The 57,390-nt window shown below is 69.2% G+C and carries 55 protein-coding genes (1 of these 55 only partly in view); 27 read left to right on the plus strand and 28 right to left on the minus strand.

What is annotated here, in order from left to right:
* Positions 1-98: 98 nt before the first annotated feature.
* The 3 genes from lpdA to LDQ05_RS06365 all read right to left on the minus strand — a co-directional run bounded on the left by lpdA (position 99) and on the right by LDQ05_RS06365 (position 3,272).
* Positions 99-1,502 carry a dihydrolipoyl dehydrogenase gene (gene lpdA, locus LDQ05_RS06355; RefSeq protein ID WP_226436053.1) on the minus strand — a complete coding sequence of 468 codons (1,404 nt, stop codon included), beginning with the start codon at positions 1,500-1,502 and terminating at the stop codon, positions 99-101.
* Between the two features lie 79 nt (positions 1,503-1,581).
* Positions 1,582-2,400 (minus strand): ABC transporter permease, encoded by an 819-nt coding sequence (locus LDQ05_RS06360; RefSeq protein WP_226436054.1) that lies wholly within the window; start codon positions 2,398-2,400, stop codon positions 1,582-1,584.
* Positions 2,397-3,272, minus strand: a complete 876-nt coding sequence (locus tag LDQ05_RS06365; RefSeq protein WP_372461043.1) for an ATP-binding cassette domain-containing protein — start codon at positions 3,270-3,272, stop codon at positions 2,397-2,399. Before LDQ05_RS06365 ends, LDQ05_RS06360 begins: the two co-directional genes overlap by 4 nt.
* 97 nt (positions 3,273-3,369) lie before the next feature.
* Here LDQ05_RS06365 and LDQ05_RS06370 point away from each other — a divergent pair, with 97 nt between their 5' ends.
* Positions 3,370-3,549 carry a hypothetical protein gene (locus LDQ05_RS06370; protein WP_226436055.1) on the plus strand — a complete coding sequence of 60 codons (180 nt, stop codon included), beginning with the start codon at positions 3,370-3,372 and terminating at the stop codon, positions 3,547-3,549.
* Between the two features lie 15 nt (positions 3,550-3,564).
* Here LDQ05_RS06370 and LDQ05_RS06375 read toward each other — a convergent pair whose 3' ends face one another.
* Positions 3,565-4,416, minus strand: coding sequence for an SDR family oxidoreductase (locus LDQ05_RS06375; protein WP_226436110.1), 852 nt, complete (start codon positions 4,414-4,416; stop codon positions 3,565-3,567).
* A 119-nt stretch (positions 4,417-4,535) separates the two neighbouring features.
* Positions 4,536-5,555: a LacI family DNA-binding transcriptional regulator gene (locus LDQ05_RS06380; RefSeq protein WP_226436056.1), complete on the minus strand. Its 1,020-nt coding sequence runs from the start codon at positions 5,553-5,555 to the stop codon at positions 4,536-4,538.
* A gap of 244 nt (positions 5,556-5,799) precedes the next feature.
* On the opposite strand from LDQ05_RS06380, the gene LDQ05_RS06385 reads away from it, so the two are divergent.
* Genes LDQ05_RS06385 through LDQ05_RS06400 form a run of 4 tightly spaced genes read left to right on the plus strand, consistent with a single transcriptional unit; the run spans position 5,800 to position 10,905 of the window.
* Entirely contained in the window at positions 5,800-7,359 is a 1,560-nt protein-coding gene (locus LDQ05_RS06385) for an HAD-IA family hydrolase (RefSeq protein ID WP_226436057.1), read from the plus strand.
* Positions 7,360-7,409: 50 nt separating this feature from the next.
* Complete coding sequence (locus LDQ05_RS06390) at positions 7,410-8,324, plus strand: DUF8171 family membrane protein (protein WP_226436058.1); 915 nt, start codon at positions 7,410-7,412, stop codon at positions 8,322-8,324.
* Positions 8,321-10,066 carry an ABC transporter ATP-binding protein gene (locus LDQ05_RS06395; protein WP_226436059.1) on the plus strand — a complete coding sequence of 582 codons (1,746 nt, stop codon included), beginning with the start codon at positions 8,321-8,323 and terminating at the stop codon, positions 10,064-10,066. Before LDQ05_RS06390 ends, LDQ05_RS06395 begins: the two co-directional genes overlap by 4 nt.
* Complete coding sequence (locus LDQ05_RS06400) at positions 10,066-10,905, plus strand: energy-coupling factor transporter transmembrane component T family protein (protein WP_226436060.1); 840 nt, start codon at positions 10,066-10,068, stop codon at positions 10,903-10,905. Before LDQ05_RS06395 ends, LDQ05_RS06400 begins: the two co-directional genes overlap by 1 nt.
* A 10-nt stretch (positions 10,906-10,915) precedes the next feature.
* Here the strand turns inward: LDQ05_RS06400 and LDQ05_RS06405 are convergent, their stop codons facing one another.
* Positions 10,916-12,259, minus strand: a complete 1,344-nt coding sequence (locus tag LDQ05_RS06405; protein WP_226436061.1) for a wax ester/triacylglycerol synthase domain-containing protein — start codon at positions 12,257-12,259, stop codon at positions 10,916-10,918.
* Positions 12,260-12,430: 171 nt separating this feature from the next.
* Between LDQ05_RS06405 and LDQ05_RS06410 the strand changes: the two genes are divergently transcribed.
* Positions 12,431-14,440: a prolyl oligopeptidase family serine peptidase gene (locus LDQ05_RS06410; RefSeq protein WP_226436062.1), complete on the plus strand. Its 2,010-nt coding sequence runs from the start codon at positions 12,431-12,433 to the stop codon at positions 14,438-14,440.
* A 52-nt stretch (positions 14,441-14,492) separates the two neighbouring features.
* On the opposite strand, the gene LDQ05_RS06415 is transcribed toward LDQ05_RS06410, so the two are convergent.
* Both LDQ05_RS06415 and LDQ05_RS06420 read right to left on the minus strand, forming a co-directional pair.
* Entirely contained in the window at positions 14,493-15,350 is an 858-nt protein-coding gene (locus tag LDQ05_RS06415; RefSeq protein WP_226436063.1) for an alpha/beta hydrolase family protein, read from the minus strand.
* A 4-nt stretch (positions 15,351-15,354) separates the two neighbouring features.
* On the minus strand, positions 15,355-16,392 hold the full coding sequence (locus LDQ05_RS06420; protein ID WP_226436064.1) for a patatin-like phospholipase family protein: 1,038 nt from the start codon (positions 16,390-16,392) through the stop codon (positions 15,355-15,357).
* 76 nt (positions 16,393-16,468) lie between these two features.
* Here LDQ05_RS06420 and LDQ05_RS06425 point away from each other — a divergent pair, with 76 nt between their 5' ends.
* From LDQ05_RS06425 to LDQ05_RS06435, 3 genes are all read left to right on the plus strand, one after another.
* On the plus strand, positions 16,469-16,852 hold the full coding sequence (locus LDQ05_RS06425) for a phage holin family protein (protein WP_226436065.1): 384 nt from the start codon (positions 16,469-16,471) through the stop codon (positions 16,850-16,852).
* Positions 16,853-17,048: 196 nt separating this feature from the next.
* A complete protein-coding gene (locus LDQ05_RS06430) occupies positions 17,049-17,369 on the plus strand; it encodes a hypothetical protein (protein ID WP_226436066.1) in 321 nt (106 codons plus the stop codon).
* 87 nt (positions 17,370-17,456) lie between these two features.
* Positions 17,457-17,657, plus strand: coding sequence for a PspC domain-containing protein (locus LDQ05_RS06435; RefSeq protein WP_226436067.1), 201 nt, complete (start codon positions 17,457-17,459; stop codon positions 17,655-17,657).
* Between the two features lie 67 nt (positions 17,658-17,724).
* Here LDQ05_RS06435 and LDQ05_RS06440 read toward each other — a convergent pair whose 3' ends face one another.
* The 5 genes from LDQ05_RS06440 to htpG form a co-directional block, all read right to left on the minus strand.
* The gene (locus LDQ05_RS06440) at positions 17,725-18,687 is read right to left on the minus strand and encodes an alpha/beta hydrolase (protein WP_226436111.1); all 963 of its coding nucleotides are present in this window, start codon (positions 18,685-18,687) and stop codon (positions 17,725-17,727) included.
* Between the two features lie 285 nt (positions 18,688-18,972).
* A complete protein-coding gene (gene groL, locus LDQ05_RS06445) occupies positions 18,973-20,598 on the minus strand; it encodes a chaperonin GroEL (protein ID WP_226436068.1) in 1,626 nt (541 codons plus the stop codon).
* 287 nt (positions 20,599-20,885) lie between these two features.
* Positions 20,886-21,413 carry a DUF6764 family protein gene (locus LDQ05_RS06450; RefSeq protein WP_226436069.1) on the minus strand — a complete coding sequence of 176 codons (528 nt, stop codon included), beginning with the start codon at positions 21,411-21,413 and terminating at the stop codon, positions 20,886-20,888.
* Positions 21,414-21,514: 101 nt separating this feature from the next.
* The gene (locus LDQ05_RS06455; protein WP_226436070.1) at positions 21,515-22,291 is read right to left on the minus strand and encodes an HAD-IIA family hydrolase; all 777 of its coding nucleotides are present in this window, start codon (positions 22,289-22,291) and stop codon (positions 21,515-21,517) included.
* A 71-nt stretch (positions 22,292-22,362) separates the two neighbouring features.
* Positions 22,363-24,288: a molecular chaperone HtpG gene (gene htpG / locus LDQ05_RS06460; protein ID WP_226436071.1), complete on the minus strand. Its 1,926-nt coding sequence runs from the start codon at positions 24,286-24,288 to the stop codon at positions 22,363-22,365.
* A gap of 182 nt (positions 24,289-24,470) precedes the next feature.
* Between htpG and LDQ05_RS06465 the strand changes: the two genes are divergently transcribed.
* Positions 24,471-25,727 carry an NAD(P)/FAD-dependent oxidoreductase gene (locus tag LDQ05_RS06465; RefSeq protein ID WP_226436072.1) on the plus strand — a complete coding sequence of 419 codons (1,257 nt, stop codon included), beginning with the start codon at positions 24,471-24,473 and terminating at the stop codon, positions 25,725-25,727.
* A 20-nt stretch (positions 25,728-25,747) separates the two neighbouring features.
* Here LDQ05_RS06465 and LDQ05_RS06470 read toward each other — a convergent pair whose 3' ends face one another.
* Positions 25,748-26,272, minus strand: coding sequence for a PadR family transcriptional regulator (locus LDQ05_RS06470; protein WP_226436073.1), 525 nt, complete (start codon positions 26,270-26,272; stop codon positions 25,748-25,750).
* Positions 26,273-26,413: 141 nt separating this feature from the next.
* On the opposite strand from LDQ05_RS06470, the gene LDQ05_RS06475 reads away from it, so the two are divergent.
* The 13 genes from LDQ05_RS06475 (at position 26,414) to mnhG (ending at position 42,737) form a co-directional block, all read left to right on the plus strand.
* Entirely contained in the window at positions 26,414-26,944 is a 531-nt protein-coding gene (locus tag LDQ05_RS06475; protein ID WP_226436074.1) for a DUF1707 SHOCT-like domain-containing protein, read from the plus strand.
* 117 nt (positions 26,945-27,061) lie between these two features.
* Entirely contained in the window at positions 27,062-30,532 is a 3,471-nt protein-coding gene (locus LDQ05_RS06480) for a TM0106 family RecB-like putative nuclease (protein WP_226436075.1), read from the plus strand.
* A 93-nt stretch (positions 30,533-30,625) separates the two neighbouring features.
* Positions 30,626-31,090, plus strand: coding sequence for an SRPBCC family protein (locus tag LDQ05_RS06485; protein WP_226436076.1), 465 nt, complete (start codon positions 30,626-30,628; stop codon positions 31,088-31,090).
* Positions 31,091-31,175: 85 nt separating this feature from the next.
* Positions 31,176-31,901: a phosphatidylserine decarboxylase gene (locus LDQ05_RS06490; RefSeq protein WP_226436077.1), complete on the plus strand. Its 726-nt coding sequence runs from the start codon at positions 31,176-31,178 to the stop codon at positions 31,899-31,901.
* Positions 31,901-32,812: a CDP-alcohol phosphatidyltransferase family protein gene (locus tag LDQ05_RS06495; RefSeq protein WP_372461045.1), complete on the plus strand. Its 912-nt coding sequence runs from the start codon at positions 31,901-31,903 to the stop codon at positions 32,810-32,812. The genes LDQ05_RS06490 and LDQ05_RS06495 overlap by 1 nt, the downstream gene beginning before the upstream one ends.
* Before the next feature lie 93 nt (positions 32,813-32,905).
* Positions 32,906-35,086, plus strand: coding sequence for an AAA family ATPase (locus tag LDQ05_RS06500; RefSeq protein WP_226436079.1), 2,181 nt, complete (start codon positions 32,906-32,908; stop codon positions 35,084-35,086).
* A gap of 1 nt (position 35,087) precedes the next feature.
* Positions 35,088-36,263, plus strand: coding sequence for a hypothetical protein (locus LDQ05_RS06505; protein WP_226436080.1), 1,176 nt, complete (start codon positions 35,088-35,090; stop codon positions 36,261-36,263).
* Between the two features lie 260 nt (positions 36,264-36,523).
* Complete coding sequence (locus LDQ05_RS06510; protein ID WP_226436081.1) at positions 36,524-39,364, plus strand: Na+/H+ antiporter subunit A; 2,841 nt, start codon at positions 36,524-36,526, stop codon at positions 39,362-39,364.
* Complete coding sequence (locus LDQ05_RS06515) at positions 39,361-40,014, plus strand: Na(+)/H(+) antiporter subunit C (protein ID WP_226436082.1); 654 nt, start codon at positions 39,361-39,363, stop codon at positions 40,012-40,014. Before LDQ05_RS06510 ends, LDQ05_RS06515 begins: the two co-directional genes overlap by 4 nt.
* Positions 40,011-41,597, plus strand: a complete 1,587-nt coding sequence (locus LDQ05_RS06520) for a Na+/H+ antiporter subunit D (RefSeq protein ID WP_226436083.1) — start codon at positions 40,011-40,013, stop codon at positions 41,595-41,597. Before LDQ05_RS06515 ends, LDQ05_RS06520 begins: the two co-directional genes overlap by 4 nt.
* The gene (locus LDQ05_RS06525) at positions 41,597-42,145 is read left to right on the plus strand and encodes a Na+/H+ antiporter subunit E (protein WP_226436112.1); all 549 of its coding nucleotides are present in this window, start codon (positions 41,597-41,599) and stop codon (positions 42,143-42,145) included. The genes LDQ05_RS06520 and LDQ05_RS06525 overlap by 1 nt, the downstream gene beginning before the upstream one ends.
* Positions 42,142-42,402 (plus strand): monovalent cation/H+ antiporter complex subunit F, encoded by a 261-nt coding sequence (locus LDQ05_RS06530; RefSeq protein WP_226436084.1) that lies wholly within the window; start codon positions 42,142-42,144, stop codon positions 42,400-42,402. Before LDQ05_RS06525 ends, LDQ05_RS06530 begins: the two co-directional genes overlap by 4 nt.
* Positions 42,399-42,737: a monovalent cation/H(+) antiporter subunit G gene (gene mnhG / locus LDQ05_RS06535; protein WP_226436085.1), complete on the plus strand. Its 339-nt coding sequence runs from the start codon at positions 42,399-42,401 to the stop codon at positions 42,735-42,737. Before LDQ05_RS06530 ends, mnhG begins: the two co-directional genes overlap by 4 nt.
* Before the next feature lie 53 nt (positions 42,738-42,790).
* Here the strand turns inward: mnhG and LDQ05_RS06540 are convergent, their stop codons facing one another.
* The 4 genes from LDQ05_RS06540 to napA form a co-directional block, all read right to left on the minus strand.
* Positions 42,791-43,912, minus strand: a complete 1,122-nt coding sequence (locus tag LDQ05_RS06540; protein WP_226436086.1) for a glutamate--cysteine ligase — start codon at positions 43,910-43,912, stop codon at positions 42,791-42,793.
* Positions 43,913-43,996: 84 nt separating this feature from the next.
* The gene (locus LDQ05_RS06545; RefSeq protein ID WP_226436087.1) at positions 43,997-44,656 is read right to left on the minus strand and encodes a superoxide dismutase family protein; all 660 of its coding nucleotides are present in this window, start codon (positions 44,654-44,656) and stop codon (positions 43,997-43,999) included.
* Between the two features lie 89 nt (positions 44,657-44,745).
* Positions 44,746-45,354: a LytR C-terminal domain-containing protein gene (locus LDQ05_RS06550; protein ID WP_226436088.1), complete on the minus strand. Its 609-nt coding sequence runs from the start codon at positions 45,352-45,354 to the stop codon at positions 44,746-44,748.
* 33 nt (positions 45,355-45,387) lie between these two features.
* Entirely contained in the window at positions 45,388-45,717 is a 330-nt protein-coding gene (gene napA, locus LDQ05_RS06555; protein ID WP_226436089.1) for a nucleoid-associated protein NapA, read from the minus strand.
* A gap of 194 nt (positions 45,718-45,911) precedes the next feature.
* Between napA and LDQ05_RS06560 the strand changes: the two genes are divergently transcribed.
* Genes LDQ05_RS06560 through LDQ05_RS06570 form a run of 3 tightly spaced genes read left to right on the plus strand, consistent with a single transcriptional unit; the run spans position 45,912 to position 48,291 of the window.
* The gene (locus LDQ05_RS06560; protein WP_226436090.1) at positions 45,912-46,508 is read left to right on the plus strand and encodes a peptide deformylase; all 597 of its coding nucleotides are present in this window, start codon (positions 45,912-45,914) and stop codon (positions 46,506-46,508) included.
* Positions 46,498-47,469, plus strand: a complete 972-nt coding sequence (locus tag LDQ05_RS06565) for an N-acetylglutamate synthase, CG3035 family (protein ID WP_226436091.1) — start codon at positions 46,498-46,500, stop codon at positions 47,467-47,469. Before LDQ05_RS06560 ends, LDQ05_RS06565 begins: the two co-directional genes overlap by 11 nt.
* A gap of 18 nt (positions 47,470-47,487) precedes the next feature.
* Complete coding sequence (locus LDQ05_RS06570; protein WP_226436092.1) at positions 47,488-48,291, plus strand: exodeoxyribonuclease III; 804 nt, start codon at positions 47,488-47,490, stop codon at positions 48,289-48,291.
* Here the strand turns inward: LDQ05_RS06570 and LDQ05_RS06575 are convergent.
* The 4 genes from LDQ05_RS06575 to LDQ05_RS06590 all read right to left on the minus strand — a co-directional run bounded on the left by LDQ05_RS06575 (position 48,258) and on the right by LDQ05_RS06590 (position 51,634).
* Positions 48,258-48,920, minus strand: a complete 663-nt coding sequence (locus tag LDQ05_RS06575; protein ID WP_226436093.1) for a hypothetical protein — start codon at positions 48,918-48,920, stop codon at positions 48,258-48,260. The two genes, LDQ05_RS06570 and LDQ05_RS06575, sit on opposite strands and share 34 nt — an antisense overlap.
* Before the next feature lie 80 nt (positions 48,921-49,000).
* Positions 49,001-50,635 (minus strand): flotillin family protein, encoded by a 1,635-nt coding sequence (locus tag LDQ05_RS06580; RefSeq protein WP_226436094.1) that lies wholly within the window; start codon positions 50,633-50,635, stop codon positions 49,001-49,003.
* 18 nt (positions 50,636-50,653) lie between these two features.
* Positions 50,654-51,202, minus strand: a complete 549-nt coding sequence (locus LDQ05_RS06585) for an NfeD family protein (protein WP_226436095.1) — start codon at positions 51,200-51,202, stop codon at positions 50,654-50,656.
* Positions 51,203-51,289: 87 nt separating this feature from the next.
* Positions 51,290-51,634: a GNAT family N-acetyltransferase gene (locus LDQ05_RS06590; RefSeq protein WP_226436096.1), complete on the minus strand. Its 345-nt coding sequence runs from the start codon at positions 51,632-51,634 to the stop codon at positions 51,290-51,292.
* 163 nt (positions 51,635-51,797) lie between these two features.
* Here LDQ05_RS06590 and thiD point away from each other — a divergent pair, with 163 nt between their 5' ends.
* Positions 51,798-52,646 carry a bifunctional hydroxymethylpyrimidine kinase/phosphomethylpyrimidine kinase gene (gene thiD / locus LDQ05_RS06595; protein ID WP_226436097.1) on the plus strand — a complete coding sequence of 283 codons (849 nt, stop codon included), beginning with the start codon at positions 51,798-51,800 and terminating at the stop codon, positions 52,644-52,646.
* Between the two features lie 12 nt (positions 52,647-52,658).
* Here thiD and LDQ05_RS06600 read toward each other — a convergent pair whose 3' ends face one another.
* From LDQ05_RS06600 to thiO, 6 genes are all read right to left on the minus strand, one after another.
* Positions 52,659-54,119: a M28 family peptidase gene (locus LDQ05_RS06600; RefSeq protein WP_226436098.1), complete on the minus strand. Its 1,461-nt coding sequence runs from the start codon at positions 54,117-54,119 to the stop codon at positions 52,659-52,661.
* A 111-nt stretch (positions 54,120-54,230) separates the two neighbouring features.
* Positions 54,231-54,998 carry an ABC transporter permease gene (locus tag LDQ05_RS06605; RefSeq protein ID WP_226436113.1) on the minus strand — a complete coding sequence of 256 codons (768 nt, stop codon included), beginning with the start codon at positions 54,996-54,998 and terminating at the stop codon, positions 54,231-54,233.
* Between the two features lie 14 nt (positions 54,999-55,012).
* Positions 55,013-55,942: an ABC transporter ATP-binding protein gene (locus LDQ05_RS06610; RefSeq protein ID WP_226436099.1), complete on the minus strand. Its 930-nt coding sequence runs from the start codon at positions 55,940-55,942 to the stop codon at positions 55,013-55,015.
* Positions 55,943-55,993: 51 nt separating this feature from the next.
* Complete coding sequence (locus LDQ05_RS06615) at positions 55,994-56,794, minus strand: thiazole synthase (protein ID WP_372461044.1); 801 nt, start codon at positions 56,792-56,794, stop codon at positions 55,994-55,996.
* Positions 56,787-56,996 carry a sulfur carrier protein ThiS gene (thiS, locus tag LDQ05_RS06620; protein ID WP_226436100.1) on the minus strand — a complete coding sequence of 70 codons (210 nt, stop codon included), beginning with the start codon at positions 56,994-56,996 and terminating at the stop codon, positions 56,787-56,789. Before thiS ends, LDQ05_RS06615 begins: the two co-directional genes overlap by 8 nt.
* Positions 56,993-57,390 carry the 3' portion of a glycine oxidase ThiO gene (gene thiO, locus LDQ05_RS06625; RefSeq protein ID WP_226436101.1) on the minus strand. The gene runs 667 nt beyond the window's last position, so 398 of the gene's 1,065 nt are visible here — the last part of the coding sequence; its start codon lies off the right edge, out of view — the gene reads right to left on this strand; it ends in the stop codon at positions 56,993-56,995. Before thiO ends, thiS begins: the two co-directional genes overlap by 4 nt.

The raw sequence follows: 57,390 nt of genomic DNA on the forward strand, positions 1-57,390 counted from the left end.
GTCGCGGGCTGAGCCGGTACATCCGAGCGGGGATCCACCCGCGCGGAGGATGAGCCGGACCCGGTGGTTGTCGCTTCGGGCCCGACGGGTCTTCCCCGTCAGAAGTTGATCATGTGGCCGGCAAGGCCGTGGATCGCCTCCTGCAGCGCCTCCGACAGCGTCGGATGCGTGTGCACGTTGCGGGCCAGCTCGTTGACCGTCAGATCCCACTTCTGGGCCAGGGTCAGCTCGGGCAGCAACTCCGAGACGTCGGGTCCGATGAGGTGACCACCGAGCAACTCACCGTGCGTCCTGTCGGCGATGAGCTTGACGAACCCGGTCGGATCACCCAGACCGTGGGCCTTGCCGTTGGCGGTGAACGGGAAGGTCGCGACCTTCACGTCGTAGCCTTCGGCCTTGGCCTGCTCCTCTGTCAGACCGAACGAGGCGACCTGCGGCTGGCAGAACGTGGCGCGCGGCATCATGCGGTAGTCGCCCAGCTCGAGCGTCTCGGCGTTGCCGATGGTCTCGGCCGCGACGACGGCCTGTGCCTCGGCGACGTGCGCGAGCTGCAGCTTGGCGGTGACGTCACCGATCGCGTAGACGCCCGGCACGTTGGTGCGCATGCGCTCGTCGATGGCGATGGCACCGCGGTCGGTCAGCTGCACACCGGTGTTCTCGAGTCCGTAGCCCTCGACGCGCGGCGCGAAGCCGACCGACTGGAGCACCTTGTCGACGGTCAGCGTCTCGACCGCACCGGACTTGTTGTCCTTGATCTCGACGGTGACGTTGCCGCCGTTGTCGGTGATCTTCTGCACGGCGGCACCGGTCTTGATGGTGACGCCGAGCTTCTTGTACGCCTTGGCGATCTCCTTGGAGACGTCGGCGTCCTCGTTGGGCAGGGCGCGGTCGAGGAACTCGACAATCGTGACGTCCACGCCGTAGTTCTTCAGGACGTAGCCGAACTCCATACCGATGGCGCCTGCGCCCACGATCACGATCGAGCCCGGCAGATCGCGGGTGAGGATCTGCTCCTCGTAGGTGACGACGTTCGCGCTGAGTTGCGTACCGGGCAGCAGCTTGGTGACCGAGCCGGTCGCGATGATGACGTTGTCGAAGGTCACCCGTTCCGTGCCACCCTGGGTGAGCGCCACGTCGATGGTCTTGGCATCGACGAACGAGCCCTTACCGTCGTACTCGGTGATCTTGTTCTTCTTCATGAGGAAGTGCACGCCCTTGACGCGACCGTCGGCCACCTTGCGGCTGCGGTCGAAGGCGGCACCGAAGTCGAAGGACGCCTGCCCCGAGATCCCGAACTGCTTGGCCTCTTTGGTGAAGATGTGCGCAAGCTCGGCATTGCGGAGGAGAGCCTTCGAAGGGATGCAGCCCACGTTCAGGCACACACCACCCCAGTACTTCTGCTCGATGATGGCGGTGCTCAATCCCAATTGTGCCGCGCGGATAGCAGCGACGTACCCACCGGGACCGGCTCCGAGGACAACGACGTCATAGTGTGAGGTCACGGATACACAGGGTAGTCCCGCCGGAGTCCGGCGTCTGCCGATGGTCCGGTTACCCGCCGGTAGTCGACGTCTCGGGCGGTCATCGCTGCGCTCCGTACCGGCGCACCGCCACCGGAACGGTCACGACGAGGATCACCGCGACCCACCCGAACGCCGCGGCCACCGGGTGCTGCATCGGCAACGCGGTATCCGCGGCAGTGACACCGGCCGCATCCGCGGCGACCCCGCCGCCCGGGCCGAACAGTTCCCGCAGCGCCGCCACGACCGCACTCACGGGATTCCACTCCGCGACGGCCCGCACGACGGCAGGCATCGCCTCGGTGGGCGTGAACACGTTCGAGAACATGATCAGGCCGAAGATCATCGGTGCCGCCTGCTGCAACATGCGCTCGTCGGCGACCACCAGCCCCAGCAGGATCCCGAGCCAGCCCAGCGCGAGACGGAACGCGAACAGCAACACCACGGCGAGGACCACATCGGACGCGGGAGCATCGATCCGCCACCCCACGAGATACCCGACGCCCATCATCACGACGAGCGCGACGATCCCCATCGCGGTCTCGGCGACCGCCAGCCCCGTCGGCACCGCCGCCCGGGATATCGGCAGGGCGCGGAACCGGTCCGTCAACCCGCTGTGCAGGTCCGCGTTCGCGGTGCTCGCCGTCGCGATCAGGCCCATCGCGGCGACGAGAACGAAGACACCCGGCATGAGATACGAACGGTAGACCGACGGGTCGGCATCTCCGGCCAGCGTGCCGCCGAAGACGTAACCGAACAGCAGCACCATGCCGAGCGGAGCGGCGAGTGTGAAGGCGAGCAGGCCGGGCGCGTGCCGGTACATCGCGACGGTGCGGCCGAACACCACCCGTGAGGCCGTGGTCGCGGTCGTGGAGGTCATGCGCCGGTCCTCTCGGTGGGGCGGCCGGTGAGCGCGAGGAAGGCCTCGTCGAGGCTCGCGCGGCGACGGCCGATGTCGTGGACGTCGATTCCCTCGGCGTCGAGTGCGCGCAGGATCGGCAGCAGTTCGGGGTCCTCGTCCATCGCGACCGAGATCCTGAGTGAATCGTCTTGCGTTTCCGACACTTCCATTTCGCGCGCACCGATCTCGGCAAGGATGTTACGGGTGCGGTCGCGATGTTCGGACGCAACCACCACGTCGAGTCCGACGCCGATCGCCGACGTGATCCGCTCGGGCGTGTCGGTGACGACCGTGCACCCCTCGTCGAGGATGGTGATCGTGTCGGCGAGCCGTTCGGCTTCGTCGAGGTACTGGGTGGTGAGCACGACGGCTGTACCTTCCCTCACGAAATCTTCGACGTGCCGGTAGATCTCGTTCCGGCTGCGCGGGTCGAGACCGGTGGTCGGTTCGTCGAGGAACAGCACCGCGGGTCGCACGACGGTGCCGGCGAGCAGGTCGAGCCGGCGGCGCATGCCACCCGAGTAGGCGCCCGCGAGGCGGTCTGCCGCGTCGGCGAGACCGAAGCGGTCGAGCAGTTCTCGGGCGTGGTCGCGGGCGGCCCTGCGGCTCATACCGTTCAGCCGCGCGAACATCGTCAGGTTCTCGAATCCGGTGAGCTGCGGGTCGATCGCGTGGAACTGGCCGACCAGCCCGATGCGCCGACGCACCCGGTCCGCCTCGGCGACGGTGTCGTGGCCGAGGATGCGGGCGTGCCCGCGAGTCGGACGCAGCAGGGTCGCGAGCATGCGCACGGTGGTCGTCTTGCCCGACCCGTTCGGCCCGAGAAGCGCGTGGACGGCCCCCTCCGGCACCGCGAGATCGACGCCGTCGACGACGGTGCGCTCACCGTACCGCCGCGTCAGGCCTTCGGTTTCGGACAGCGGCGGCGGCGCCGCACATCTGTCCGCGATGCTCGCGCACGGCGACTATCCGCATCTGACGGCCCTGTTCACCGGAGACGGTTCGGGCGCCGCAGCACCGCTCGACAACGACGTCGCGTTCACCGCGGGGCTCGACGCGATGCTGTTCGGCATCGCCCCCGCCGTCGCACCCCGGGACCGGACCCGCCTCGACCGGAAACGGACGTGATGGTCGGGCAGCGCGCTACCGCTTCTGTGCTCTGCCGAATCGACGCATCGCCATCAGGTACGCCGGAACCTTCCGAATCGACACCGGGCGCGGCCAGTCGCCGTCGCGGAAGTAGGGCTCGGTGCCGCCGTCGACGACGATGACGGATCCACAGAGGAAATCAGCAGCCGGCGACAGCATGAACTCGACCCACGCACCGATGTGCTCCGGGCGGCCGAAGCCACCGATCGGCACCGGGAAGTTCCGTACCCGACCGCCTTCCGGGCTGTCGAGTTGCGCAGTCAGCAGCGGTGTCTCGATGGCTCCCGGCGCGATCACGTTGAGGCGGATCCCTGCCCCTGCCCACTCCGGCGTGACCGCGGTGCGGCGCACCCAGTGCGTCACTGCGAGCTTCGAGGCGGCATAGGTGAACGTGGGGCCGGCCGCCTTGATCCGGGACGCCTTCTCGACCGCCTTCTCCGGATCACCGGCGAGGAACGCCCTCACCGCCGACATCGGGGCGGCCGGGACAGTGGTCGTCGAGTTCGACCCGAACACCACGACCTTGCTGTTGCCGGCCGCGGCGAGCGCGGCCCGCCACCCCTCGAGCAGTTCGACGACACCGCAGAAGTTGACCTCGGCGATGACGCGTTCCCGGCCCGGCCCCGGGCCGAGTCCGGCGGCCAGGACAGCGCCGTCGAGATGCCCCGCTGCCCTCTCGAGCGTCTCCGCGATCGCGACGGCACGACCGTCCGTCGTCGACAGGTCCGCGACGACGTCACCTTCCGACAGGTCGATCCCGATCACGGTGTGACCGGCTTCCCTCAGCCGATCCGCGCTCGCCTTGCCCATCCCGGAAGCCGCACCGGTCACCGCGTACACACCCATTGCCATCCCCTCGTCGCGTAGTTGTGCAGGCACGCTACCGGCCGGCCGCGACGACGCGTTCGGCCCCACCGAGCGATCGCCGAGCCCGGTCGCGCGCGGTACCCACCGGCGCGCCGGGATCACCTTCCCGACGAGGCGCGGGCCACCAGGTGCGGGGTCATGACCTCGATCCGCTGCCGGGAACGCGCCGACCACCGTTCGCGCAGCATGGTGACCGCGAGCCGACCCATCAGGTTGCGCGGCTGATCGATGCTGGTCAGGGTGGGCCGTATCGCGGCGGCAAGGGCCGAATTGTTGTAGCCGACGAGCGCGAGATCGTCGGGGACGCGTAGCCCCGCGTCCAGCGCGGCGCCCAGGATCGCGACGGCCGTCTCGTCGGTGGCGACGAACAATGCCTCGGGACGACGCGCCGGCGGTTCGTCGAGCAGCGTGTCGACGACCCTGCGCGCGAAGGTCGCGTCGTGCCGTGCGGACCCGGCGATCCGCCACCGGTGGTCCGATCCGAGATCGGCCATCGCACGGTCGTAGGCCAGCCCTCGGGCGCGGACGGCCGCGCGCGCCGATGTCTCGACGAACCCGATGCGGGTGCGGCCGCCTTCCACGAGATGATCCACCGCGAGACGGCCACCGTACTCGTCGTCGTTGCGGACGAGGTCGACGAGGTCACCGGGGTCGTCGGGGCGTCCCACCACGATCACCGGTCGGGTGCGTGCGGCCGTGTCCAACTGTGCACGCGGTACCCGGGAGGAGACGACGATCAGCCCGTCGACACCCAACTGCACCATGCGCTCGATCCCGATGCAGAGCTGGTCGGGGTCCCGGCGGCCGTGCGCCAGGAGCACCCCGTAGCCGGAGTCCGCCACCTCGTCCTCGATGCCGGTGACGACGTCCGCGTTGTAGGCGCTGCCGACGTCGGTGGTCACGACGCCGATCAGTTGACTCCGGCCGCGGACGAGCGAGCGTGCCCAGGTGTTCGAGGTGTACCCGAGTTCGTCGGCGACCTTCAGGATGCGGCCGCGTGACGCGTCGCTGACCCCCGGCTTCCCGGAGAGTGCGAGGGACACCAGCGATTTCGACACGCCTGCGACACGCGCGATGTCGATGATCGTCGGTCGGGGAGATCCCGTATCGGAAGGCACGTCATTTCTTCTACCACGGCTCGGTGTCCGTTCCGGGTACGGCGGGAAGCCGGTCCGCGGATCGGCTGGAACGCTCCCGAATACACAACTGGAACGTTCCAGCCGTTCACCCGCGCGACACGTCCGCTTCGGAAACACCCCCTACCGTCGTGCCCACCGAACACCCGAACCCCGGAAGGCCCGCTCCCGCATGACCCGAATTCTCCCTGCGGCAGTTGATGATTCAGTTGCGACATCGTCGGCATTGCGCCACCGGCCCCGGGCGGTCCTGCTGGACTTCGGAGGTGTCGTCTTCGAGACGTCCAAGCGACCGGGCGGACGACACGAACTGGCCCGCCTGTACCGGCGGCTGCTGACCGACGCGGGCTTCGACCTCGAGCAGGAACGCCTCGTCGCGAGCGTCGAGGCGGGTTTGACGGCGTTGAAGCTCTGGAAGAACGCGTCGAGCCGGATGCGCGAACCCCGCGAACTGACACATCGCGAGGTCATCACCGACTTCATGGTCTCCGATCTCCCCGAAGGCCCCCGGGAACTGCTCGCCACGCACGCCCGGGAACTCGTGCGCGCCCAGAATCGGCTGATCTCCGATCATCACCTCCGCCCCGGGATACGCGAGTTCCTGACCCGGTGTCAGGAACGGCAGATCCCGCTGGGCATCGTGTCCAACGCCCATTCGGGTGCCTCGCACCGGGACATCCTGGCCGAGCACGACCTCGCCGACGCCTTCGGTGTGCAGATCTACTCCGACGAGGTCGGCATCCGGAAACCCCACCCGGACATGCTGATCCTCGCCGCCGATGCGCTGGGAGCGGACGTGCACGACTGCTGGTACGTCGGCGACACCCAGGACCGCGACGTCGTGGCGGCCCGACGCTCGGGGATCGGCGCGGCCATCGTGACCCGCTGCCACCACACCGACACGCCGCCGTTCGCCGTGCACGATCGGGCCGATGCCGTCCTGGACACCCCCGAAGAGCTGTGCGTGCTCCTCGACAGGGCTTCCGACACCACCACCGGCGCCACCGGTTCCCGACGGGCACCGGCACGATCGGGTGCCGCGCTGCTCATCGACCACGGTGGGGTGATCTCCCTCGCCGAACCCGACCCCGATGCCCGCGCCGCGTTCCTCGGTATCCTCGCCGACCTGATCGGTCCCGGCGTCGGCACGCACTCCCCCACCGAGGTCGCCGAACAGATCCTTCGGCAGGCGATCGACGGGAACCGGCGTCGCAAAGCGGAACAGAACGGCCACGAGGAGATCGACCCCGTGACCTTCTGGGCCCGGTTCGGTGGGGCAGAGCAGTCCGCCCGCACCGTGGCGCTCCTGCGGTCGGAAGCCACCGCGCTGATGGCCGCGTGGGGATCGGCGAAATCACGCCGACGGATGCGACAGGGCGTCGACGACCTGCTCCGCTGGTGCACCACCCACCACCATCGCGTGGTCGTGGTCTCCAACACGGTCTCCGGTGATTCGGTCCGCGAACAGCTGGCGGCGCACGGCCTGGACGAGTTCGTGACCGCGGTGGTCGCCTCCGACGAATTCGGTACCCGCAAACCCGACCCGGGCATCATCCGGGCCGCGCTCGCGATCGCCGACGCCGATCCGGCACGCACCTGGTTCCTCGGCGACAAACCCGACAACGACGCCGCCGGCGCAGCCGCATGCGGCATCGCACACCGGATCCTCGTGCGCGGCGGCAGCACCGACGACCCCGACCTGCAGCACGCACTCGACGAGGGCGTGGCCACCGCGATCGTCACCGAACCCGGTGACCTGCTGGATCTGATCGACCCCCACCTCTGATCGACACACCTCCGAGCACCACCCATCCCTCGACCGGAACGGGAGCACCCATGTCCACCGAATACCAGCGCGCCGGGGAACTGCGCGGCCCGAGCGGCCTCGACCGATTCGACCTGGCCCCACCACAGAAGCTCATGATCTTCGTGCTGTCGATGGCGATGTTCGGGCTGTCCAACATCCTGCTCGAGATCATCCCCGACGTCACGCTCGGCCCCGTCGAGATCTCCATCGCCTACTTCGTGTTCATCCCGCTGACGCTCGCGGCGCTGCTCAGCCCCTTCTGGGTGGCGCTCGGCGCGCCCCTCGGCGAGATCGTCTTCACCGACCTGCTCATGGGTGACTTCTCCGGCCTCGCCGAGGTCGAGGGCTACATCCAGATGTTCCTGGCGATCTACATCGCCGGATCCGTGATCCGCAATCCGCGCAACCGGGCCCAGATCGCGCTCGGGGCGATTCTCCTGGTCACCATCGACAAGGTGCTCTCCGCCGTGGTGGATCTGAGCAAGGTCTGGATCGGAGTCGAGGACGCCGAGTTCGTCGAGGGCCTGCCCGAGTCGATGCTGCTGCTCGAAGGAATCGGGTTCGGTACCGACCTGATCATCTCCGGTGTGCTGTTCGGTGCGCTCCCGGCCATGTGGCTCGTTCCCGCTCTCCACGGCCGCATCGAACCCCTGCTGGGGATGCGCCCGCGCATCCCGGGCGAACCGATCCCCGGACGCGCTCCCGACTCCGGCCTGTTCGTCGGCGCTGCCGTGCTCATGTCCGTCGCCTCGTTCTTCTTCGCCTTCCTCGAGGCGTGGGACCTGAACATCGGCACGTTCGAACCCGGATTCCTCGACGACTTCGGCAACGGCTTCCTGTGGGTGTCCGTCGCCGCACTCGTGGTCGTCCTCGCTCTCGCCGTCGTGTTCTTCCGCGCCTCGCAGCGCCGCAGCCGATCCACCGATGCGGAGCCGCGATCATGACCGGCGACCCGGTGATCCACCTGCGGGACGTCTCGTTCCGCTACCCCGGTGCCTCGCACGACACACTGCGCAACGTGAACCTGAGCATCGAGCGCGGCGACTTCGTGGCCGTCGTCGGCGGCAACGGATCCGCGAAGACCACCCTGTGCAAGACCTTCAACGGGCTCGTCCCCCACTACTGGGCCGGCGAGTTCTCGGGCACCGCCGAGGTCTGCGGGATCGACACCTACTCCAGTACCGTCGCCGAACTCTCCAGCCGGGTCGGCTACGTCTACCAGGACTTCACCAACCAGCTGGTGCGACCCACCGTGCGCGACGAGATATCCTTCAGCCCCATCAATTTCGGGTTCGCGGACCATGCCGAACGCACCGCCGAAGCGATGGAGATGCTGCGTATCACCGACCTCGCCGATCGCTACATCTGGCAGCTCTCCGGTGGTCAGGCACACCTGACCGCGTTGGCCTCGGTGCTCGCGATGCGCCCCGAGATCATCGTCGTCGACGAACCCGTCGCCGAACTGGATCCCGCTCGCGCACTGGAGATCTACCAGCGTCTCGAACTGCTCAACCGCCAGCACGGCATCACCGTCGTCACCATCGAGCATCACGCCGAGTTCATCGCCCGGTTCGCCCGATCGGTCGTGCTCGTCGATCACGGCTGCCCGGTGTGGCACCTTCCGGTCCAGGACGCGGTCAACCGCACCGCGCAACTCGCCGAGCACGGCATTCCGGCACCCCAGATCATCCGGGCCACCCAGGCCCTCGGATACCCCGATGCACCCCGCACCGTCGCAGCCGCGGCCGAACTCCTCGGCCCGGCACCGAACACCGGCACCGACCCCGCAGTCACCCCGCAGCGGGACCCGGTCGTCCGGATCTCCGGCACCGAGGCCGACACCGTGGCCCGCGTCCACGATGTCCACCACTCGTACCGCACCGTCGAATCCGAGCTGCAGACCGTGATCGACGGACTGGACCTGACCATCCGGCGCGGTGACCGGATCGCGCTGGTCGGCGGCAACGGATCCGGCAAGACCACGCTGTTGAAGCTCCTCGCAGGAATCATGGTTCCCCGCGAGGGGGAGGTGATCGTCGACGGCATCGACACCCGCTCGCGCTCCGCCTCCCGGCTGTCCGACCACGTCGCCTACCTGTGGCAGGAACCCCGCCAGATGTTCCTGCGCGAATCCATCCGCTCCGACGTCGCCCTGTTCCCCCGCGAACGGAAGATCCGGGGTTGGCCCGAGCTCGTCGAGCGAACCCTGGACAAGGTTCGTCTCACCGAGCTCGCCGACCGGGACGGCCGCTCCCTGTCCGGAGGGCAGCAGCGCCGCGCGACGCTCGCCATCGGCCTCGCCATGCGCCCGACCCTGCTGCTCCTCGACGAACCCACCGCATCCCTGGACATCGCGAGCCGCGATGCCGTGATCGCGATGCTCGACGAACTGTCCGACACCATCGCCGCCTCCGTCGTCGCCACCCACGACATGACGCTGGTCGCCGAATGGGCCGACCGTGTCATCGTGCTGAGCCGGGGCACGGTCAGCGCCGACATCCGGCCCCGCGAACTGTTCGACCGGCCCGATCTGCTCGCGGACGCCAACCTGGTCCCGCCGCAGATCACCGAACTCGGACGCGCCGTCGGGATGCACCCCGCACCACTGAACGTCGCGGAGTTCGTCGACCGCTTCCACCCGTCCGCGACCTCGGTCCGTCCCCTTCTCACCCAGGGAGCCCACTGATGGCACGCAAGCAACGCGACGTTCTCAGCGTCGAATGGGTCAAACTCGAACTCATTCGCGCGGCGTACGCGACCCGCGGCGGCTTCTTCGCCAGGATGGATCCCCGGGCGGTGCTGGGCTGGTATCTGATCCTCGCGGTCGCCCCGTGGTTCACCCACAACCTCACCGTCCTCGCGATCTTCTTCGCGATGGGCGCCGCCGCCGTGATTCTCGCCCGCGTCGGACCGCTGCTGCTGGCACTGTTCGTGTTCGGTCTGATCACCGAGACCGTGTACATCATCCTCGCCGCATATCTTTTCGGCGGGAACCTCGAAACGGTTCTCGCCCTGGTCGAGTACACCCTCAAACTCGGCGCGATCTCCCTGGCGTCGATGGCGGCGTTCGTCTCCCTCGACCCGGAGAAACTCTCCGATGCACTGCTGGCGCTGAAGGCTCCCCCGCTGCTGGCGTTCGCCGTCAGCTACGGGTACCGCATGCTGCCGATCCTCGTCGAGGAGTTCAACACCGTCTTCGACAACTACCGGCTGCGCTCGGCACCGCCCGCCAAGTCCGGCCCGCTGGGCATCCGGACCCTCGTCCACTGGACGAGAATGGTGGTGCTGTCCTTCTATCCGCTCTTCCTCAACACCGCGCAATCCGTGCGGACCACCGTGGAAGCACTCGAGACCCGCGGATTCACCTACGCGACGGTCGATCCGCGGGGCCGCGAGATCCGGCTCGCCTACCTGCGGATCACCACGCGGGATCTGGCCGTTCTCGCCGGCACCCTCGCCCTCACCGCGCTGGCCTTCTACGCCGGCCATCTCTGGCCCCTCCACCGGGGAGATCTGCAGCTGTGAGTCCGCTCGGTCACGCCGATGCCGACCCGAGCGCCGACGCGACCTCGTCGAGCGCATCGCCGAGCATCGATGCGTACGCGTCGACGTCCGGGACAGCGCGAGGGCTCGCGCAGATCCCGATCGACACGGCGTCCCCCAGCCCGTAGACACCGTGTGTCAGCCCCATCACCGGCGACAGTCCGGGGAATCCCGAACTGAACACCGCGGGGCCACCGAGGAGTTCGAGGTCACCCCGACCCCTCGCGACGCTGGTGACCACGGTGTTGCCCGTGACCGTGGCGGGAACGACGTCGAGGTCGCTGCGGTCCACGCCGAACTTCGCGAGCGGGGCGGGAACGTGGTCTTCCACCTCGTCGCGGCGTGCCGACAGCAGGTGCGACAGCCGGGCCCGTCGCGCAGCGAGTTCGACGGCGATACGGTCGGCCCGCACCCGCAGGTCCGGTTCGGTGACGAACAGGTCGACCCCGGCGTTGCGGTATCCGTTGCGGGCACCGGCGGCGTCCACCGCTATCGTGACCTCCGCGCCGAGCCGGGCCGGTGCGGTGCCGCCGAGCGATGCGAGCAGTCGCGGCAACGCGACGGAGACCACTGTCAGCGCGGCGACCGTGACGGTGACCCCACCTGCCCGGAACATGCGGGCAGGACGCACGACCGACCGGACCTCCCGCACCGGGCCGGGCGGAACGTTGACGGCGGAGAGCACGAAACCCGTTGCGGCAGGGGGCACCTCACCGGCCGACACGGCCTCGTCGAGAATGCGGTTCACGTGCGCGGCCCGACGGCCCGCCCGGGTCGTCTCCCGGAAGCGCCCCGGGAAACGCAGCACCGCCCGCACCGTCGCGAGCGACGCCGGAGGCGGTTCCGGAGGCGGCGGCGACACGTCGGGAACCACCGGGGAGAACAACTCCCGGGCAAGCGCGGAGGCACGGCGCCCGTCCGCGAACGCGTGCGACACCTGGAGCACGACGACGAGCGCGTCACCCCGACATCCCGGCGCACCCTGCACACGCGGGTAGCAGTGCAACCGCCAGGTGGACTCGCGGGCATCGAGCGGCGTACCGACGACGCTGCCGAGCGCCTCCTGTAGCCCCGGCCAGGACCGGTCGCTCAGCCGGTGCACGACGACGAGGTCGTCGCTCCACGCGCGCGGCACCCAGTACGGGTGGTCGAGGTGGCCCGGCACATCGCGGACCGCGGAGCGCAGGTCACCGATCCGCTCGACCCGGCCGCGGATGCCGTCACGCAGCGCGGCGTCGTCGTTCGTGGACGTGTCGAAGCAGTACAGCAGGAACTGGTCGCTGCGGATGCGTCCGGCGAGCCAGTACATGCGCGCGTCGGCGGGAGTGAGCTGCACGGGCCCCAGGGTACGGACCCACCGACATGGGCGAGCGACTGTACCGTTCGTCCTCCTCGTTCGAGCGAGTGGCACGTCCGCTCGGAGCGGCACGTCTGGGACCGTCGCGGTTCGGATCGGACGGAGGGTGCGGAAGCCGTCCCGGCGGCGGCCGACGGGTAAGAATGGGGCATGAGCGACAGCACGACAGACCCGAATCTCTGGCTCGAGGACGTCACCGGCGACAAGCAACTCGACTGGGTGCGCGCCCACAACGAGCGCACCATCGATGCCTACACCCGCACCCCCGAGTTCGAGACACTGCAGTCGCGGATCCGTGAGGTCCTCGACACCGACGCACGCATCCCGTACGCGCGTCGTCGAGGCGAATTCCTCTACAACTACTGGCGCGACGCTCAGCACGTCCGCGGCCTGTGGCGGCGCACGACCATGGAGCAGTACCTGCGGGACGACCCCGAATGGGACGTGCTCGTCGACCTCGACGCGGTCGCCGAGCAGGAGGGTGAGAACTGGGTGTGGGCGGGCGCGCAGGTGTTGCGTCCCGATCAGCATCGCGCACTCATCAGCCTGTCGCGGGGTGGTGCGGACGCCGTCGTCGTTCGCGAGTTCGACCTCGTCACAAGGGAGTTCGTGTCCGGACCCGACAGCTTCGAGCTTCCCGAGGCCAAGACCGACATCGGGTGGATCGACGTCGACACGGTCTACGTCGGCACCGACTTCGGCGACGGATCGCTCACCGATTCCGGATATCCGCGTCTGGCGAAGCGGTGGCGGCGCGGGCAACCCGTCGAGGACGCCGAGACGGTGTTCGAGGGCGAGACCGGCGATGTCGCCGTCGGCGCCCGGTACGACGACACCCCCGGCTACGAGCGCACCTTCGTCGACCGCGCGCTCGATTTCCACACCGCCCACCGCTTCGAGTTGACCGCCGACGGCGAGCTGGTCGAACTCGACGTGCCCGACGACGCGCGGGTCAGCGTGTACCGCGACCACCTGCTGGTGCGAACCCGGTCGGAGTGGCTCGGGTACCCCGCCGGCGCGTTGCTCGCCGCGAACTATCCCGCGTTCCTCGCCGGTGCCCGCGAGATGACGGTGCTGTTCACGCCCGACGCGCACACCTCCCTCGAGCAGTACGCGTGGACCCGCAATCATCTGCTCGTGGTGACGCTGCAGGACGTGCAGACCCGCGTGCGCGTGCTCACTCCGGGCGAGGACGGCTGGGCGGACGTCGCGCTCGACGGGGTTCCGGACGCCACGTCGACGTCGATCATCGACGTCGATCCTCTCGACGGCGACGAGTTCTTCCTCAACTCCAGCGGATTCACCGTCCCCGCGACACTGCTGTCGGGGACGGTCGGCGGTCCGCTCACGGCCGTCAAACAGGCCCCCGGATTCTTCGACACCGACGGCATCACCGTCACGCAGCACTTCGCGGTGTCGGACGACGGCACCCGCGTCCCCTACTTCGTCGTCGGCCGCAACACCGGAACCCCGTCGCCGACGCTGCTGTACGGGTACGGCGGATTCGAGAACTCGATGGTGCCCGCCTACAGCGGGGGGATCGGTCGCGCATGGCTCGAACACGGCAACACCTACGTGATCGCGAACATCCGCGGTGGCGGTGAGTACGGACCGACCTGGCACACGCAGGCGTTGAAGGAGAATCGGCCCAGGGCATTCGAGGATTTCGCGGCGGTCGCGAAGGATCTCGTCGAGCGCGGCATCACCACCACCGCGCAACTCGGCGCCCAGGGCGGCAGCAACGGCGGGCTGCTGATGGGTGTGATGCTCACCCGCTACCCCGACCTGTTCGGCGCGATCGTCTGCCAGGTGCCGCTGCTCGACATGCGGCGCTACCACCTGCTGCTGGCGGGCGCATCGTGGATGGCCGAGTACGGCGACCCCGACGACCCCGACGAGTGGAAGTTCCTCGCCGAGTACTCGCCGTATCAGAACACCGATCCGGACGCGACGTACCCGCCGATCCTGATCACCACGTCCACCCGCGACGACCGGGTCCATCCGGGCCATGCCCGCAAGATGGTCGCCCGGCTCGAAGAGCAGGGGCACGCGGTGGCGTACTACGAGAACATCGAAGGTGGGCACGGCGGTGCCGCCGACAACGCGCAGGCCGCGTTCAAATCGGCCCTGACCTTCACCTTCCTCACCGACACCCTGTAACCCACCCGTGCGCACTTCTGGTAGCCGGAGCTACCAGAAGTGCGCACGGGTGTCAGAGGTCGCGGATCCAGGTGACGACCCTGTCCACCATCGCGGGGTCGTCCCGGATCCACCCGTTGTGGCCGAGCGGCCGCGGATCGTGCCACACCGTGATGTGGGCGGCGGGCAGTTTGTCCAGCAGGTGGCGGGCGGACTCGACCGGCGTGAGATCGTCTCCCTCCACGGTCACCGACAGGACCGGCAGGTCGAGTGCGGTGAGCCGCTGTTCGTAGTCGACGTCGGCACCGGCGGGCACGAACCGGCCACCGCGCGCCAGTCGCGCCCAGTCTGAGATCAACTGCCGCGACTGCCGACCGAAACCGGCGACATCGATCCGGTGGCCGGGCCAGAACCCGGCGACGGTGGCCGTGAGCGACATCGCGGTGGATCCCACCAGCAGTCCCGGCCCCTGGGCACCGGGAAACCGGCGGTAGTACGGCGTGCCCGAGGCGATCAACACGAGTCCGGCGAGGTGGCCGGGGCTACGCGCCGCGTACAACACGCCGAGTTGACCGCCCATCGAGTGACCGAGCAGAACGGGTGTCGAATCCGGGAACCGCTCCCGGACCACCTCGAACATCGCCGGTAGATGTAGCGCGACGATCTCGTGGTATCCGTAGGTGCTGTCCGGTCCGGGCCGCGGCCGGCTGTCGCCCTGTCCCGCGAGTTCGCAGACCGCCGCATCGAGTCCGTGATCCGCGAGAGCCTGCGCGAACGGCTCGTAGTATCCGGCGGGAATCCCGAGCCCGGGGAGGATCACAACCACGGTGCGCACGGTGTCGCGCCGCGACTCGTGTTCGTGCCCCGGCCCGGGGAACAGGCGCACCGGGGCCGTCGTGCCGCCGGGGAGCTGGATCGGTACGGTCTCCACCGATTCAGCGTAGGTCGTCGTCGGTCTCCTCGCCCGTGCCTTGACGCTCCGGGTCCACGCCCGGCACAACGAGACCGGCCCGGTCGAGGGCCTCCTCGGTCAGCGACCGACCCAACGCGATCATCTCCGCGGCCTTGTGGAAGTCGAGACTGCGGCACGCCGAGCGGGGCACCTCGACGAGCAGGTCGGGTGGGTGCGCGGCGAGCTGGTAACGGGCGAGGGTCGACTGCATGATGTCGAGCGACCGGTTCATCACCGCGAACCGCCCGAACCGGACGGGGCTCGCCGGGTCGGCGGCGTCGGGTTCGATCGTCGGGTCGATCTGTTCGTCGTCGCCGGCGCGTGCACCCGCACCGAACATGCCGACCACGGACCGCACGATGTCGCGGTCGAAGAGTTGCCCGGCGCTGCGTCGCACCCGCCCGACCCATTCCTCGACGGGGCGCGGTTCGGCGCTCGCCGTCTCGGGGGTGCGGGCACTGCCGCGGTCTCCGCCGCCGAGACTGACCCCGATGGTCAGGTCGGACGGGATGCCCACCGTGGGCGCGATGGGCAGCGGGGCGAGAACCCCACCGTCGGTGAGCACCCGCCCGTTGAGTACGTACGGGGTGACGACCCCGGGAATCGCGATGGACGCGCGGATCGCGACGTCCACCGGTCCGCGCTGGAACCACACCGCGCGCCCGGCGGCCAGATCGGTGGCGACCGCTGTGTACGGCAGCGGCAGATCCTCGATGGCGACGTCGCCGAGGATGTCCCGCACCTTGCCCAGCACCTTCTCCGCGTGGAATGCGCCGGGCGCCGTCACCGACAGATCCAGCAGACGCACGACGTCGAGTTGTGACAGGCCCAACGCCCAGTCGGTGTATTCGCCGAGCTTTCCGGCCGCGTGGACACCCCCCACGAGCGCCCCCATCGACGCTCCCGCGACCCCGACGATCTCGAATCCGCGTTCCTCGAGGACCTGGATCGCCCCGATGTGCGCGTATCCGCGCGCACCTCCGCTGCCCAGCGCGAGCGCTACCCGTGTCCGTGCGGCCATGGCTCCGACGGTACCGCCCGGAACACCGCAGCCGATTCCGGGCGATCCGTGTGTGCCGCACGGCTACGCTTGCCCCATGATGCGGCTTCTGGCGACCGCGACCGTCGCTCTGATCGCGAACGCGATCGCCCTGCTGGTCGGCGCGTGGGTGCTTCCCGACATGTCGGTCAGCGCGCTGGCCTTCGTGATCGCCGTCGTTCTCTACACGGCCGTCGCCGTGATCATCGACCCGTTGATCCGCCAGATCGCGATGACCAAGACCCCCGTGCTTCTCGGCAGCAGCGCCCTGGTGTCCACGTTGGTGGCGCTGATCGTGACGTCGCTGCTCAGCAGCGGACTGAGTATCCGCGGAGTCACGACGTGGATACTCGCGACGGTCATCGTCTGGGCGGTGTCGGTGATCGTGCGGCTGGTGCTGCCGATGTTCGTCTTCAAGAAGACGCTCGCCGCACGGAAGTGAGCACCGGTCACCGACACGCGCGGTGACGGTGTCGACGACCGCTCGGGTGGGTGTGCAGCTCCCGCCGTCGTTCGAGACCCCGACGTCGATTTCAGGGTCGGTATGGGGGTGCTTCCCGGATGTGTTCGGCACCCGGCAGGGACGACGATTGTCGTATCGAAACGGAGCCTTTCACAACATGATTCGGGAGCAGATCATGCGTAGAACCCTCACCGCAGCACTTCTCGCGGGAGCGGCGGCATTGACACTCGGAACCGCTACTGCCGCAGCACAACCCGCACCCTACGTCGTCGGCATGACGGAGCAGGACGCGGTCGCGACCCTCCAGGCGCAGGACGTCCCCTATTCCATCACCAACCGGGCGGGCAGCCCCGGCGGCACCTGCACGGTGACCGAGCAGCAGGACCGGGGCTACCGCACGGAGGTCGAGATGGAGTACGACCACGACGACAAGACCTGGGATCGCACCGAGACCGAGGTGTGGCGCGGAGTCGGCCTCACCGTCGTCTGCCGCTGACCGACCCCGACCCCGAACCGGAAATCAGGGTGTACCTCCGGGTCGTTCCCCGATGTGCACACCACCGAGAAGGAGCACGATTTCACCATGACCTCCGACAACAATGCACCCCGCACCTTCGCCCGCTCGCAGACCCAGCGCATGCTCGGCGGCGTGTGCGGCGGGATCGCCGAATACTTCGGTGTCGACGTCAACATCGTCCGCGCCGCCGCGATCGTCGCGACCTTCGTCACGGGAGGAACCGCGATCCTGCTGTACCTCGCACTGTGGATGTTGTTGCCGGAGTAGCGAACCGGGGTATCCCCCGAGAGTCCGCCCACCGGTTTCGATCACCGGAGGACGGACTCGCGGGCGTTCAGGCCCCGATGGCCTCGGCGATCATCGGCCAGGACTTGTGCAGATCGTCCTGCCAGTACCCCCAGGAGTGGGTGCCGGTGGCCTTGAATTCGAAGTGCGCCGGAATGTCGAGTTCGTCGAGTCGCGCCGCGAGCCGGTGGGTGCAGTCGTTGACGGCAGCCTCGATGACGCCGCCACTGATCACCTGGCTCATCAGGATCTCCGGGTCTCCGCCGACCGACCGGGCATCCATCCGGTCGTGCCTGCCGGGCAGTCCGGTCGCGGACGAGATGTACAGGTCCAGACCGCGGAGTCGGTCGGCGTTGACGAAGGGGTCGTTCGCAATCCACCCGGGCCCACCGTAGGGCCCCCACATGTTGACGGGATCGCCGCCGCCCCGACTCCCGACGACCGTGCGGACGTACGCTTCCCCGATGTCGGAACTGGTCTCGGCGCACCCGCTGTACGCGCCCACCGCCTCGTACAGCTCCGGATCGGCGACCGCCAGACCCAGGACGGACGTGCCCGACATCGACAGTCCGGCGATCGCGTTGACTCCGGTGGTGTCGAACACGTCGTCGATGATCGGGGGCAGTTCGCGCGTGAGGAAGGTGGTCCACTTGTTGCGCCCGAGCACCGGGTCGTCGTTCACCCAGTCGGTGTAGTAGCTGTACGCACCGTCGAGCGGCGTGACGACGTTGACGTTCTTGTCGGCGAAGAACTCGCCGACGTCGGTCTGCTCTTCCCAGGTGGCCACACCCTGCCCACCGCTGGCTCCGTTGAGCAGATAGAGCGTGGGGTGGGACGCGTCGGAATCGGCGGGGATGCGCACCCGCAGCGGGATGTCCCGGTCCATCGCGGCGGAGTACACCTCCACGATCCTGGTCCGGTCGTCCTCGACGACGATCGACGTCAACTCCGGTTCCGGCTCCGCGGATGCCGTCGCCGGTACCGCGACCGTCGCCGACACGGCGATCACCATCGAACCCGCCCAACGGATGAACGCCGAACTCACCGAACCACCCTCCGACACCGGGATCACGTGAACGAGCAGACGAGGGCGCAGGGAGGGCCCGACGAAACACTCGCCGAGAAGCTAAGCATGCAGGCTGTATCCTCGCAACACTTCCGTACCGGACATCGGACACAAACCTCACAGTCTGTTTCGTTCCACGAAATCGGACCGTCTCGACGCTCGAACAGCGCGACGCCCGACCCCACCGGACCGGTGGGATCGGGCGTCGTGTGCCTCGGGGGCGGGGGTGGATCAGAAGTCCATGCCACCCATGCCGCCGGTCGGGTCGCCGACGGGAGCGGCGGCCTTCTCCGGCTTGTCGGCGACGACGGCCTCGGTGGTCAGGAACAGAGCCGCGATGGACGCAGCGTTCTGCAGCGCCGAGCGGGTGACCTTGACCGGGTCGTTGATGCCGGCTTCGAGGAGGTCCTCGTACTCGCCGGTGGCAGCGTTGAGGCCGCTGCCCGCGTCGAGGTTGCGGACCTTCTCCGCGACGACGCCGGGCTCGAGGCCCGCGTTGAACGCGATCTGCTTCAGCGGCGCCTCGAGCGCAACCTTGACGATGTTGGCACCGGTGGCCTCGTCGCCTTCGAGCTTCAGGTCGTCGAGGACCGGGGCGGCCTGCAGCAGGGCCACGCCGCCACCGGCGACGATGCCCTCCTCGACGGCGGCCTTCGCGTTGCGGACGGCGTCCTCGATGCGGTGCTTGCGCTCCTTGAGCTCGACCTCGGTGGCGGCACCGGCCTTGATGACCGCGACGCCGCCGGCCAGCTTGGCCAGACGCTCCTGCAGCTTCTCACGGTCGTAGTCCGAGTCCGACGCCTCGATCTCGGCGCGGATCTGGTTGACGCGACCGGCGATGGCGTCGGGATCGCCCGCACCCTCGACGATGGTGGTCTCGTCCTTGGTGACGACGACCTTGCGGGCCTGGCCGAGCAGCTCGATGCCGGCGGTCTCGAGGGACAGGCCGACCTCTTCGCTGACGACCTCGCCGCCGGTGAGGATGGCGATGTCGGCGAGCTGCGCCTTGCGGCGGTCGCCGAAGCCCGGGGCCTTGACGGCGACGGACTTGAACGTGCCGCGGATCTTGTTCAGGACGAGGGTCGACAGGGCCTCACCCTCGACGTCCTCGGCGATGATCAGCAGCGGCTTGCCCGACTGGATGACCTTCTCGAGCAGCGGCAGCAGGTCCTTGACCGTGGAGATCTTGGAGCTGACGAGCAGGATGTACGGATCCTCGAGGACCGCTTCCTGACGCTCGACATCGGTGGCGAAGTAGAGGGAGATGTAGCCCTTGTCGAAGCGCATACCCTCGGTGAGCTCGAGCTGGAGCCCGAAGGTGTTGGACTCCTCGACGGTGATGACGCCTTCCTTGCCCACCTTGTCGATGGCCTCGGCGATCAGTTCACCGATCGCGGGGTCGCCCGCGGAGATGCCGGCGGTCGCGGCGATCTGCTCCTTGGTCTCGACCTCCTTGGCGGTGTCGAGCAGCTTGGCGGTGACGGCCTCGACGGCCTTCTCGATGCCGCGCTTCAGACCGAGCGGGTTCGCACCGGCGGCGACGTTGCGCAGGCCCTCGCGGACCAGCGCCTGAGCCAGGACGGTTGCGGTGGTGGTGCCGTCACCCGCGACGTCGTCGGTCTTCTTGGCGACTTCCTTGACCAGCTCTGCGCCGATCTTCTCGTACGGGTCCTCGAGCTCGATCTCCTTGGCGATGGACACACCATCGTTGGTGATCGTGGGGGCGCCCCACTTCTTCTCGAGCACGACGTTGCGGCCCTTGGGGCCCAACGTCACCTTGACGGCGTCGGCGAGGCTGTTGAGGCCACGCTCGAGGCCGCGACGGGCCTCTTCGTCGAACGCGATGATCTTGGCCATTGCGAAGTGATCCTCCGGGTATGGGGTGACACCGGGTCGACCGCTCGTCGGGTCGGCCCATGTACGAACCGACCGCTCGTCCGGTCGGCCCACGTACGCCTGCGGCCGGAAGCAGTGCCCGCGACGGACGACCAGGGGTGTCGAAATACCCGGCCTCACCGTCCCGACCTGGCACTCCAGTGTTACGAGTGCCAAAGCCATTTTTAGCACTCGAGGGTGGCGAGTGCAAGGTTGTCTGCACTCGGCCACCCTCGTCGCCGTACCGATCCCGGACTACGGGAGCCGGGTCATCGCCGGGTCGAGCCCACTCCGACGGCGCACCACTGGCCGGTACCGGTGTTCACCGCGAACGACTGCGGTCCGACGCACGTGACACCGGTCGTGTCGGCGGTCGCGCCCGAGCCCCAGCCCGCGACCGAGAACGTGATCGCGGCGCCCTGCGCCCACGAGTGGCTCAGTCCACCCCCGAGCGCGTAGGCGTACGAGCGGCCACCGTCGCTGGCACCCGCCAGCGCGGTACCGAACCCGGTGGCCTCGGCCTGCGCGGACCCGTTGGTGCCCGCGGTCGACACCGCGGTACCGCTGTCGGCGGCCGCCGCACGCGCGAACCCACCGCCGTCCGCGGTCGCGCCGCAACTGGCGGTCTCCGACACCAGGATCTCGTTGGTGGACGGCGGCGACACACACGTCACCGGTGCCGCGGCAGCGGTGCCGGCCCCCACGAACGCGAGCGACGCGGCACCGAGCGCGAACGCCGCGCATCCGTGCGCGACACGACGACCGGAGAGAACGGACCGGAGAGAACGAATGGACAAAGAAGCGCTCCTCGAACACTGGAAGGGAGGATGAACGGGGAAGACGGAGTTCCCCCGCCGGAAGGTTACCGGTCACACCCACCCCGCGCGAGGGTGGAGTTTCACAACGTCGCCAGCAGCGCGGGCAGGTCGGCGACCGAGTCGACGACGTGGTCCGGACGCTCCACCGACAGTTCCAGGACGGACCGACGGAACTTTCCGGTGCGCACCAGAACTCCGGTCATGCCGAGCCGCTGACCGGGTAGCACCTCGCCGTGCAGATCGTCGCCGACGACGACCATGCGGTCGGGGTCCACCCCCATCAGGTCCGACGCCGCGAGAAAACCCTGCATCGACGGTTTGCCGACCGCCACCACGGTCCTGCCGCTGAGTTCCTCGAGACCCGGCAGGTAGGCACCGGTGTCGAGACGGAGCCCGTCGTCGGACTGCCAGCTCATGGCGCGGTGCATGGCGACGACCGGTACGCCGTCGAGCATCAGGTCGGCGACGCGGCTGACGGCGCGGTGGGTGAATTCCGGTCCGGCACCACCGAGGACGACCACCTCGGGATCGTCGTCGTCGCGGACGATTCCGTCGAGATCCGCGTCGACGGCGCCGTGATTGAGCACCCAACAGCGTCGCCCCGGATAGGTCCGGCCGAGATAGTCGACGGTGAGCGAGACCGCGGTGAGGATCTCGGAGGAATCGACCCGCATCCCCAGATCGTTCAGTGTCGCGGCGATCTCCGCGCACGTCCGGGACGTGGTGTTGGTGAGGAAGGCGCGGGGGACGCCACGGTCGCGGAGTCCGGACAGGACCTCGGCGGCACCGGGTACCGCCCGCCACGACGTGACGAGTACACCTTCGATGTCGAACAGCACTCCGCCCGGACCGGTCATGAGGCCAGCCTATCGGTGCTCGTCGCTTCCGGCCCCGCAGAGCCGCGACCGGAAGCGACGAGCACGTCGTGTCAGACGGTGCGGGCGAGCCGATCGGCGAGCAGCCGGGTGAAGTGGGCGGGGTCGTCCACCTCTCCGCCCTCGGCGATGAGCGCCATGCCGTACAGCAGTTCGGCCGTCTCGGCGAGCGCCGGATCGTCCGTGCGTTCTGCGTGCGCGGTCCGCAGCCCCGCGACGAGAGGATGCTCGGGGTTCAGTTCGAGGATCCGCTTGGTCGTGGGAACCGCCTGGCCGGAGGCGCGATACATGCGTTCGAGTGCCGGCGACATCCCGAAGGTGTCGCCGACGATGCACGCCGGTGACGTCGTGAGCCGCGACGACAGGCGCACCTCCTTGACGTGGTCGTCGAGGGTGTCCTTCATCCAGCCGAGCAGCCCCTCGAAGTCCTTCTGTCGTTCTTCACGTTCGGATTCGGCGGCCTGCTTCTCGTCCTCGGTGTCGAGGTCGACCTCGCCCTTGGCGATCGAGCGGAACGCCTTGCCGTCGAACTCGGGAACAGAGGTCACCCACATCTCGTCGACGGGATCGGTGAGCAGCAGCACCTCGATTCCCTTCGCCCGGAACGCCTCCATGTGCGGGGAGTTCTCGAGCAACTGCCGGGATTCGCCGGTGATGTAGTAGATCTCGTCCTGCCCGTCCTTCATGCGTTCGACGTACCCGGCGAGGGTGGTCTGCTCGTCGTCGCTCGCCGTGGAGTCGAAGGAGGAGATCGCCAGGAGGGTGTCGCGGTTGTCGGTGTCGGAGAGCAACCCCTCCTTGACGACGCGGCCGAACGCCGACCAGAACGTCCGGTACCTGTCGGCGTCCTGCGTCAGGAGATCCTTGACCGTCGCGAGCACCTTCTTCGTGAGGCGACGCCGGATCGCGCGGATCTGCCGATCCTGCTGCAGGATCTCGCGGGAGACGTTGAGCGAGAGGTCCTGCGCGTCGACGACACCCTTGACGAATCGCAGGTACTCGGGGATCAGGTCCTCGCAGTCGTCCATGATGAAGACGCGCTTGACGTAGAGCGAGATCCCGGTGCGGCGTTCCCGCGCGAACAGGTCGAACGGCGCGTGTGTCGGGATGAACAACAACGCCTGGTACTCGAAGGTGCCCTCGGCGCGCATCGGGATGATCTCGAGCGGCTCGTCCCACGCGTGCGCGACGTGCTTGTAGAACTCCGTGTACTCCTCGTCGGACACCTCGTCGCGCGGGCGCGCCCACAGCGCCTTCTGCGAGTTGAGGGTCTTCGTCTCGAAGGTGACCTCGTCGACACCGTCCTCGCCCTGGACGGTCTTCGAGACCTCCATCCGCACGGGCCACGCGATGAAGTCGGAGTACTTCTTGACGATCTCCTCGAGCTTCCACTGCGAGGTGTAGTCGAACAGGTGGTCGTCGGCGTCCTCGGGCTTGAGATGCAGGGTGACGGAGGTGCCCTGCGGGGCGTCGTCGACGCCACCGATGGTGTAGGTGGATTCACCGCTGGACTCCCAGCGGGTGCCGGTCTCCTCCCCCGCCTTGCGGGTGACGAGCGTGACCTTGTCGGCGACCATGAACGACGAGTAGAAACCGATACCGAACTGCCCGATCAGTTCCTCGGATGCGGCCGCGTCCTTGGCCTCCCGGAGCTTGCGACGCAGTTCGCCGGTGCCGGAACGGGCGAGGGTACCGATCAGATCGACGACCTCGTCACGGGTCATGCCGATGCCGTTGTCGCGGACCGTGAGGGTACGGGCGTCCTTGTCGACCTCGAGTTCGATGCGGAGGTCCGACGTGTCGACCGCCAGGTCCTTGTCCCGGAACGACTCGAGACGCAACTTGTCCAGCGCATCGGAGGCGTTGGAGATCAACTCCCGCAGGAACGTGTCCTTGTTGGAGTAGATCGAGTGGATCATCAGATCCAGTAGCTGACGCGTCTCCGCCTGGAATTCGCGCCGTTCGACGTCTGCACTCACTTCTTCTGTTCCCTTCGACAAGCAGAACTTCTCCCCCCGAAACGGTAGCCCGACATGCTAGTCGGTCGCGGTATCCGGCCCCACCCCGGCCCGGAGGTACATCATGGAGGCAGATGCTTCGAGACGGGGCGCTTCGAAGCAGGGTGCTCCACGAGCGGACTGTCGGGACGAAGGAGAGCGTCATGGCGTTTCGTCGCGTTGCCGTGGTCGGCGCGGGAATCGTGGGCCTGTCCACGGCATGGTTCCTGCAGGAACGAGGCGTCTCGGTCACCGTCGTCGACCGGTCGGGGGTCGCGGCGGATTCGTCGTGGGGCAACGCGGGATGGCTTGCACCGGCGTTGACGTTGCCGCTGCCGGAGCCGGCGGTGCTGCGGTACGGGCTGGGCGCGGTGTTCCGTTCGTCGTCACCGGTGTACGTGCCGCCGACCGCGGATCCGAGGCTGCTGCGGTTCCTGGTCGATTTCGCACGGCACTGCACCGACCGGCACTGGTCGGCGTCGATGCGGGTGTTCGCCCGCGCGAACCGGGTCGCGCTGGGCGCCTACGACGCGCTCGCGGCCGGGGGAGTACGGGAACCGACACGCACCGCGGACCCGTTCCTGGCCGTGTTCACCTCGGAGACCGAACGCGCGGAACTGCTCGACGAGTTCGACCGGGTCCGCGCGGCCGGTGGAGAGGTGGCCTGCGATCCCGTCGATGCCGAGGCACTGCACACGATGGTGCCGATTCTCGGCACCAAGGCCCGCGCGGGTGTGCGGATCCACGGGCAGCGGTTCATCGATCCGCCGCGGTTCACGGCCGCACTGGCGGAGTCGGTGCGCGAACGGGGCGGCGACGTCCTCGCACCGTTCGACGTCACCGAGGTCCGTGATCCCGGCAACGGCGTCGTGGATGTGGTCGGTGACGCCGGTCGTGCGGTGTCGGTGGACGCCGTGGTCCTCGCGACCGGCGCACGGCTCAACTCCCTCGCGCACGGGTTCGGGGTGCGGGTACCCGTCCAGGCGGGGCGCGGGTACAGCTTCGCGGTGGAGCCCAGTGCGCTCGACACCGGCGAGTTGCCGACGAATCCCGTGTACTTCCCGGTGCAGCGGGTCGCGTGCACGCCGCTGCACGACCGGTTCCGGGTGGCCGGGATGATGGAGTTCCGCAGCCCCGACGCGCCGCTGGATCCTCGCCGGATCCACGCGATCGTCGATGCTGTCCGGCCGCTGATGCCGCACCTGGACTGGCAGATGCGGACCGACGAATGGGTGGGTTCGAGGCCGTGCACCGCCGACGGGCTCCCCCTGGTCGGGTCCACGCGGTCGCCGCGGGTGTTCGTCGCGGGCGGTCACGGTATGTGGGGCGTCGCGCTCGGACCGCTGACCGGCCGCCTGCTCGCCGACGCGATGTCGGGTGAACCGGATCCGTTGCTGCAGCATTTCGATCCGCTGCGGTGACCTCGTCCGCTACGACGACCTCACCCGTTCTCGGCGAGACGTGCTTCCACGCCGCCGAGCCAGTCGAGGACCGCGCGTTCGTACGCGATACCGAAGTCGAGGGTGGCCTCCGGCCAGCGGGGAAGTTCGCCACCCGCGCGCAGCGCGTCGTACTCGGCGAGTTGCTGCTCGTGGGCCGCGCGATAGCCGGCGAGGATCTCCGCGAGCCGCGCGGGCGGGAGATGGTCGGCGAAGGCGACGGTGAGCAGCAGCGGGTGCCGGATGTTCTCGCGTCCCGGATCGCGTCCGATCCAGTCCGCGAACGCTCGGCGGCCCTCGTCGGTGAGCGTGTAGGGCTTGCGGTCGCGGGGGCCCCGCTCCCCCGCTTCGATCAGACCTGCGCGCTCCATCGCGGCCAGTTCCCGGTACACCTGGCTGGTGGTGAGCGACCAGAACTTGCCGATCCGCTCCTGGGCGGTCGTCACGAGATCCCACCCCGTCCGGGAACCCTCGTGCAGGAACCCGAGGAGGGATGCTGCGGTCGCGTTGAGCGCTTTCGCCGGCATGACGGTCCCCTTTCGTGCGGAACACCGTTGACATTCCACTGTGGCACATCCATCATGGAATGACCGACATTCCACAATGGAAGTTCCGACGGTGTAGCGACGACTCCGCGCACCACCGAGCGGCACGACCCTGGAGGCATCATGGCCACCGACGACCTGCGCATCTCCGACGCCGAACGCGAGAGCTACGTCGAGCTCCTCGGCCGCGCGGTCGGCTCCGGCAGGCTCACCGTCGACGAGTTCGACGAACGCGCAGCCCGCGTGTACGGCGCGAAGACGGTCGCCGAGGCCCGTGCCGTGCTGACCGATCTGCCCGCCGAACAACCCGCACCCGAGCGACGCGCCCGACGCACCGCCGGCACCCGCATGCCACTCCACCAGCGCATCGAGTGGACGGCCTGGGCCGGGGTGGGTGCGATCAACGTCCTGGTGTGGGCACTCGTGTCGCTGGGCACGATGTCACCGGTGTACCCGTGGCCGCTGTGGGTGATCGGCCCGTGGGGCCTGGTCCTGCTCGGCCGCTCAGTACTCGGCATCGAGGGCAACGGGTGCGCGCAGCGCGCGCGGGCCCACCGCGACACCGCCCGGGCCACCGCACTCGCCCACCGCGAACGCGTCCTCGCCGCGCACCTCGCGCAGCCGTACCACCCTCTCGCACATCAGCGGCGCTGAACGTCACCGGCTCCCCGCGTTCCGCGACCTGGGGAACGTTGTCGCCGTCGTCTGCCATAGTCGGTCGACGACACCCGACAGGGTCGGGCGACAACGGATGCGGGAGGCGACGACCGGATGTTCCTGCTCGACGACGTTCTCGTATACAGCACCCGCGACATCGTCGACGCCGCGCGTTGCGAGTACGCGCTGCTGACCTCGCTCGACACCGCGCTCGGCCGCATTCCCCGCGCCTCACCCGCGGACGATCCGATGCTCGAACGCAGCGCCGCGCTCGGTGCCGCTCACGAACGCCGGGTCCTGCAACGCCATCTGGACGAGTTCGGCGACGGTGTCGTGCAGATCCCGCGCCCTGGGCACGATCTCCGCGCCTACCGGGACGCCGCGAACGCGACCTCGGAGGCAGCGCGGGCGGGCGCCGAGGTGATCTACCAGGGCGCGTTCTTCGACGGTCGATTCCTCGGGTTCTGCGATTTCCTGGTGCGCACCCGAGACGGGTATGCGGTCTACGACGCGAAACTCGCCCGGCACGCACGGGTCGAAGCGCTCCTGCAACTCGCCGCGTACGCGGATGCACTCGGCCGCAGTGGAATTCCCGTTTCGTCACACGCGCACCTGATCCTCGGCGACGACACCGTCACGTCCCATCCGCTCGCCGATCTCGCCCCCGTCCACGAATCGCGACGTGCCCACCTCGAAACCCTCGTCGACACGCACCGGACTGCCGGCACACCGGCGCGGTGGGGGGATTCCCGGCACACTGCGTGCGGCCGGTGCGACGCCTGCACCCCGCAGGTGGCCGCGCACCGCGATCTGCTGCTCGTGGCGGGGATGCGTTCGACGCAGCGGGCGCGTCTGATCGCCGCGGGCGTCTGCACCATCGACGCGCTCGCCGACCGCGACGACCCGGTCCCCGGGATGTCGGCGCGGACCCTCGCCGCCGTACGCGCACAGGCGCAGGTGCAACTCGAACAGGAGCGCTCGGGCACCCCGGTCGTGGACGTGTTCGAACCGGGCACACTCGGTGCGCTACCGCACCCCGACGAGGGCGACATCTTCTTCGATTTCGAAGGTGACCCGTTGTGGTGCGCGGACGGTGGGGCCGATCGGGGGCTCGAGTACCTGTTCGGGGTCGTGGAGACCGACGGTCCGGGTGGACCGCGGTTCCGGCCGTTCTGGGCACACTCGCGGACGGAGGAGAAGCAGGCACTCGTCGATTTCCTCGCGTACCTCACCGAGCGCCGCCACAGGTTCCCCGCGATGCACGTGTATCACTATGCAGCATACGAGAAATCGGCGTTGCTTCGGTTGGCGGGCAGGCACGGTGCGGGTGAGGACCAGGTCGACGACCTGCTCCGCGACGGAGTGCTGATCGACCTGTATCCGATCGTGCGGGGGGCACTACGGGCGGGCACGCCGTCCTACAGCATCAAGAAACTCGAACCGTTGTACATGCCCGCGCGCGTCGGCGACGTCGCCGACGGAGGCGAATCGGTGGTCGCCTACGCCACCTACTGCGCTCTGCGCGACGACGGGCGGCACGCCGACGCGGCGGCGTTGCTCGCATCGATCGCCGAGTACAACGAGGCGGACTGCGTCTCGACGCTACGGCTGCGCGACTGGCTTCTGGAGCGGGCCGGCGAGCACGGGGTCGCGCTGCTCGGCAGCGCCTCGGGCGACGCCGAGCGGGACGGTCCCGGACAGGGCGGACCCGGACACGACGACATCGACACCGCGCCGCACCCCGCGGAGACGAAGCTGATGGAGTTCGCGGGCCGGCGCGGCGACCGCGACCCCGACCGGCACGCCGCCGCGGTGCTCGCGGCGGCCGTCGGCTATCACCGTCGTGAGCGGAAACCGTTCTGGTGGGCGCATTTCGATCGATTGTCGCAACCCTCGGACGAATGGGCCGACACCCGCGACACCCTGGTCGCCACGTCGGTGACCGTGGACGCGGACTGGCACCTGCCACCGCGCAAACGGAAGCCGCGCCGACACGTGGCGCTGACCGGGGACGTCGCCACGGGCAGTACGGTGCGTGCGGGCGACAAGGTGCTGTTGCTGTACGAGGCGCCGCCACCTGTCGGCCTCCCGGACGGCGGCCCGTGGACGCGGGGCTGGTCGAACGGCACGGTACTCGAACGGCGGACGGGCAACGGCTTCCACGACGTGCTGGTGATCGAGGAGATGTTGCAGACGGAGGACGAGTACGCCACTCTGCCGTCCGCGGTGGCGCCGGCTCCGCCACCGGCGACGGCGAGCATCGAACGGGCGATCGCGTCGGCCGCCGAATCGGCCTGCGGCGCGTTGCCCGGGTTACCGCGCTCCGCGGCGATCGACGTGCTGCGCCGGGTCCCGCCGCGGACGGTCTCCGGTGCCGGGCTGCCCGCCGTGACCGACGGCGACGCGGCCGAGGCGATCACCGCGGCACTGCTCGATCTCGACGACTCGTACGTCGCGGTGCAAGGACCTCCGGGCACCGGCAAGACGTTCACGGGGTCGCGGGTGGTCGCGACCCTGGTGAACGAGCACGGCTGGCGGGTGGGGGTCGTCGGCCAGTCCCATTCGGTGGTGGAGAACATGTTGGACGGCATCTGCGACCAGCAGGTGCCCGCAGAGCGGATCGGGAAGGCCAAGGTCCGGTCGACCGCACCGGAGTGGCGGGCGTTCAAGGACACGCGCGCCCTCGCGGGATACGCCGCCGGACTCGAGGGCGGGTGTGTCGTCGGCGGCACCGCCTGGGACTTCACGAACACCGACTGCATCGCGCCGGGTGAGCTGGATCTGCTGGTGATCGACGAGGCCGGTCAGTTCAGCATCGCGAACACGGTGGCCGTCGCGACGTGTGCCCGACGACTACTGTTGCTGGGCGATCCCCGGCAACTGCCACAGGTCGCCCAGGGGGTCCACCCGGAGCCGTGCGACGAGTCGGCGCTGGGCCGGCTCACCGAGGGGCACGGCGCCCTCCCCGCCGACCGCGGCTTCTTCCTCTCCCGCACGTGGCGGATGCACCCGGAACTGTGCGCTCGGGTGTCGGATCTGTCGTACGAGGGCCGCCTGCTGTCGCAGGTCGAGCGCACGACGGCCCGGTCGCTCGAGGGTGTCGCGCCGGGTGTGCACACGATCGTCGTCGACCACGTCGGCAACGCGACGTCCTCGCCCGAGGAACGGGACGTGGTGGTGCAGCAGATCGCGGGGCTGCTCGGAAGGCCCTGGCGGGACGGCGCCGACGCCGCGCCACGGCCGTTGGATCAACGGGATGTACTCGTCGTCGCCCCCTACAACGCGCAGGTCGCGGCACTGCGTGACGGGCTCGCGGCGGCGGGGTTCGACCGGATCGAGGTCGGTACGGTCGACAGGTTCCAGGGACGGCAGGCCGCTGTGGTGCTGGTGTCGATGACGGCGTCGGCGATCGAGGACATTCCGAGGGGCATGGCGTTCCTGCTGTCGCGCAACCGATTGAACGTGGCACTCTCGCGCGGCCAGTGGTGCGCGTTCGTGGTGCGGTCGCGCGTACTCACCGAGTATCTGCCGGCGACACCGGACGGACTGGTCGACCTGGGGGCGTTCCTGCGGTCGACCCGGTGACGGCGGCCACCCGGTCCGCTACGATCGAAGACGCAAATTTTTTGTAACCACGAGTACCAGATACATGTCGGTACCGCACACCCGGGAGTGACCGTGTCGAAGACCCTCGAAGCCACCATCGACGTCGCCGCGCCGCCGCACCACGTGTGGGCGGTGGTCTCCGATCTCCAGCGGATGGGCGAATGGAGCCCACAGTGCCGGAAGATGATCATCCGCGGCGGCCCGGTCGCGAAGGGCACCACGACGATCAACATCAACCGCAAGGGTCTGCTCGTGTGGCCGACCACCTCGAAGGTCATCGCATTCGATCCGCACCGCGAACTGCGCTTCCGGGTCAACGAGAACGGCTCCGTGTGGTCGTTCCTCCTCGAACCCACCGAGACCGGCACGCGCATCGTGCAGCGCCGCGAGGCCCCGAACGGCACCAGCAAGATCTCGCGGATCCTCATCGACAAGGTCCTCGGTGGCGCCGACCGTTTCGACGACGACATGGTCATCGGAATGAACTCGACACTCGCCCGGATCCGGAACGAGGCGGAGGCCCGCACCTCCGCGTGACCGTTCCCGGTCCGGTTCCCGTACGCTGTGAACGCCCACGGGACGGGCCCGACCGGGCGATCACGAGCGTGAATGATGAGGAGCCGTGGCACGTAAGCCCACCCCCGCCGGTGCACCACCGACCAGCGGCGCAGCCCATATCGTCGACCTGGTCCGGAAAGCCGTTCCGCCCCTGCATCCGGCCGGGGTGCCCTTCGTCGCGGCTCCCCTGCTGATGTCGGCACTCGCGTGGCGACGCCCGTGGCTGCGCCGCACCGGCCTCGTGGCGGCGGCCGCGACCGCCGGCTTCTTCCGCCATCCCCACCGCGTACCCCCGAACCGGCTGGGTATCGCCGTGGCACCGGCGGACGGCGAGGTCGCGCTCGTCGACAGCGCCGTCCCACCCGCCGAACTCGGTCTCGGCGCCGAACCCGTCCCGCGGGTGAGCATCTTCCTGTCCGTCCTCGACGTGCACGTCCAGCGCAGCCCCGTCGGCGGCATCGTCCGGGAGGTCGTGCACACACCCGGCAAATTCCTCTCCGCCGACCTCGCCGACGCCAGCGACGTCAACGAACGCACCAGCATGCTCCTGCAGACCGCCGCCGGTCACCGGGTGGCGGTCGTCCAGATCGCCGGGTTGCTCGCGCGTCGCATCGTGTGCGATGCGCGGGTCGGCGACACCCTCCCCATCGGCGACACCTACGGGCTGATCCGCTTCGGATCCCGTGTCGACACGTACTTCCCCGCCGGCAGCACCCTGCTCGTCGAACGCGGGCAACGCACGATCGGCGCGGAAACCGTCATCGCCCACCTGCCCGCCGTCGAGCCGTGATCTCCCGAAGAACCCCCGCGGGAGCACAGGTCGGACAGGCCCGGACACGCCCGCACGCGGTGCGTCTGCTCCCCAGCGTCATCACGATCATGGCGTTGTCCGCGGGCCTGTCCGCCGTGAAGTTCGCGCTCGACGGACGGCTCGACATCGCACTCGGCATGGTCGGCGCCGCCGCCGTCCTGGATTCGCTCGACGGACGGATCGCGCGACTGCTCGACGCGACCAGCAAGATCGGCGCCGAACTCGACTCGCTCTCCGATGCCGTCGCGTTCGGTGTCGCACCCGCCCTCGTCCTCTACGTCACCCTGCTCGACGGCAGCGCCTTCGGGTGGATCGTCGCGCTGCTGTATGCGGTGAGCATCGTGCTGCGCCTCGCCCGGTTCAACACACTCCTCGAGGACGACACCGTGCCCGCCTACGCGCGCGAGTACTTCGTCGGTGTTCCCTCACCGGCCGGCGCCGTCGTCGCGCTCGCCCCCGTCGCCGCGTACATCCAGTGGGGCGACGGCTGGTGGAGCTCGTTCCCCGTGGTCGTGGTCTGGACCCTGTTCTCCGGCGGGCTGATCATCAGCCGCATCCCCACGCTCGCGATGAAGTCCGTGCAGGTCCCGCCGCGCATGGCGATCGTCCTGCTGTGCGCCGTCGCCGCGGCCGCCGCCGCACTCGTCACGTACCCGTTCATCCTGATGCTCGTCCTCGTCGGCGTGTACCTCGTACACATCCCGTTCGCGATCCACTCGAAACGCTGGGTGGCCGCACGTCCGGAGACCTGGGACATCAAACCGTCGGAGCGCCGCGCGATCCGCGCCGAATCCCGCGCCGCGACCCCGCGACGGGTCACCGGCCGCCGGGTGCTCAACGCCACGGCCCGGTCGTCCGCGCGTCTCGGGTTGCGCCGACCCCGCCGGTGACCGCAGAGCACGGAGCCCACCGGCATCGGTACCCGACCGAACCACCGATGTCGGTACCCGACCCGGTCGGCACCTCGATCTAGGCTCGTGCGGGTGACGGCCCCACACCTGACCCTGACCATCCGGCTCAACACATCCGCCGCCGACGCCCGGCGCGGAGTCGTCCGCGTCCACCCCGAGGTGCTCACCGCCCTCGGGCTCCGCGAATGGGACGCCGTGGCACTGATCGGAGCGCGCCGCACCGCGTCGGTGGTCGCGCAGGCCCCCGCGGGTACACCCACCGGGACGATCCTCCTCGACGACGTCACCCTCTCCAACACCGGATTGCGTGAGAACGCCACCGTCGTCGTCGCCCCCGTCCTCGTCCACGGTGCGAGGTCGGTGATCGTCACCGGATCGACCCTCGCGAGCCGGTCCATCCCCGACACCACCCTGCGGCAGGCGCTGCTCGGCAAGGTCGTCACCGACGGTGACGCCGTCTCCCTCCTCCCCCGCGATCTGGGGCCCGGCACCAGCAGCGCCGACACGACACGCGCACTGTCGCGCACGTTCGGGATCGCGTGGACCAGCGAACTGCTCACCGTCACGGTCACCGACCCCTCCGGCCCGGTGAGCGTGCAACCGAACACGGCGGTGACGTGGCGCAACGGGACGTCCGCACCGGCGATGCCCGCCGCTGCCGGACCGACCGTCGCGCCGCCGGAGACCCACACCGCGGACACACCGCCACTGCCCGTCGAGGACCTCGTGGGTGTGCAACCGCAGATCGACAAACTCACCGAATGGGTGAAACTGTCGCTCGACGAACCCGAACTGCTGCGCACCCTCGGCGCGTCCCCCCACCTCGGCGTCCTCGTCACCGGCCCCGCCGGGGTCGGTAAGTCCGCGTTCGCGCGGGCCGTCCTCGCCGACCGGCGCGTCGTGGCGCTCGACGGCCCGGGTATCGGCGCGCTCGCCGCCGAGGACCGACTGCGGCAGGTCACCGCCGCCGTCGACGCCGTCCGGGACGGCGGGATCCTGCTGCTCACCGACATCGACGCCGTGCTTCCGGCGGAACCCGAGCCCGTCGCGACGCTGATCCTCGAACAACTGCGGCGCGTCGTGGACACCGACGGCGCGGCGCTCGTCGCGACCACCGCGGTGCCGGACGGGCTCGACGCGCGGGTGCGCACCCCCGAGGTCTGCGATCGTGAGCTGTCCCTGCCGTTGCCGGACGGCGCGGTCCGGCGAGCGCAACTCGAGGTGCTGCTGAGGTCGGTGCCGGCGGTCGACCTCGACATCGCGGCCGTCGCCGACCGCACCCCCGGGTTCGTCGTCGCCGACCTCGCCGCCCTGTGCCGGGAGGCGGCGTTGCGGGCGGCGTCCCGCGCGAGCCGCGACGACGAGGAACCGACCCTGACCCAGGAGGACCTCCTCGGCGCACTCGAGGTGATCCGGCCCCTGTCGCGTTCCGGCACCGAGGAGCTGGCCATCGGCAGTGTGAGCCTCAACGACGTCGGCGACATGGTCGAGACCAAGCAGGCCCTCACCGAGGCGGTGCTGTGGCCGCTGCAGCATCCCGATTCGTTCGCACGGCTCGGGGTGCAGCCTCCGCGCGGGGTGCTCCTGTACGGACCGCCCGGGTGCGGCAAGACGTTCCTGGTGCGGGCGCTGGCGAGCACCGGCCGGTTGAGCGTCCACGCAGTGAAGGGCGCCGAGTTGATGGACAAGTGGGTGGGCGCCTCCGAGAAGGCCGTGCGGGAACTGTTCCAGCGGGCCCGCGACTCGGCGCCGTCGCTGGTGTTCCTCGACGAGGTCGACGCGCTCGCCCCGCGCCGCGGGCAGAGTTCCGACTCGGGGGTCGCAGATCGGGTGGTCGCGGCGCTGCTCACCGAACTCGACGGGGTCGAGCCGTTGCGCGACGTCGTGGTGGTGGGCGCCACGAACCGGCCCGATCTGATCGATCCGGCGCTGCTGCGGCCGGGTCGGCTCGAGCGACTCGTGTTCGTTCCCCCACCGGACTCCGCCGCCCGCGCCGAGATCCTGCGGACCTCGGGCCGATCGGTTCCGCTGGCCGACGACGTCGACCTGGCGGCACTCGCCGACGACCTCGACGGGTATTCGGCGGCGGATTGCGCCGCGTTGCTGCGGGAGGCGGCACTGGCGGCGATGCGGCGCAACGTCGACGCTGCCGCGGTGACCGCCGAGGATGTCGCGGCGGCACGCGCAGCGGTGCGGCCGTCCCTCGACCCGGTGCAGGTCGAACACCTGCGCGCCTACGCGGACGGGCGCTGACGTGTCGGCCGCGCCCGTGTCCGTGCGGATCGCTGCACCGGCGGCGGTGGTGGCGTCCGCGGCCGCCCCTGCCGTCGCGGTGTACGTCCTCGTCATCGGCGAGTCGGTGCTGCCGGTGGGGACCCGCAGCGACTACACCACTCTCGTCGCAGCCCTGCTGGCGATCGTCGCGGCGGCGGGACTGCAACGGTCCGGGTCGGCGCGGACCGCGTGGATGCTCGCGTCCGGCGCGATCGTGGTGCTCGGTTCCGTCCGGTACCTGGTGGCCTCCAACACCACCGCCGACGGGCTCACCGCGGTGGGCCTGGTCACCGCCGCGACCACCGGGGTGCTGCTCGGGGCGGCCGTCAGCGGTGCGTGGTCGACTCCCGGCGGGCCGGGTGCCCTGGTCGCCGGCGGGTGGGCCGGGTTGCTCACCGCGCCGGCGGTGGGCATGGCGATGCCCACCGCGGCGGTGCCGTGGACCGTCACCCAGTGGCTCCTCGCGATCGCCCTGATCGCGACGGTCGGGTCGGCGGTGACCGTCCCGACGGGTGGTCGCGGGGGCCGCGTCGACCCGCAGGTCCTCGTCGTCGCGGCGATCGCGGCGGTCGTCCTGGTCGCCGGATACCGTCTCCTCGGCGATCTGCTGACCGACCACGGCCCGGACGGCCCCTGGCTGTGGCCGATCGCGGTGGGTGTGCTCGTGGCGTCGGTGATCGGCGCCGAACTCGTCGCGCGGCAGGTTCCCTCCGGGGACGACCGGTTCGTGCTCGCCGTCACCGGCGCGGTCGCCGCGGCCTATCCCGTGCTGATCGAGGTTGTCGGTGGTGCGCCGTGGTGGACCCACGTCGTGGCCGTCACCGCGGTCGCGGTGGGCGCGTGGGCGGCACCGTACGCGCCGTATCCCGCGGCGGGTCTCGTGGTGGCGTTCGCGGTGTCGGCCGCGGCGGTGCTGTGGCCGGCGTTCGCCGACGCGGTTCCGTTGCCGGTGCGAGTGGCGCTCGTCGCAGCGGGGTGCGCACTCGCACTGGCCGCATCGCTGCCCGGGTCCGCGACGGTGGCCGCGCTCGGGATGGCGCTGCCGGTGCCGGCGACCGCGGTGATCGGCGCGGTCTGGCTGGTTCCGGGCAACCCGCAGGGCTCGGCGATCGCGTTGGCCGCGACCGCCGCGGTGTGTGCGTGGCAGGTGCGCTGAGAGGAGATCTCGCACACCCCGATTCGCAACGCTGCGAAGACTCCCGTTAGGATGGGCTCCATCCGGTTTGCCCAGTGTCGGCGAACGGCGAGCGTGTCGGGGCGTCCCACGTTTCGGCTGTGTGCCGCGTGCATTGGCAGACCTGTTACAGCCAGGAGTGACGTTGCCCGTGCGGCTGCGGACGCGACGACTGTGCACAGGACGACGGCAGCCGGGACCGTTCCACGCCGCCGCACGGCCCGACCCCGACGGAGTGCCTTTTGCTCACCATACTCATCGCTCACGCGGTGGCTGCCCTGTTGGCGCCGCCCTTGGTCGGAGTCATGGGGAGAAACGCATTCCTGCTGCTGTCGCTGGTACCGCTCGGCAGCCTCGGTTGGGTCATCGCCAACTGGGGCACCGAACAGCACCTGCACATCACGTGGGCGTCGATGCTGTCGATGGACATCGACATGCGGTTCGATTCGCTCGCCGCGATCATGTGCCTGCTCGTCCTGGGCATCGGCGCGCTGATCCTGATCTACTGCGCCCGCTACTTCGAGAACGACGAACCGCGGCTCGGCATCTTCGCCGCCGAGATGGTCGCTTTCGCCGGCGCGATGTTCGGCCTCGTCACCAGCGACAACATGCTGGTCCTGTACAGCTTCTGGGAACTGACGACGATCCTGTCGTTCCTGCTCGTCGGCCACTACGCCGAACGCGCGTCGAGTCGCCGGGCCGCGACCCAGGCGCTGCTCGTGACCACCGCCGGTGGCCTGGCGATGCTCGTCGGCATCATCATCCTCGGCGAACTCACCGGCAGCTACAACCTGTCGGCGGTCCTCGCCGCCGCACCCGACGGCTGGCTCGCCGGGGTCGGAATCGTGCTGGTGCTCATCGGTGCATTGTCGAAATCGGCGGTGGTGCCGCTGCACTTCTGGTTGCCCGGCGCGATGGCCGCACCCACCCCGGTGTCCGGCTATCTGCATGCCGCAGCCATGGTCAAGGCCGGCATCTACCTGGTGGCGCGGTTGGCGCCCGCCTTCGCCGACGCCGCACCGTGGCGGCCGATCGTCATCACCTTGGGCCTCGTCTCGATGGTTCTCGCCGGCTGGCGGGCATTCCGGGCATTCGACCTGAAGCTCATCCTCGCGTTCGGCACCGTCAGCCAGCTGGGTTTCCTCATCGCGCTCGTCGGCATCGGCACGCGTGAGGCCGCGCTGGCGGGCATGACGATGGTGCTGGCGCACGGCATGTTCAAGGCGTGCCTGTTCATGGTGGTCGGCATCATCGATCACTCCACCGGCACCCGCGACATCCGCAAGCTCGCGCACCTGGGCCGACGCACCCCGTACCTCGCGTTGCTGGCGGTGCTGGCCGCGGCGAGCATGGCGGGTCTGCCTCCGCTCCTCGGGTTCGTCGGCAAGGAGGCCGCCCTCGAATCGGCGCTGGTCGCCGCGCCCATCCCGGAGTGGGCGAGCACCGCGATCCTCACCGGCATGGTCGTGGGATCGATCCTCACGCTCGCCTACAGCATCCGGTTCATCTGGGGCGCGTTCGGACGCAAGCAGCTCAAGAAGCCCAGCCCCGCCGTGCAGAACCTGCACGCGCCGGGCGCGTTGCTGCTGTCGGCACCGACGCTGCTGGCGTTCGGTGGTCTCGCGGCGGGTCTCGCCGCACCGTGGATCGATCATCTCGTCGCCCCGTACGCGGACACCCTGCCCGCGTCGCTGGCGGAGCCGTACCACCTGGCGTTGTGGCACGGGTTCACGATGCCGCTCTATCTGACGATGCTGGTGATCGCCGGTGGTACCGCCCTGTACCTGGCGCACCGCACCGTCGCGCGGTTGCGGTTCGAGCATCCTCCGCTCGGCAACGCCGACCGGATCTACGACGCGACGCTGCGCGGCATGGACGAGTTGTCGCTGCGGCTCACCGCCTTCATCCAGCGCGGTTCGCTGCCGCTGACGCAGGCCGTCATCCTGGTCACCCTCACCGTCCTGCCGACGGTGCTGTTGATCGTGTTCGGGACGGGAACGACCGAGCCGGGCGTCCGCGCCTGGGACACACCGTGGCAGGCCGCGATCGCGGTCATCATGATCTCGGCGGGCCTCGCCGCGACCCTGATGCGCAACCGGCTCGCCGGTGTACTGCTCGTCGGCGTGACCGGATACGGACTCGGTGTGCTCTTCGCGTTCCAGGGCGCCCCCGACCTGGCACTCACCCAGTTCCTCGTCGAAACCGTCACCCTCGTGATGTTCGTGCTGGTGCTGCGCAAACTGCCACCCGAGACGGACCCGCAGGCAGAGACCGGCAGGAAGCTGCCGCGCGCCCTGCTCGGGATCGTGGCCGGGTCGATGGTCGCCGCCGTCGGAGCGTTCGCGGTGGCCGCGCGCACCGCCGATCCGATCTCCCTTCTGCTTCCCGAGGCCGCCTACGAACTCGGGCACGGCAAGAACGTCGTGAACGTGCTGCTCGTCGACATCCGCGCCTGGGACACCCTCGGCGAGATCTCGGTTCTGCTCGTCGCGGCGACCGGCGTCGCGAGCCTCGTGTTCCGCACCCGCCGCTTCGGCACGGCCCCGCGGGTCTCCGACGCGCCCGCCGCGCAGATGCACTCCAGCCCGGGGAACTCCGAGGTCACGTGGCTGCGCGGCGGCGATCTGATCGACCCGAAGTACCGGTCGCTGATCCTCGAGGTGACCACCCGCCTGGTGTTCCCCACGCTGATGGTGCTGTCGGTGTACTTCTTCTTCTCCGGCCACAACGCCCCCGGCGGTGGGTTCTCCGGCGGTCTCGTCGCCGGGCTCGCCCTGGTCCTGCGCTACCTGGCCGGTGGGCGCTACGAACTCGGAGAGGCGGTTCCCATCGACGCGGGCAAGATCCTCGGCCTGGGGTTGATCCTGGCATCCGGCACCGCCCTGGTGTCGCTGTTGCTCGGTGCACCGGCGTTGTCGTCGGCGGTGATCGAGGTGACGTTGCCGCTGATCGGGCACATCAAGCTCGTCACCGCGCTGTTCTTCGACCTGGGTGTGTACCTGATCGTGGTGGGGCTGGTCCTCGACGTGCTCCGCAGCCTCGGTGCCCGACTCGACGCCGAGATCGTGGGTGAGGCCCGATGACCACGAACCTCACCCTCGTCGTGATCGTCGGCGTGCTCGTGGCGTGCGGCGTGTACCTGCTGCTCGAACGCAGCATCATCAAGATGCTGCTCGGTCTGCTCCTCGTCGGCAACGGCGTCAACCTGCTGATCATCACGCTGGCGGGCGCGGCAGGCGACCCCCCGATCATCGGGTTCGACAACGTCGAGCGGGATTCGATGGCCGATCCGTTGGCGCAGGCCATGGTGCTGACCTCCATCGTCATCACGATGGGAGTCGCGGCATTCGTGCTGGCGCTGACGTACCGGTCCTACGCCATCCGTGCCCGCGACGAAGTCGAGAACGACCCCGAGGACACCATGGTTTCGCGTCGGCGGTCGCCTGCGGACGCACCCGACCGCGACAGGTCCGACGACCCGCTCACCGGTGAACCGAGCAAGAGCGGCGACGCGTTCGACTCCGAAGGCAACCCGATCCCCCTCGACGCACTCACCAACATCGAGGACATCGAGGCGTACGAGGACCTGCACGACGGCGACTTCGACGACCCCGACGACTCCGCCTACGACGAGGCACACGGCGGGACCGGAACCGGCGGAACGCACGGGACCCGAGACGACGACGATCCCGGCGACGACACGGGTGACGACGGGAAGGGAGGGAAACGATGAGCTTCGACGCGTCCGCCCTCATCCCGCTGCCCATCCTCGTACCGCTCCTGGCGGCCGCCGTCACCCTCGTCCTGGGCCGTCGCCCCCGTGCACAGCGCGCCGTGTCGATCGTGGCGCTCACGATCTCGCTGGTCGTGTCGGTCCTGCTGCTGTACATCGCCGACGACACCGGTATCCAGGTCGTGCAGGTCGGTGGTTGGGAAGCCCCGATCGGTATCTCCCTGGTCGCGGACCGGCTGGCCGCGCTGATGCTCGTCGTCTCCGCGATCGTGCTGCTCGCCGTCATGCTGTTCGCGATCGGACAGGGTGTCCACGACGGCAACGAGCAGCAGCCCGTGTCGATCTTCGTGCCGACCTATCTGGCTCTGACCGCGGGCGTCAACATCGCGTTCCTCGCCGGCGACCTGTTCAACCTGTTCGTCGGGTTCGAGGTACTGCTCGCGGCGTCGTTCGTCCTGTTGACGCTCGGGGCGAGCGCCGACCGGGTCCGTGCCGGCGTCTCGTACGTCATGGTGTCGATGGTCTCGTCGATGGTGTTCCTCATCGGGATGGCGTTCGCGTACGCCGCGACCGGCACCCTGAACCTCGCGCAGATGGCGTTGCGCCTCGACGATGTCGAACCCGGCACCCGAGCCGCCATCTTCGGGGTCCTGCTCGTCGCGTTCGGGATCAAGGCTGCGGTGTTCCCGCTGTCGTCGTGGCTGCCCGACTCCTATCCGACGGCGCCCGCCCCGGTCACCGCGGTGTTCGCGGGTCTGCTCACGAAGGTCGGCGTGTACGCGATCATCCGCGCACACACGCTGCTGTTCCCCGGCGGGGAACTCGACGACGTGCTGCTCGTCGCCGGTCTGCTCACGATGCTCGTGGGTATTCTCGGCGCGATCGCCCAGAACGACATCAAACGTCTGCTGTCGTTCACCCTCGTCAGCCACATCGGGTACATGGTGTTCGGTGTCGCGTTGTCGTCGCAGGAAGGACTGGCCGGTGCCGTCTTCTACGTCGCGCACCACATCCTCGTGCAGACCGCCCTGTTCCTGGTCGTCGGCCTGATCGAACGCCAGGCGGGATCCGCGTCGCTGCGCCGCCTCGGCAGCCTCGCGGTGATGAGTCCGCTGCTCGCGATCCTCTTCCTCGTCCCCGCCCTGAACCTCGGTGGCATCCCCCCGTTCTCCGGGTTCATCGGCAAGATCGCGTTGCTGCAGGCCGGTGCGGCGGACGGCTCGGTGCTCGCCTGGATCCTCGTCGCGGGCGGTACCCTCACCAGTTTGCTGACCCTCTACGTCGTGGCCCGGGTCTGGACCAAGGCGTTCTGGCGTGCCCGCGCCGACGCACCCGAGGGCGAACTCGCCGACATCGCGCCGTCGGCGCTGATCGACGAATCGGAAGCGGACATCCCGTTCGAGGAACGCGCCGACGTCGGGAAGATGCCGGTGGCGATGCTCGCCCCGACCATCGGGCTCGTGGTGGTCGGTGTCGCGATGACCGTGTTCGCCGGTCCACTGCTCGACATCAGTGATCGGGCCGCCACGAATCTGCAGGACCGCAGCGTGTACATCGAGGCCGTGCTGGGGGAGGAACCGTGATCAACCGCTCCAACCTGCTGCGCCTGTCGGTGATCGCGTGGATGACGTTCGTCTGGGTGATGCTGTGGGGAACGTTCAGCATCGCCAACGTCGTCGGTGGTCTCATCGTGTCGATTCTCATCTCGGTGCTGCTGCCACTGCCCCGGGTTCCCGTCGAGGGCCGTGTGCATCTGCTGTCCGCGGTGCGTCTGGGTGTGGTGATCTTCGTCGAGTCGATCCGGTCGACGATCGCGGTGGCATGGCTCGCGATCCGTCCCGCACCGCCGCCGGTCACCGGTGTCCTGCGGGTACGGTTGACCATCAAGTCCGATCTGGTTCTCACCCTGTGGACGGACATCATGAACAACATCCCGGGCACCATGGTGCTCGAGATCGACCAGACACGACGGATCATGTACCTGCACGTGCTCGACGTCAGCACCGACCGGGCGGTCTCCGACTTCTACCGGTCGGCACGGCTGATCGAGCGGTTGCTCATCGAGACGTTCGAACGGGACTCGGAGTGGCAGCCCAGCCCGTGGCGGAGCGGAACGGAGGACGCGGCATGACCGTGATGCTCACGGTGTCGGGCATTCTGCTGTTCGTGTCGGCACTGCTCATCGGGTACCGGACCTTGGCCGGTCCCAACTCGCTCGACCGTCTGGTGGGTGTCGATGCGCTCCTGGCCCTCGGCATCTGCGGCCTGACGATCTGGATGGTCTACACCCGCGACACGACGATCGCGCCCGCGGTGGTGGCGTTGGGACTCGTCGGGTTCATCGGTTCGGTGTCCGTCGCCCGATTCCGGGTGCGTGACGAGGAATGAGCATCTTCTTCGACTGGGTCGGCCACGTCCTGATCCTCATCGGTGCGGTCATCTCGGTGACCGCCGCGATCGGTGTCGTCCGTTTCCGCGACACCCTGGCCCGCATGCACCCCGCGACCAAACCGCAGGTGATCGGTCTGTTGTTCGTGCTCGGCGGCGCGATCCTCAACCTGTGGGGTTCGTTCGACATCTGGATGCTGGTGCTCGCCGGCATGTTCATGGTGTTGACCGCCCCGGTGATCGCGCACCGCATCGGCCGCATCGCGTACCGGGAGCAGCTCGGTCGCGACGGTCTGCTCGACGAGGAACTCGAAGCCCGTCGCGACCGACCCTGACCGGTCCCACGGCGTGGATCTCCCCCCGCTCCACCACGCTTCGTGCCGGCCGGTCAGGCTCTCAGTTCGTCCACGAGCGAATCGACGACCGCGATCAGGTCCCCTCCGGTCGCGTCGGCGACGCAACGCTGCCGCTGGTACGACGCACCCCGGACGGGGATGTCGGCGACCGCGGCCAGTTCGTCGGCGCACCCCAACCGCACCGCCGTGGGAGTCAACTGCTCGAGAAGGTCGTGCAGATCGTCGGTGACCAGCCGTTCGTGACACGCGGGATCGAGGATCACCTCCGCGTCCAACCCGTAGCGGGCGGCGCGCCACTTGTTCTCCTTGACGTGCCACGGCTGCAGGATCGGCAGTTCCTCACCGCGGTCGAGGCATTCGTCGAAGTGGACGACCAGGCAGTGCACGAGCGCGACCAGCGCGGCGAGCTCGGCCCGGTTGGTGATCCCGTCGAAGACCCGCACCTCGAGGGTGCCCCATTTCGGTGCGGGGCGGATGTCCCAGTGCATGCCGCCGGGCCGGCTGATCACCCCCGACCGCAACTGGTCCTCGATGAACTGCTCGTACTGGCTCCAGTCCGCGAAGTGGTACGGCAGCCCGGCGGTGGGCAACTGCTGGAACATCAATGCCCGGTTGCTCGCGTAGCCGGTGTCGAGCCCCGCCCAGATCGGCGACGACGCCGAGAGCGCCAGCAGATGCGGGTATTTCACGAGCATGGCGTTGAGGATCGGGATGACCCGCTCCGCCGACGACACACCGACGTGCACGTGCACACCCCAGATCAGCATCTGCCGACCCCACCACCGGGTACGTTCGATCATCTCGTCGTATTCGGGTGTGCGGGTGACCACCTGCGTGGTCCACTGCCCGAACGGATGCGTGCCCGCGCACATCAGATCCACCCCGACCGGATCGGCGGCCCGCCGCAGCAGGTCCAGGGACTCGGAGAGATCATCGACCGCCTCGGCGACGGTGTCGTGGACATCCGTGACGAGTTCGACGGTGTTGCGCAGGAACTCCTTGGTCAGTCGCGGTGTCTCACCGGCGAGCACCTCGACGGCGTCGAACACGACCGACGCGATGTTCGACAGATCGCGGGTCCGCTTGTCGACGAGCGCGATCTCCCACTCGACCCCGATGGTCGGGCGAGGTGATCCCGGAAAGTCGACGGCCACACGTCGATCCAACCACAGGGCCCCGCCGACCGAGTACCGGACGACGGGGCCCTGTGCGGGGAATTACCGCGGGGTGAAGGCCGATCAGCCGATCACACCGCACGCGACACGTTCGCCTTCGGCGTCCTTGTGCACGACGACCGAGGTGCCGTCCTCGCCTTCGAGGTCGGCGAGGGTGAACGCGGTGGTGGTCACTGTGGCGGTGGCGGCACCGTCCTGGCCGACCACGACGACGGCGAGGTCGCCGCTCTCGGGGACACCGGTGTGCCCACCCGCCTGCAGGTGTCCGCCGGCGGACAGGAATGCGCCGGACTCACCACCGGTGGGTGCGGCGGAGTTCGGTTCGCACGCGGCGTTCTCGTGGACGTGCACCCCGGCGTATCCGGCGTCGAGACCGGTCACCGCGATGGTCACCTCCACGGCGTCGCCGTCCTCGGTGAAGGTGACGGTGCCGGCGGAAGCACCGGAGACCGTCTCGAGATCGGCGGTGAGGGATCCTCCGGATCCGGACGTGCCGGAGCCGTTCGATTCGGTTGCCTCGCCGTCGGTGGTCTCGGTGCCGTGCGAATCACTGCCGTGCGAATCGCCCTCCGGAGCGGGCGAACCGGTCCACACCGGCGGCGTCGTCCCCGGCGTGGTGGAGGGTTCTTCGTTGTTCGAGCACGCGCTCAGCCCCACCGCTGCGATCGCGACGATCGGGGCCAGGGCACGCCAGGTCATGCGACGGGTGGAACTGGAGGCCATCAAACCGCTCCTTCGAAGTGCCGAAAAGTCACCCGATCATAACCGGGCCGATTCCGCGGTCCCCGCGGCATTCGCCCGGAAGGCACGACTCATCCCGACGTGACGATGACGATCACTCCCGGCTCCGCGTCGACGATGCCGTCGAACCGCGGCTGCGCCGTGACACCGAGTGCAGCGGCGACGGCCTCCGCCGTCACCTGCTCGTACGCTCCGGTGCCGTAGAACACCGACGTCTGTGCCAACAGGCCGTCGCTGTAGTTGCCGGTCTCGGAGACCACGAATCCCTCGTCCTCGAGGAGACTCGCGGTCTGCGCCGCCAATCCGGCGATCTCGCTGTTGTTGTAGATGCGCACCGGTGCGGCCGACTCCGGCGCACCGGCGATCAGCGAATCCGACCCCGACGCGGTGGTGGTCGCGGCGGCCGCGGTCGTGGTCGTGGCCGCGCGAGGCGCGGTGACGACGGACGACGTGGCGGCCTCCTGCGCGGTGACATCCGTGCCCGCGGCGTCCGTGCCCGAGGCGTCCGTCGTCGCGGCGGCGGACGCCGATTCGTCGGATCCGCCCATCGAGGCGAACCCGAGCCCCGCGAACAGGATGGCGAGGGAGATCAGCACCATCGCGAACGCGCGGAGCGGCGGCCCCGACGACTTCGGATGCCGGTTGACGTGCTCGTCGGTTCTGCTCACCCCACCGACCATAGTTCGTCCGGGGACCGCCCCGTGGCCGCCGCGCTAACGCGGTGCTTCGAATCCGAGCCGGCGCGCGGCCCGCGCCTTCTGGCGGGTGGCCCGCAACCGGCGCAGTCGTTTGACGAGCATCGGGTCGGCGGCGAGCGCTTCGGGGCGGTCGATCAGGGCGTTGAGCACCTGGTAGTAGCGGGTCGCCGAGAGCCCGAACAGTTCCTTGATGGCCTCTTCCTTCGCGCCGGCGTACTTCCACCACTGGCGTTCGAAAGCGAGCACGTCGTGGTCGCGGCGGCTCAGGCCGCCCTCGTCGTCGTGCTGCTGCGCGGTGGCGGCGGTATCGGACCGGTCCGCGCCGTGCGCTGCTGCGCTGTCCATCTCACTCCTCGACTGTGTCGATCACCACGGTGTCGGATCGCGTCCCGCGTCGATTCGCATCCGATGGCGTATCCCGTGTCGACGCATGTCCGAGGTGACGGCACCTGTGTGTTTCCGCCAGTCATTGAACCACGGGCCCCCGACACACGCGGGGCGTACGAGCGGCCGTGTCCGGCGCACTATCCTGATGCACCATGGCCATCCTTCCCATCGTCATCGTCGGCGACCCCGTACTGCACAACCCCACCGAGCCGGTCACCGAGTCACCCGCAGAACTCGCGCAGCTCGTCGCCGACATGTTCGAGACGATGGACGCGGCGAACGGCGTCGGTCTGGCCGCGAACCAGGTCGGTCTCGCCAAGCGCATGTTCGTCTACGACTGCCCCGACCGCGATGCCTCCGGCACCGTGGTTCGTCGGCGAGGCGTGGTGATCAACCCCGTTCTCGAGACGTCGGCGATCCCCGAGACGATGCCCGACCCCGACGACGACCTGGAGGGCTGCCTGTCGGTGCCGGGCGAGAACTTCCCCACCGGCCGCGCCGACTGGGCGAAGGTCACCGGAACCGACGAGAACGGTGAACCCGTCGAGATCGAGGGACACGGATTCTTCGCGCGGATGCTGCAGCACGAGGTGGGGCACCTCGACGGTTACCTCTACGTCGACGTCCTCATCGGTCGCAATGCGCGCGCCGCGAAGAAGACCATCAAGCGCGCGGGCTGGGGTGTTCCGGGCCTCACGTGGCTGCCCGGATCGGTCGAGGATCCGTTCGGTCACGACGATGACGACTGACGGACCGGTCGCGGCGAACGGACCGGTGCCGCTCGGCACCCGCGTCGTCCTGCGCTACCGGCTACCCGTCGGCTACAGCCACCCCATGACCGACGTCATCGGCGAGTTGGTCGCGCTGGAACCCGCGATCGTGGTGCGCACCGCCGACAAGCAACTCGTCCAGGTGTCGCCCGGCGCGGTCGTCGCGCTCAAACCCATCGCGGCACGCCCCATCCGCACGTCCGAGATCAGGTCCCTCGAGCACGCCGCGGCCGCGGCGTGGCCCGGGATCGACTGCGCGTGGATCGACGGTTGGTTCGTCCGCGCGGGCGCCGGATACACGCGGCGCGCCAATTCGGCGGCGCCGCTCGGCGAACGAGGCAAGGTCGGCGACGTCACCGACCCGTCGACACACCACCGACTGCACGAGTGGTTCGCCGAGCGGGCGCTACCGCTGACCCTGCAGATCCCCGAACGTCTCGGACGCGTTCCCGACGGCTGGGAGACGAGCGGCGCGACGCTCGTGATGGCCGCCGATCTCGAGAACGTGCCGCTGCCTCCGGCGTCCGACCCGGTGGTGGTGGATGCGGCGCCGTCCGCGGAATGGCTGACGCTGCACCCCGGAGGTGATCAGCCGATCGTCGCCGCCGTGCTGCGGGCGGTGCTCGGCGGCACCGTCGGATTCGGGCGCATCGGTGCGCCCGGCGCGACACCCCTCGCGATCGCGCGGGCCGCGGTCACCGACGCTCCCGACGGCCGACGCTGGGTCGGGCTGTCCGCGGTGCGGGTCGGCGACGAACACCGACGACGCGGCGTCGGGACCCTGCTGTGCGGATCATTGCTGCGGTGGGGCCGGGACCTCGGTGCGACGCACACCTACGTGCAGGTCGAGGAGGACAACCTTGCCGCGCGAGGCCTGTACCGGGAACTGGGCTTCGTCGATCACCACCGCTGTCGGTACGCGACCGGACCCGTCGGATAGGTCGCCTACAGTGGGCGTGTGCGCCTTGCTACCTGGAACGTGAACTCCGTCCGTGCCCGTGCCGACCGGATCGTCGACTGGCTGCAGCGAACCGACACCGATGTCCTCGCGATGCAGGAGACCAAGTGCAAGGACGAGCAGTTTCCGTACGCGCGCTTCGAGGAACTCGGCTACGAGATCGCGCACGTCGGCCTGAGCCAATGGAACGGAGTCGCGATCGCGTCGCGCGTCGGACTCGACGACGTCCAGGTCGGGTTCGAGGATCAGCCGGGCTTCACGAAGGATCCCGACGCGACCCCGGCGACCGAGGCCCGCGCGATCGGCGCGACCTGCGGCGGCGTGCGGGTGTGGAGCCTGTACGTCCCGAACGGTCGTGAGCTCACCGACCCGCACTACACGTACAAGCTGGATTGGCTCGCGAAGCTGCGTGTCGATGCGCAGCAGTGGCTCGCCGCCGAGCCCGATCGTCCGATCGCGCTGGTGGGCGACTGGAACGTCGCCCCCACCGACGACGACGTGTGGGATCCGGCGTTCTTCGAGGGGAAGACCCACACGTCGGCACCCGAGCGGGAGGCGTTCCACGCCTTCACCGAGGCCGGTTTCGTCGACGTGGTGCGCCCGCACGCCCCCGGGCCCGGCGTGTACACGTACTGGGACTACACGCAGTTGCGGTTCCCGAAGAAGCAGGGGATGCGCATCGACTTCGTGCTCGGGTCGCCCGCCTTCGCCGCGCGGGTGGACACTGCGTCGATCGACCGGGACGAACGCAAGGGCAAGGGTGCGAGCGATCATGCACCCGTCGTCGTCGACCTGTCCGAATAGGGTGGCGGGCCGGAGGATTCCGCCGGTGCCGCATCCGGTTCCGTCGGCCGCGCAAAGCGGAGGCCGACCCACACGCAGCCGACGAGAACGAGGATCCCGTGCGCGATCCGCACGGTCGGCGACGTGAAGAACTGCGGAATGTACAGCAAAAAACCCGCGGCCAGCACGACCGCCGGCGCCGTCGACAGGCGTCCGGCACGCACCGCGACGAGCAGCGCCGCGGTCACGCCGACCGCGACGAGCAGCAACCCGACCGCGAACAGGGTCGCCTGGGGTTGTCCGGTGCGGATCCGTTCGGCGAGGCCGAGGGCCGTCGCGGAATCGAGAACACCGAGTTCGTGCAACGCGAACGTCTCGGCACCGAAGTAGAGCAGTACCGGGGCGACACCGACGCCGAGCAGTGCGGTGGCGCGCGGAGCGACACGCTGCGCGGTGAATGCGAACACGACGAGGACGAAGGCTGCGGCACCGGCGAGGTGCGCCACGATCCACCGGGTGTCCGTGAACTGCGCGAGGGTGTCGCTCCCGGCCGACGGGAACGGCCGGACGAGGGGAAAGAGCGCGAAGAGCAGACCGGCCGCCGTCAGTTGCGCCGCGGCGATCCGTCCCCGCCGGGTCTCGTGCGTCATCCCGGAATCTCCCAAGAGTGAGCGTCGATCTCTTCAGAGATCAGTGTTCACTCTTGGGAGGTCTCACGCAAGAGCAGTGCTCACAATTCTGCCGCCGGACCCGCCACGTCGACACCGTTGTGGACGACCCGGGCCTCACCGTGCTCGGCGGGGTCGCGCACGACGTCCGGCGCCTGCTCGGCACGGCGGTCGCCCAGCGAATTCAACATCCCGGTGACGTCGACACCGGAGGATTCGAGGGTCTCGATCACTCCCGCGACGACCTGCGGGCTGATCCCGAGAACCGAACCGAGCGAGCTCTGCGCCGCGTCCGAACCACCGACGATCGAGATCCGATCGATGTCGCCGACCGGTTTCGCCGCGGCTGCGGTCGCATCGACGAGCGCGGCGAGCACGTCCGGCAGCGTGAGCAACCGCGCGGCCTGCGGCGAGTAGGCGTTGAGCGCCTCGGCGACCTTCTGCTTGCCGTCCGCCTCCGCTTCCAGCTTGGCCCGCAACCCGTCCGCTTCCGCCTCGAGCCTCGCGCGCAGACCGTCCGCTTCCGCCTGCTGCTCCGCACGCAACGAATCGGCGGCCACCTTGCGCGCCTCGGCCTCGGCCTCGAGACGTGCGCGAAGTCCATCCGCCTCGGCCTGCTGCTCGGCACGCACCGCGTCGGCGACGAGCTTGCGCGCGTCGGATTGGGACGCACCGGTCTGCCGTGCCGACTCCGCCTGCGCCTGCGCCCGCAGGATCGTCGACTGCCGCTCCCCCTCGGCGCGGGCGACGGACGCCTGCTTCTCCGCTTCCGCGGGGGCGATCACGTCCGCTTCGAGGGCGGCCTGGGACTGCTCGGCGCGACGCCGTTCGACCTCGGTACGGGCGAGCACCCGCGCGGCCTCGGCCTCTTCCCGCGCGATCCCGACGGCCTTCTCGGCCTGCGCCTGCGCCAGCGGACCGGCCTGGTCTGCCTGGGCGTTCTCCGCCTCGGTCTGCGCGCGCAGCCGCGCGAGCTCGATGTCGCGCTTCTGATTGGCCGTGGCGATGGCGGTGTCGGCCTCGGCCTGGGCGACCGACCCTTCCTGACGGGCCTTCGCCGACCGGATCTGCGCATCGCGTTCCGCCTCCGCGGTGCCGACCGCGGCGTCGCGCTTGACCTCGGCGATCCGTCGCTGACCGAGGGATTCGAGGTACCCGTTGAAGTCGGAGATCCCGGCGATCTTGAGGACGTCGACCTCCATCCCGATCCGCGCGAGGTCGCCACCGGCCTCGTCGACGACGCTGCGGGCCAGCGAATCACGATTGGAGTTGAGGTCCTCGACCGTCATGGTCGCGGTGATGCCGCGCAGCGAGCCCGCGAGGATGTCGTTGATCTGCGCGCGCAGAGCCCGCAGATCGGACGTGAGGAAGCGCTGCACGGCGGTCTGCACCGCCTCGTCGTTCGATCCGATGCGGACCAGGCCGACCGCTTCGACGTTGACGGGCACGCCGTCGTTGGACAACGCGTTCTCGAGGCCGATGTTCACGTCGAACGGTTCGAGCGACATGATGTCGACGCGCTCGAGGCCCGGAATCTTGAAGCGGGCCCCGCCGCGGACCACCTTCGGCTTGCCGCGGCCGGTGAAGACCGCGACCTCGTTGGGCGGAACCTTGATGTAGTTCCGGACGTACACGAGCGGCAGCACGACGAAGACGACGAGCGCCACCGCCACAGCCACCAGAATGATCGACACCATCGTTCCTCGACCTTCGTTTCAGTTCGATTCGGGGACTTGCAGATCCGGATCGGAGGCATCGGGCACGGCGACGACGTGCACGTAGTCGGGGTCGACGTCGGCGATGTACACGCGGGTGCCCACCGGCAGATCCCGGGGTTCCTCGGTCACGGCGCGGGCGCGGACCCGGCCACCGTCCTCGTCGGTGAACGACACCTCGCCCCATCCGCCGTGGGCGAGGGCCAGGGTGACCGTCCCCAGCGCACCGATGTAGGAGTCGCGCCCCACATGCGAATTGGCCTGCTGCCGAAGCAGATAGGGCAGCAGCAGACCGTGGGTCAGCGAGACGAGCACACCGCCTCCGAGCACCGCCACCAGGAGCGACGACACCACACCGAGATCGAAACCCGCTGCGACCATCCCGCCTGCACCGATCCCGAAGAGCGCGGTCGCGATCGTGGTCGGCCCGAGAATCGGCATCCCGTCACCGCCCGCCCCACCGGTGAGCTCACCGAGTTCGCCGACGACGAGCGAGCCGACGATGCCCACGAGGCCCACCACGAAGCACACGACGAACGCGACGGACATGTTCCCCCCTCCGGATGCGGCCGATGATATCCGAGCCGGGCGATTCGGGCAGGGTTCATCCTGTGCGGGGCACCGACCGGTGTAGCCCTACCGGTCGGGCACCGCCTCGAGCGGCACGGTCAGGTCGAGATAGTCCGGATGCGCGGCGAGGAACCGCTGCACGTACGTGCACACGGGCCGCACCCGCCAGCCACGCAGACGCGCCTCGTCCAGGGCACCACCGACGAGCACCCCGGCGAGTCCCCGGTGCCCGAAGTCCTCGACGATGACGGTGTGGAGGAAGTCGACGACAGGGTGCGAGCCCGCCGGGACACCGGAGGGACGCCCCGTGTCGTAGTAGCCGAGTATCCCCACGAGGTCGCCGTTGAGTCGCAGCTCGAACCGGTTCTGATCGGCGTTGTCCGACACTTCGACGGACGACAGGTTGATCATGAACGCCTCCGGTGGGGTGTGGTGCTGATGTGACGCACGCCACTATAGAACACGTACACCGTGCACGTTAGAGGAGAAGCTCCCCGGCCACCCCTGTCCTTCGTTCGGAGGACGTCGCCACTGCCGATCGGAGCCCGCGCACACCCCGGTATGGTCTTGCACCGTGAAACTGCTGCCCTTGGCTCCGCGCGGGGAGACCCCGGTTCGCGCACTGACCATCGCCGGCACCGATTCCGGCGGCGGCGCGGGAATCCAGGCCGATTCCCGCACCATGGCGCTGTGCGGTGTGCACGCCTGCGTCGCCGTCGCGGCCGTGACGGTGCAGAACTCGGTCGGCGTCACCGGCTTCCACGAGATCCCGCCGGACACCGTCGCCGCGCAGGTGCGGTGCGTCGTCGACGACATCGGCGTGTCGGCCGCCAAGACGGGCATGCTGGCGTCCACCGAGATCATCGAGGCCGTCGCCGCGGTGTGCGCCGAGGTCGGGATCGGCAAGGGGCGCGCCGTGCCTCTCGTGGTGGACCCGGTCTGCGCGTCCATGCACGGCGACGCACTCCTGCACGCCGAGGCCCTCGACGCGGTCCGCACGGTCCTGATCCCGCAGGCCACCGTCGTCACCCCCAATCTCGACGAGATCCGTCTGATCACCGGCATCGACGTGGTCGACGATGCGACCGCGCGCCGCGGCGCCGAGGCCCTGCACGCACTCGGTGCGCAATGGGCGATCGTCAAGGGCGGGCATCTGCGGACGTCCGCGGACAGCACCGACCTGCTGTTCGACGGCGATCGCTTCCTCGAATTCACGAGCCCGCGGATCGACACCGGCAACGATCACGGCGGCGGCGACACCCTCGCCGCGGCGATCGCGTCCGCGCTGGCGCACGGTCGGTCGGTGCCGGACGCGGTGGCGTTCGCGAAGGAGTGGGTCACCCGCTGCCTCGAGTGGTCGTACGACCTCGGGCACGGCCACGGTCCGGTCAACCCGATGTGGCGCCTCCACGAGGCACCCTGAATCGTTTCGCCGCTATTCGGTGAACTCCGCCCGTGCCTGCGCGCGCACCTCACCGCTCGGTACGCCGTCGGGACCCTCGATCGACAGCGCGTACACCGCGGTTCCGTACGCGACGGCCGCCGCGTTCACCGCGAGCGCCTCGCGATCGATGTTGGCGAGATCGTCCTCGGGTGCGTGGTAGTTGGGGTCGAAGGGCTCGTCGGCGTGTCCGCCCCACTCGCCGGCCTGCTCCGGGGTCTTCGGTTCCTCGGCTCCGCTGAACACACCACCGGCCGGTATGCCGACGGCGATGAACGGACCGTAATCGGATCGACCGTCGAAATCGGTTCCGCCCGCGTCGATCCCCCGGCCCGCGAAGAATCCGGCGAATGTGCGTTCGATCCCCGCGGACCCTTCCGGCCCCGGGCCGGCGCCGACCCCGTCGGAGTCGTCACCGTCGAACAACAGGTACCCGGGGTTCGGGGAACCGAGCATGTCGAAGTTCAGATACAGGGCGATCGCGTCGCGTTCCTCCGGTGACAACGATTCGACGTAACGACTCGACCCCACGAGTCCGACCTCCTCGGCTCCCCAGAACGCGAACCGCACGGCGTTCGTCACGGCCGGATCGGGACCGAGTTGCAGCGCGGTTTCGAGAACCGCCGCGACACCGCTGCCGTTGTCGTTGATGCCCGGGCCCTCGGGCACGCTGTCGAGGTGTGCCCCGACGACCACCACGTCGTCGGTGGATCCCGTGGTGGTCTGCGCGATCACGTTGCGGGAGGTCTGTCGTTCGGTGCGCGTGTCGAGGGTCAGTGCGGCCGAGGTCGCGACCGCGAACCGCTGCCCGTCCGCCGCACTCACCCCGCCGACCGGGATACGCGGTTCGGTCTGCTCCGACAACGCGGCCCCGGCGAGCGGGCCGTCCTCGTTGTTGACCACCAGCAGGGCTGCCGCACCGCTGTCCGCGGCGACCTGTTCCTTCACCGCGAACGTGCACACGCCGCGGTCGACGACCACGATCGCGCCGGCGGCGTCGAGGTCGTCGTAGTCGGTCGCGTCGCATCCGGGTGTGTCGTCGAGCGGAACCCGCACGACGGGTGCGGTGAGCCCGTCGGGTCCTGTGCTCGGTGACAGGCCCAACGCACGCACCGGCACGTCGACGCCGTCGACGGTCAGCGACTGCGCCTCGACGCCGAACAGGGTGGCGTCGAATTCCGGGGTCCGTACGTCGAATCCGGCGTTGCGCAGCGCACCGGCGACGTAGTCGACGCTCGCGTCGTAGCCGGAGGTGCCGAGCGCCCGGTTACCGTCGTGTTCGCCCGCGATACGGTCGAGTTCCACCAGGTGTGCCGTGACCGCGTCGACGGTCACCGCGTCGGCGAGCGCCGGCGCATCGATCGGTGGCGGTGGTTCGGGATCGCTCGAGCATCCCGCCAGCACGACCGCCGCCACGATCACGCATCCGAACCGTCCCCACCCGGTGCACACCATCCGCCGAGCGTACCCGCGCACCACGCCCGCGGTCGGTTCCCGCGGGCGTGTTCGGCTCCCGCGGCTGCTGTTGCGGCGGTGGGAGCCGATTCCGTCCGCGGGAACGGCGGATCAGGCGTCGCGCCTGTCGACCACCAGCAACGAGATCCCGAAGACGACCAGCGTGAACACGGCGAAGTACACCAGGGACCCCCACGGTCCCCAGTGGAAGTCCACGCTCTGTTCGATGCCGAGGAAGTGGTTCGCGTTGGCGAACGGCAGGAACGGCATGACTTCGCGCCCGAAGGACCCGAACAGATTGAACAACGACTCGATGAGCAGCGGCCACAACAGCAGCAGCGCGATGGTGCCGGCGGACTGCCTCAGCAGCGTCCCGACCCCGACGGCGAGGACCACCGCGAAGAACGCGAACAGCGGGATGCCGTAGACGGGCCGCCACCCGGCATCCCCGTCGAACACCAACTGTGCGCCGGCCTCCTCTCCCGCAACCGCCTTCGTGATGTACACGGCGATCAGACCCACGACACCGGTGAGGATCGCGCCGAGCACACCGATGAACACGGATTTGACGGTGAGCACGAGCGGGCGGTTCGGCATCGCGATGAACGTCGTGCGGATGACGCCGAACCGGTATTCGCTCGTCACCGACAACGCGGCCAGGATCATCAGGACGAGGACCCCGAACCCGGTGACACCACCGACTGCCGCGTCGATCGTCGGATGGAACCTGCCCGCCGGATCATCGATGGACATCGACGACCGGGCCACCGCGCCGATCATCGCCGCGAACCCGAGACCCAGCGCGACGATCACCGCGAAACACCACCACGGTGACTGCACCGACGTCAGTTTGATGCGTTCGGCACGCATCGTCTCCAAGGCGATCGACGCCATCACAGTCCGCCCTTCATCATGTCGTCGACACCGGTGCCGTGGAACTCGACGTCCCCGCCGGTCAGTTTCATGAACGCGTCCTCGAGCGACGCGCTGCGTCCGGCCAGTTCGTGCAGCACGATCGAACGGGCGGCGGCGAGCTCGCCGACCTCCGCCGTCGTCGCACCGGACACGCGCAACGCACCGTCGTCGTCGACGGCCGTGTGGCCACGTTCGGTCAGCGCCGCGCGCAGCTCGTCGAGTTGGGGGCTGCGCACCATCACGACGTCTTCGGAGGCGCGGTCCACGAACTCCTTCACGGAGGTGTCGGCGATCAGCTTGCCGCGACCGATGACCACGAGGTGATCAGCGGTCTGCGCCATCTCCGACAGCAGGTGACTCGACACGAGAACGGTGCGGCCCTCCGCGGCGAGAGCCTGCATGAACCGGCGGATCCACACGATGCCCTCGGGGTCGAGGCCGTTGACGGGTTCGTCGAACAGCAGCACCCGCGGATCACCGAGCAGCGCGCCGGCGAGGCCGAGTCGTTGCGACATACCGAGCGAGAATCCGCCGGCGCGTTTCCCGGCGACCTCGGTCAGACCGACCTGCCGCAGCACTTCGTCGACGCGCGAATCGGGCAGACCGTTCGATGCGGCGAGCCACCGCAGGTGCGCGCGGGCGGAGCGGTTCGGGTGCACCCATTTCGCGTCGAGCAGTGCGCCGACGGTACGCATCGGCCTGGTCAACTCCCGGTAGCGCTTACCCTCGATCAGCGCGGTACCCGCGGTCGGGGTGTCGAGGCCGAGGATCATGCGCATCGTCGTGGACTTCCCGGCACCGTTGGGGCCGAGGAATCCGGTGACGATGCCGGGGCGGACCGTGAACGTCACGTCGTCGACCGCGGTCGTGGACCCGTAGGTCTTGGTCAGTCCGGTCACTTCGATCATGGGTGACAGCCTGCCGGAAAACGGCCCTGCTCGCAGTGATCCGAGCGTGCGCTACGGCTCGAGCGGCGACGATGCCTGCGCCCAGAAGCGTTTCGGGATGCGTCCGGCATGTCGCGCGCGGAATCCTGCTTCGACGGCGTGGCGCATCGCCGACGCCATCAGCGCGGGATCCCCGGCGCGGGTGACGGCGGTGGCGAGGAGCACCGCGTCGCACCCCAGTTCCATCGCGAGGGCCGCGTCGGAGGCGGTACCGATGCCGGCGTCGAGGATCACCGGCACTCCGGCGGACTCGACGATCATCTCGATGTGGTGGGGGTTGGCGACACCGAGTCCGGTGCCGATCGGTGACCCGAGGGGCATGACGGCGGCGCAGCCGACGTCCTCGAGCCGGCGCGCGAGGACCGGGTCGTCTGTGGTGTACGGCAGGACGACGAATCCGTCGTCGACGAGTTGCTCGGCGGCCGCGACCAGTTCGAGGGCGTCGGGCAGCAGGGTCCGTTCGTCTGCGATGACTTCGAGTTTCACCCAGTCGGTTTCGAGGGCTTCCCGGCCGAGTTGCGCGGTGAGCACCGCTTCCTTCGCGCCGCGACAGCCCGCGGTGTTGGGCAGCGGGTCGATGCCGAGTCGACGCAGCAGGTCCAGCACGCCGGTGCCGGAGGTCGCGTCGACGCGGCGCATCGCGACGGTGGTCAGTTCGGTGCCGGACGCCACGAGGGCCTCCTCGAGCACGGCGAGGTTCGCCGCGCCGCCGGTGCCCGTGATCAGCCGGGACCCGAAGGTCTTTCCCTCGATCGTGAAGACCGGCAGGTCGTCGCCGGGGTGCGTGCGCTCCGCGGTCGCGTGCTCAGCCACCCTGCACCGCCGTGAGGATCTCGACGGACGCGCCGCGCGCGACCGGCTCGGACCAGCGTCCGCGCGGGCACACCACACCGTCGACGGCGACGGCGATACCTTTGTCGGGCAACCCCATTCGGGCGATCAGGTCGCTCACTGCGGGCTCCCGCCCGAACGTCATCTCCTCACCGTTGACGGTGACGGCCACCGGAATGGTCATCGCAGCTTCTCCTCCGTGAATCGTCGATGGTCGGCGCGCTTCGCCTCGGGCATCGGATCGTCGGCCAGTTCGGCGAGGACCGCGTCGGCCGTGAGCGGCGTGAACAGCACGCCGTTGCGGCCGTGCCCCGTCGCGACGATCACCCGCTCGGACAATCGGCCGATCAACGGCAGGTTGTCGGGGCTCATGGGTCGTAGTCCCGCGCTCGCCTCGTACAACGCGTATTCGCCGATCGTGGGCAGCAGGATCTCGGCGTCGGCGATCAGGTCGCGCACCCCCGCGACGGTCACCTCGGTGTCCGCGGCCTCGTACTGGGTGGCACCGACGACCAGTCCGTCACCGCGCGGAACCAGATAGGCGGGCCTCCCGTGGACACTCGCGCGCACGGTGTGCC

Source organism: Rhodococcus yananensis (assembly GCF_020515525.1).
In the GTDB taxonomy this organism is placed as follows: Bacteria; Actinomycetota; Actinomycetes; order Mycobacteriales; family Mycobacteriaceae; genus Rhodococcus; species Rhodococcus yananensis.

What these genes read in the sequence shown, in the direction of transcription:
- LDQ05_RS06360 (WP_226436054.1), bottom strand. Translation starts at nt 2,400, where the DNA reads ATGACCTCCACGACCGCGACCACGGCCTCACGGGTGGTGTTCGGCCGC.
- LDQ05_RS06370 (WP_226436055.1), top strand. Translation starts at nt 3,370, where the DNA reads ATGCTCGCGCACGGCGACTATCCGCATCTGACGGCCCTGTTCACCGGA.
- LDQ05_RS06375 (WP_226436110.1), bottom strand. Translation starts at nt 4,416, where the DNA reads ATGGGTGTGTACGCGGTGACCGGTGCGGCTTCCGGGATGGGCAAGGCG.
- LDQ05_RS06390 (WP_226436058.1), top strand. Translation starts at nt 7,410, where the DNA reads ATGTCCACCGAATACCAGCGCGCCGGGGAACTGCGCGGCCCGAGCGGC.
- LDQ05_RS06395 (WP_226436059.1), top strand. Translation starts at nt 8,321, where the DNA reads ATGACCGGCGACCCGGTGATCCACCTGCGGGACGTCTCGTTCCGCTAC.
- LDQ05_RS06400 (WP_226436060.1), top strand. Translation starts at nt 10,066, where the DNA reads ATGGCACGCAAGCAACGCGACGTTCTCAGCGTCGAATGGGTCAAACTC.
- LDQ05_RS06410 (WP_226436062.1), top strand. Translation starts at nt 12,431, where the DNA reads ATGAGCGACAGCACGACAGACCCGAATCTCTGGCTCGAGGACGTCACC.
- LDQ05_RS06420 (WP_226436064.1), bottom strand. Translation starts at nt 16,392, where the DNA reads ATGGCCGCACGGACACGGGTAGCGCTCGCGCTGGGCAGCGGAGGTGCG.
- LDQ05_RS06425 (WP_226436065.1), top strand. Translation starts at nt 16,469, where the DNA reads ATGATGCGGCTTCTGGCGACCGCGACCGTCGCTCTGATCGCGAACGCG.
- LDQ05_RS06430 (WP_226436066.1), top strand. Translation starts at nt 17,049, where the DNA reads ATGCGTAGAACCCTCACCGCAGCACTTCTCGCGGGAGCGGCGGCATTG.
- LDQ05_RS06435 (WP_226436067.1), top strand. Translation starts at nt 17,457, where the DNA reads ATGACCTCCGACAACAATGCACCCCGCACCTTCGCCCGCTCGCAGACC.
- LDQ05_RS06440 (WP_226436111.1), bottom strand. Translation starts at nt 18,687, where the DNA reads ATGGTGATCGCCGTGTCGGCGACGGTCGCGGTACCGGCGACGGCATCC.
- groL (WP_226436068.1), bottom strand. Translation starts at nt 20,598, where the DNA reads ATGGCCAAGATCATCGCGTTCGACGAAGAGGCCCGTCGCGGCCTCGAG.
- LDQ05_RS06455 (WP_226436070.1), bottom strand. Translation starts at nt 22,291, where the DNA reads ATGACCGGTCCGGGCGGAGTGCTGTTCGACATCGAAGGTGTACTCGTC.
- LDQ05_RS06465 (WP_226436072.1), top strand. Translation starts at nt 24,471, where the DNA reads ATGGCGTTTCGTCGCGTTGCCGTGGTCGGCGCGGGAATCGTGGGCCTG.
- LDQ05_RS06470 (WP_226436073.1), bottom strand. Translation starts at nt 26,272, where the DNA reads ATGCCGGCGAAAGCGCTCAACGCGACCGCAGCATCCCTCCTCGGGTTC.
- LDQ05_RS06475 (WP_226436074.1), top strand. Translation starts at nt 26,414, where the DNA reads ATGGCCACCGACGACCTGCGCATCTCCGACGCCGAACGCGAGAGCTAC.
- LDQ05_RS06480 (WP_226436075.1), top strand. Translation starts at nt 27,062, where the DNA reads ATGTTCCTGCTCGACGACGTTCTCGTATACAGCACCCGCGACATCGTC.
- LDQ05_RS06515 (WP_226436082.1), top strand. Translation starts at nt 39,361, where the DNA reads ATGACCACGAACCTCACCCTCGTCGTGATCGTCGGCGTGCTCGTGGCG.
- LDQ05_RS06520 (WP_226436083.1), top strand. Translation starts at nt 40,011, where the DNA reads ATGAGCTTCGACGCGTCCGCCCTCATCCCGCTGCCCATCCTCGTACCG.
- LDQ05_RS06530 (WP_226436084.1), top strand. Translation starts at nt 42,142, where the DNA reads ATGACCGTGATGCTCACGGTGTCGGGCATTCTGCTGTTCGTGTCGGCA.
- mnhG (WP_226436085.1), top strand. Translation starts at nt 42,399, where the DNA reads ATGAGCATCTTCTTCGACTGGGTCGGCCACGTCCTGATCCTCATCGGT.
- LDQ05_RS06545 (WP_226436087.1), bottom strand. Translation starts at nt 44,656, where the DNA reads ATGGCCTCCAGTTCCACCCGTCGCATGACCTGGCGTGCCCTGGCCCCG.
- LDQ05_RS06550 (WP_226436088.1), bottom strand. Translation starts at nt 45,354, where the DNA reads ATGGTCGGTGGGGTGAGCAGAACCGACGAGCACGTCAACCGGCATCCG.
- napA (WP_226436089.1), bottom strand. Translation starts at nt 45,717, where the DNA reads ATGGACAGCGCAGCAGCGCACGGCGCGGACCGGTCCGATACCGCCGCC.
- LDQ05_RS06560 (WP_226436090.1), top strand. Translation starts at nt 45,912, where the DNA reads ATGGCCATCCTTCCCATCGTCATCGTCGGCGACCCCGTACTGCACAAC.
- LDQ05_RS06565 (WP_226436091.1), top strand. Translation starts at nt 46,498, where the DNA reads ATGACGACTGACGGACCGGTCGCGGCGAACGGACCGGTGCCGCTCGGC.
- LDQ05_RS06575 (WP_226436093.1), bottom strand. Translation starts at nt 48,920, where the DNA reads ATGACGCACGAGACCCGGCGGGGACGGATCGCCGCGGCGCAACTGACG.
- LDQ05_RS06580 (WP_226436094.1), bottom strand. Translation starts at nt 50,635, where the DNA reads ATGGTGTCGATCATTCTGGTGGCTGTGGCGGTGGCGCTCGTCGTCTTC.
- LDQ05_RS06585 (WP_226436095.1), bottom strand. Translation starts at nt 51,202, where the DNA reads ATGTCCGTCGCGTTCGTCGTGTGCTTCGTGGTGGGCCTCGTGGGCATC.
- LDQ05_RS06590 (WP_226436096.1), bottom strand. Translation starts at nt 51,634, where the DNA reads ATGATCAACCTGTCGTCCGTCGAAGTGTCGGACAACGCCGATCAGAAC.
- LDQ05_RS06600 (WP_226436098.1), bottom strand. Translation starts at nt 54,119, where the DNA reads ATGGTGTGCACCGGGTGGGGACGGTTCGGATGCGTGATCGTGGCGGCG.
- LDQ05_RS06610 (WP_226436099.1), bottom strand. Translation starts at nt 55,942, where the DNA reads ATGATCGAAGTGACCGGACTGACCAAGACCTACGGGTCCACGACCGCG.
- thiS (WP_226436100.1), bottom strand. Translation starts at nt 56,996, where the DNA reads ATGACCATTCCGGTGGCCGTCACCGTCAACGGTGAGGAGATGACGTTC.